The organism is Micromonospora sp. CMU55-4 (assembly GCF_011602315.1).
Lineage (GTDB): Bacteria > Actinomycetota > Actinomycetes > Mycobacteriales > Micromonosporaceae > Micromonospora > Micromonospora chalcea.
Genome location: NZ_JAAOLH010000005.1, coordinates 113,202 through 169,575 on the forward strand (window position 1 = coordinate 113,202; position 56,374 = coordinate 169,575).

General features: G+C 73.7%; 56 protein-coding genes (2 of these 56 only partly in view). 23 read left to right on the forward strand and 33 right to left on the reverse strand.

The window, feature by feature from the left end:
• Window positions 1-245, reverse strand: partial view of a crossover junction endodeoxyribonuclease RuvC gene (gene ruvC, locus HA073_RS11390; RefSeq protein WP_030502538.1) — the 5' end (the start) only. It extends 283 nt beyond the left edge of the window; the window shows 245 of its 528 coding nt (coding positions 1-245); the start codon lies at window positions 243-245; the stop codon falls past the left edge of the window.
• Window positions 246-429: 184 nt separating this feature from the next.
• On the opposite strand from ruvC, the gene HA073_RS11395 reads away from it, so the two are divergent.
• Window positions 430-1,212, forward strand: a complete 783-nt coding sequence (locus tag HA073_RS11395) for a 3-hydroxybutyrate dehydrogenase (protein ID WP_166456346.1) — start codon at window positions 430-432, stop codon at window positions 1,210-1,212.
• 14 nt (window positions 1,213-1,226) lie between these two features.
• Window positions 1,227-3,146: a helix-turn-helix domain-containing protein gene (locus HA073_RS11400; protein ID WP_064448548.1), complete on the forward strand. Its 1,920-nt coding sequence runs from the start codon at window positions 1,227-1,229 to the stop codon at window positions 3,144-3,146.
• Window positions 3,147-3,170: 24 nt separating this feature from the next.
• On the opposite strand, the gene HA073_RS11405 is transcribed toward HA073_RS11400, so the two are convergent.
• The 6 genes from HA073_RS11405 to HA073_RS11430 form a co-directional block, all read right to left on the reverse strand.
• Complete coding sequence (locus HA073_RS11405) at window positions 3,171-3,776, reverse strand: TetR/AcrR family transcriptional regulator (protein ID WP_030502541.1); 606 nt, start codon at window positions 3,774-3,776, stop codon at window positions 3,171-3,173.
• An 11-nt stretch (window positions 3,777-3,787) separates the two neighbouring features.
• Entirely contained in the window at window positions 3,788-5,356 is a 1,569-nt protein-coding gene (locus HA073_RS11410) for an MFS transporter (RefSeq protein WP_064448531.1), read from the reverse strand.
• 133 nt (window positions 5,357-5,489) lie between these two features.
• On the reverse strand, window positions 5,490-6,125 hold the full coding sequence (locus tag HA073_RS11415; protein WP_223201133.1) for a transcriptional regulator: 636 nt from the start codon (window positions 6,123-6,125) through the stop codon (window positions 5,490-5,492).
• Between the two features lie 88 nt (window positions 6,126-6,213).
• Complete coding sequence (locus HA073_RS11420; RefSeq protein WP_281604750.1) at window positions 6,214-7,290, reverse strand: alcohol dehydrogenase catalytic domain-containing protein; 1,077 nt, start codon at window positions 7,288-7,290, stop codon at window positions 6,214-6,216.
• Window positions 7,287-8,729, reverse strand: coding sequence for an aldehyde dehydrogenase family protein (locus HA073_RS11425; RefSeq protein ID WP_166456347.1), 1,443 nt, complete (start codon window positions 8,727-8,729; stop codon window positions 7,287-7,289). Before HA073_RS11425 ends, HA073_RS11420 begins: the two co-directional genes overlap by 4 nt.
• A 48-nt stretch (window positions 8,730-8,777) precedes the next feature.
• Window positions 8,778-9,431: a TetR/AcrR family transcriptional regulator gene (locus HA073_RS11430; protein WP_043324983.1), complete on the reverse strand. Its 654-nt coding sequence runs from the start codon at window positions 9,429-9,431 to the stop codon at window positions 8,778-8,780.
• Between the two features lie 87 nt (window positions 9,432-9,518).
• Between HA073_RS11430 and HA073_RS11435 the strand changes: the two genes are divergently transcribed.
• Complete coding sequence (locus HA073_RS11435; RefSeq protein WP_043324984.1) at window positions 9,519-10,691, forward strand: acyl-CoA dehydrogenase family protein; 1,173 nt, start codon at window positions 9,519-9,521, stop codon at window positions 10,689-10,691.
• 47 nt (window positions 10,692-10,738) lie between these two features.
• On the opposite strand, the gene HA073_RS11440 is transcribed toward HA073_RS11435, so the two are convergent.
• Both HA073_RS11440 and HA073_RS11445 read right to left on the reverse strand, forming a co-directional pair.
• A complete protein-coding gene (locus tag HA073_RS11440; protein WP_069087659.1) occupies window positions 10,739-11,776 on the reverse strand; it encodes an aminotransferase class V-fold PLP-dependent enzyme in 1,038 nt (345 codons plus the stop codon).
• A 392-nt stretch (window positions 11,777-12,168) separates the two neighbouring features.
• Window positions 12,169-13,083 carry a DUF2268 domain-containing protein gene (locus HA073_RS11445; RefSeq protein ID WP_240925688.1) on the reverse strand — a complete coding sequence of 305 codons (915 nt, stop codon included), beginning with the start codon at window positions 13,081-13,083 and terminating at the stop codon, window positions 12,169-12,171.
• A 754-nt stretch (window positions 13,084-13,837) separates the two neighbouring features.
• Here HA073_RS11445 and HA073_RS31245 point away from each other — a divergent pair.
• On the forward strand, window positions 13,838-14,788 hold the full coding sequence (locus HA073_RS31245) for an N-acetylmuramoyl-L-alanine amidase (RefSeq protein ID WP_375336232.1): 951 nt from the start codon (window positions 13,838-13,840) through the stop codon (window positions 14,786-14,788).
• Window positions 14,789-14,813: 25 nt separating this feature from the next.
• On the opposite strand, the gene dnaE is transcribed toward HA073_RS31245, so the two are convergent.
• Complete coding sequence (dnaE, locus tag HA073_RS11455; protein WP_064448535.1) at window positions 14,814-18,347, reverse strand: DNA polymerase III subunit alpha; 3,534 nt, start codon at window positions 18,345-18,347, stop codon at window positions 14,814-14,816.
• Window positions 18,348-18,531: 184 nt separating this feature from the next.
• Between dnaE and HA073_RS11460 the strand changes: the two genes are divergently transcribed.
• On the forward strand, window positions 18,532-18,873 hold the full coding sequence (locus HA073_RS11460) for a PadR family transcriptional regulator (protein ID WP_113973159.1): 342 nt from the start codon (window positions 18,532-18,534) through the stop codon (window positions 18,871-18,873).
• Window positions 18,870-19,811: a permease prefix domain 1-containing protein gene (locus HA073_RS11465; protein ID WP_113973160.1), complete on the forward strand. Its 942-nt coding sequence runs from the start codon at window positions 18,870-18,872 to the stop codon at window positions 19,809-19,811. Before HA073_RS11460 ends, HA073_RS11465 begins: the two co-directional genes overlap by 4 nt.
• Window positions 19,812-19,873: 62 nt before the next feature.
• Here HA073_RS11465 and HA073_RS11470 read toward each other — a convergent pair whose 3' ends face one another.
• Complete coding sequence (locus HA073_RS11470) at window positions 19,874-20,434, reverse strand: GNAT family N-acetyltransferase (protein WP_043324993.1); 561 nt, start codon at window positions 20,432-20,434, stop codon at window positions 19,874-19,876.
• Between the two features lie 87 nt (window positions 20,435-20,521).
• On the opposite strand from HA073_RS11470, the gene HA073_RS11475 reads away from it, so the two are divergent.
• The 4 genes from HA073_RS11475 (at window position 20,522) to HA073_RS11490 (ending at window position 24,518) form a co-directional block, all read left to right on the forward strand.
• On the forward strand, window positions 20,522-21,811 hold the full coding sequence (locus HA073_RS11475; RefSeq protein ID WP_043324994.1) for a sensor histidine kinase: 1,290 nt from the start codon (window positions 20,522-20,524) through the stop codon (window positions 21,809-21,811).
• The gene (locus HA073_RS11480) at window positions 21,808-22,485 is read left to right on the forward strand and encodes a response regulator transcription factor (RefSeq protein ID WP_104115898.1); all 678 of its coding nucleotides are present in this window, start codon (window positions 21,808-21,810) and stop codon (window positions 22,483-22,485) included. Before HA073_RS11475 ends, HA073_RS11480 begins: the two co-directional genes overlap by 4 nt.
• An 81-nt stretch (window positions 22,486-22,566) precedes the next feature.
• Window positions 22,567-23,460, forward strand: coding sequence for an ABC transporter ATP-binding protein (locus tag HA073_RS11485; protein WP_043324996.1), 894 nt, complete (start codon window positions 22,567-22,569; stop codon window positions 23,458-23,460).
• A complete protein-coding gene (locus HA073_RS11490) occupies window positions 23,457-24,518 on the forward strand; it encodes an ABC transporter permease (RefSeq protein ID WP_113973161.1) in 1,062 nt (353 codons plus the stop codon). Before HA073_RS11485 ends, HA073_RS11490 begins: the two co-directional genes overlap by 4 nt.
• Window positions 24,519-24,586: 68 nt before the next feature.
• On the opposite strand, the gene HA073_RS11495 is transcribed toward HA073_RS11490, so the two are convergent.
• From HA073_RS11495 to pgsA, 7 genes are all read right to left on the reverse strand, one after another.
• Window positions 24,587-25,336 (reverse strand): YebC/PmpR family DNA-binding transcriptional regulator, encoded by a 750-nt coding sequence (locus HA073_RS11495; RefSeq protein WP_043324998.1) that lies wholly within the window; start codon window positions 25,334-25,336, stop codon window positions 24,587-24,589.
• A gap of 234 nt (window positions 25,337-25,570) precedes the next feature.
• Window positions 25,571-26,176, reverse strand: coding sequence for a pyridoxal 5'-phosphate synthase glutaminase subunit PdxT (gene pdxT, locus HA073_RS11500; RefSeq protein WP_043324999.1), 606 nt, complete (start codon window positions 26,174-26,176; stop codon window positions 25,571-25,573).
• A gap of 76 nt (window positions 26,177-26,252) precedes the next feature.
• Window positions 26,253-27,164, reverse strand: coding sequence for a pyridoxal 5'-phosphate synthase lyase subunit PdxS (pdxS, locus tag HA073_RS11505; protein WP_043325000.1), 912 nt, complete (start codon window positions 27,162-27,164; stop codon window positions 26,253-26,255).
• A gap of 125 nt (window positions 27,165-27,289) precedes the next feature.
• Window positions 27,290-27,793, reverse strand: coding sequence for a hypothetical protein (locus tag HA073_RS11510; RefSeq protein ID WP_043325001.1), 504 nt, complete (start codon window positions 27,791-27,793; stop codon window positions 27,290-27,292).
• 83 nt (window positions 27,794-27,876) lie between these two features.
• Window positions 27,877-29,037, reverse strand: a complete 1,161-nt coding sequence (locus HA073_RS11515) for a glycosyltransferase family 4 protein (RefSeq protein ID WP_124779022.1) — start codon at window positions 29,035-29,037, stop codon at window positions 27,877-27,879.
• A gap of 12 nt (window positions 29,038-29,049) precedes the next feature.
• Complete coding sequence (locus HA073_RS11520; protein ID WP_064448893.1) at window positions 29,050-29,982, reverse strand: phosphatidylinositol mannoside acyltransferase; 933 nt, start codon at window positions 29,980-29,982, stop codon at window positions 29,050-29,052.
• Window positions 29,979-30,599 carry a phosphatidylinositol phosphate synthase gene (gene pgsA, locus HA073_RS11525; protein ID WP_043325003.1) on the reverse strand — a complete coding sequence of 207 codons (621 nt, stop codon included), beginning with the start codon at window positions 30,597-30,599 and terminating at the stop codon, window positions 29,979-29,981. Before pgsA ends, HA073_RS11520 begins: the two co-directional genes overlap by 4 nt.
• Window positions 30,600-30,851: 252 nt before the next feature.
• On the opposite strand from pgsA, the gene HA073_RS11530 reads away from it, so the two are divergent.
• Entirely contained in the window at window positions 30,852-33,008 is a 2,157-nt protein-coding gene (locus tag HA073_RS11530; protein WP_166456349.1) for an elongation factor G-like protein EF-G2, read from the forward strand.
• 30 nt (window positions 33,009-33,038) lie between these two features.
• Here the strand turns inward: HA073_RS11530 and HA073_RS11535 are convergent, their stop codons facing one another.
• The 4 genes from HA073_RS11535 to thrS form a co-directional block, all read right to left on the reverse strand.
• Window positions 33,039-34,040: an aldo/keto reductase gene (locus HA073_RS11535; RefSeq protein ID WP_205797050.1), complete on the reverse strand. Its 1,002-nt coding sequence runs from the start codon at window positions 34,038-34,040 to the stop codon at window positions 33,039-33,041.
• Between the two features lie 263 nt (window positions 34,041-34,303).
• The gene (locus HA073_RS11540; protein ID WP_166456351.1) at window positions 34,304-34,972 is read right to left on the reverse strand and encodes a hypothetical protein; all 669 of its coding nucleotides are present in this window, start codon (window positions 34,970-34,972) and stop codon (window positions 34,304-34,306) included.
• Window positions 34,973-35,004: 32 nt separating this feature from the next.
• Entirely contained in the window at window positions 35,005-35,565 is a 561-nt protein-coding gene (locus tag HA073_RS11545; protein WP_043325006.1) for an HIT domain-containing protein, read from the reverse strand.
• Between the two features lie 10 nt (window positions 35,566-35,575).
• Window positions 35,576-37,597 carry a threonine--tRNA ligase gene (gene thrS / locus HA073_RS11550; protein ID WP_166456352.1) on the reverse strand — a complete coding sequence of 674 codons (2,022 nt, stop codon included), beginning with the start codon at window positions 37,595-37,597 and terminating at the stop codon, window positions 35,576-35,578.
• A gap of 202 nt (window positions 37,598-37,799) precedes the next feature.
• Between thrS and HA073_RS11555 the strand changes: the two genes are divergently transcribed.
• Window positions 37,800-38,756 (forward strand): YcnI family protein, encoded by a 957-nt coding sequence (locus HA073_RS11555; RefSeq protein WP_166456353.1) that lies wholly within the window; start codon window positions 37,800-37,802, stop codon window positions 38,754-38,756.
• A gap of 140 nt (window positions 38,757-38,896) precedes the next feature.
• Here HA073_RS11555 and HA073_RS11560 read toward each other — a convergent pair whose 3' ends face one another.
• A complete protein-coding gene (locus HA073_RS11560; RefSeq protein ID WP_064448738.1) occupies window positions 38,897-39,826 on the reverse strand; it encodes an ADP-ribosylglycohydrolase family protein in 930 nt (309 codons plus the stop codon).
• Window positions 39,827-39,899: 73 nt separating this feature from the next.
• On the opposite strand from HA073_RS11560, the gene HA073_RS11565 reads away from it, so the two are divergent.
• The 3 genes from HA073_RS11565 to HA073_RS11575 all read left to right on the forward strand — a co-directional run bounded on the left by HA073_RS11565 (window position 39,900) and on the right by HA073_RS11575 (window position 42,508).
• Window positions 39,900-40,589 carry a response regulator transcription factor gene (locus HA073_RS11565; RefSeq protein WP_064448739.1) on the forward strand — a complete coding sequence of 230 codons (690 nt, stop codon included), beginning with the start codon at window positions 39,900-39,902 and terminating at the stop codon, window positions 40,587-40,589.
• A 29-nt stretch (window positions 40,590-40,618) separates the two neighbouring features.
• Entirely contained in the window at window positions 40,619-42,007 is a 1,389-nt protein-coding gene (locus HA073_RS11570) for a HAMP domain-containing sensor histidine kinase (protein ID WP_176722905.1), read from the forward strand.
• 225 nt (window positions 42,008-42,232) lie between these two features.
• Window positions 42,233-42,508 carry a hypothetical protein gene (locus HA073_RS11575; protein ID WP_113973165.1) on the forward strand — a complete coding sequence of 92 codons (276 nt, stop codon included), beginning with the start codon at window positions 42,233-42,235 and terminating at the stop codon, window positions 42,506-42,508.
• Here the strand turns inward: HA073_RS11575 and HA073_RS11580 are convergent.
• Together HA073_RS11580 and HA073_RS11585 are read right to left on the reverse strand one after the other, a co-directional pair.
• Window positions 42,465-43,490 carry an adenosine deaminase gene (locus HA073_RS11580; protein ID WP_166456354.1) on the reverse strand — a complete coding sequence of 342 codons (1,026 nt, stop codon included), beginning with the start codon at window positions 43,488-43,490 and terminating at the stop codon, window positions 42,465-42,467. The genes HA073_RS11575 and HA073_RS11580 overlap by 44 nt on opposite strands.
• Window positions 43,487-44,278, reverse strand: a complete 792-nt coding sequence (locus HA073_RS11585; protein WP_166456355.1) for a trans-aconitate 2-methyltransferase — start codon at window positions 44,276-44,278, stop codon at window positions 43,487-43,489. The genes HA073_RS11580 and HA073_RS11585 overlap by 4 nt, the downstream gene beginning before the upstream one ends.
• Window positions 44,279-44,362: 84 nt before the next feature.
• Here HA073_RS11585 and HA073_RS11590 point away from each other — a divergent pair, with 84 nt between their 5' ends.
• The gene (locus HA073_RS11590) at window positions 44,363-45,346 is read left to right on the forward strand and encodes an aldo/keto reductase (RefSeq protein WP_064448742.1); all 984 of its coding nucleotides are present in this window, start codon (window positions 44,363-44,365) and stop codon (window positions 45,344-45,346) included.
• 82 nt (window positions 45,347-45,428) lie between these two features.
• Window positions 45,429-45,617 (forward strand): hypothetical protein, encoded by a 189-nt coding sequence (locus HA073_RS11595; protein ID WP_043325011.1) that lies wholly within the window; start codon window positions 45,429-45,431, stop codon window positions 45,615-45,617.
• Between the two features lie 81 nt (window positions 45,618-45,698).
• On the opposite strand, the gene HA073_RS11600 is transcribed toward HA073_RS11595, so the two are convergent.
• From HA073_RS11600 to HA073_RS11630, 7 genes are all read right to left on the reverse strand, one after another.
• Entirely contained in the window at window positions 45,699-45,902 is a 204-nt protein-coding gene (locus HA073_RS11600) for a cold-shock protein (RefSeq protein ID WP_007075740.1), read from the reverse strand.
• 287 nt (window positions 45,903-46,189) lie between these two features.
• Entirely contained in the window at window positions 46,190-46,462 is a 273-nt protein-coding gene (locus tag HA073_RS11605; protein ID WP_043325012.1) for a DUF4235 domain-containing protein, read from the reverse strand.
• Window positions 46,459-46,800, reverse strand: coding sequence for a DUF3618 domain-containing protein (locus tag HA073_RS11610; protein WP_043325013.1), 342 nt, complete (start codon window positions 46,798-46,800; stop codon window positions 46,459-46,461). Before HA073_RS11610 ends, HA073_RS11605 begins: the two co-directional genes overlap by 4 nt.
• Entirely contained in the window at window positions 46,797-47,231 is a 435-nt protein-coding gene (locus HA073_RS11615) for a phage holin family protein (protein WP_043325014.1), read from the reverse strand. Before HA073_RS11615 ends, HA073_RS11610 begins: the two co-directional genes overlap by 4 nt.
• 242 nt (window positions 47,232-47,473) lie before the next feature.
• The gene (locus HA073_RS11620) at window positions 47,474-48,670 is read right to left on the reverse strand and encodes a mechanosensitive ion channel family protein (RefSeq protein WP_043325015.1); all 1,197 of its coding nucleotides are present in this window, start codon (window positions 48,668-48,670) and stop codon (window positions 47,474-47,476) included.
• Window positions 48,671-48,748: 78 nt separating this feature from the next.
• Window positions 48,749-49,570: a DUF1206 domain-containing protein gene (locus HA073_RS11625; protein WP_043325016.1), complete on the reverse strand. Its 822-nt coding sequence runs from the start codon at window positions 49,568-49,570 to the stop codon at window positions 48,749-48,751.
• A 66-nt stretch (window positions 49,571-49,636) separates the two neighbouring features.
• Entirely contained in the window at window positions 49,637-49,996 is a 360-nt protein-coding gene (locus HA073_RS11630) for a hypothetical protein (protein WP_030499883.1), read from the reverse strand.
• A 99-nt stretch (window positions 49,997-50,095) separates the two neighbouring features.
• Between HA073_RS11630 and HA073_RS11635 the strand changes: the two genes are divergently transcribed.
• Both HA073_RS11635 and HA073_RS11640 read left to right on the forward strand, forming a co-directional pair.
• Window positions 50,096-51,322, forward strand: coding sequence for a cysteine desulfurase-like protein (locus HA073_RS11635; RefSeq protein WP_166456356.1), 1,227 nt, complete (start codon window positions 50,096-50,098; stop codon window positions 51,320-51,322).
• On the forward strand, window positions 51,319-51,606 hold the full coding sequence (locus tag HA073_RS11640; protein WP_064448745.1) for a GNAT family N-acetyltransferase: 288 nt from the start codon (window positions 51,319-51,321) through the stop codon (window positions 51,604-51,606). The genes HA073_RS11635 and HA073_RS11640 overlap by 4 nt, the downstream gene beginning before the upstream one ends.
• A gap of 45 nt (window positions 51,607-51,651) precedes the next feature.
• Here the strand turns inward: HA073_RS11640 and HA073_RS11645 are convergent, their stop codons facing one another.
• On the reverse strand, window positions 51,652-53,151 hold the full coding sequence (locus HA073_RS11645; RefSeq protein WP_166456357.1) for a glycoside hydrolase family 3 protein: 1,500 nt from the start codon (window positions 53,149-53,151) through the stop codon (window positions 51,652-51,654).
• A 139-nt stretch (window positions 53,152-53,290) separates the two neighbouring features.
• On the opposite strand from HA073_RS11645, the gene HA073_RS30875 reads away from it, so the two are divergent.
• The 4 genes from HA073_RS30875 to HA073_RS11660 all read left to right on the forward strand — a co-directional run.
• Window positions 53,291-53,413 (forward strand): hypothetical protein, encoded by a 123-nt coding sequence (locus tag HA073_RS30875; RefSeq protein WP_255358596.1) that lies wholly within the window; start codon window positions 53,291-53,293, stop codon window positions 53,411-53,413.
• A gap of 68 nt (window positions 53,414-53,481) precedes the next feature.
• Complete coding sequence (locus tag HA073_RS11650) at window positions 53,482-55,113, forward strand: ATP-dependent DNA helicase RecQ (RefSeq protein WP_064448747.1); 1,632 nt, start codon at window positions 53,482-53,484, stop codon at window positions 55,111-55,113.
• A gap of 64 nt (window positions 55,114-55,177) precedes the next feature.
• Entirely contained in the window at window positions 55,178-55,681 is a 504-nt protein-coding gene (locus HA073_RS11655; RefSeq protein ID WP_064448748.1) for a hypothetical protein, read from the forward strand.
• A gap of 125 nt (window positions 55,682-55,806) precedes the next feature.
• Window positions 55,807-56,374, forward strand: the 5' portion of a protein-coding gene (locus tag HA073_RS11660; protein WP_043325022.1) for a helix-turn-helix domain-containing protein. It continues 476 nt past the right edge of the window; 568 of the gene's 1,044 nt are visible here — the first part of the coding sequence; the start codon lies at window positions 55,807-55,809; its stop codon lies off the right edge, out of view.

Genomic DNA, 56,374 nt, shown 5'->3' on the forward strand with positions numbered 1-56,374 from the left:
GTGCCCATCACGGTGCGGACGTTGTGCTGGCTGAACACGCGCTCCACGGCGACCGCGTCCGGGCGGTGCTCGGCGACCAGGTCGGTGAGCGAGCGGTCCAGGTGCAGCAGGCGCAGCGGCAGGTCGTCGGCCGGGTCGGTGTAGACCACGTAGTAGGCCACGAGCGTGCAGGGGCGGCCCGGCACGCCCTCGACCACGCCGACCCCGCACCGGGTCAGCCCCGGGTCGACGCCCAGCACGCGCACGCCGCCTCCTCCCCGAGCCGCCAGCAGTACGTGTGTTCGACACACTCTACTGGTGCCCGCCGACGGCGGGTCGGCCGGACACGCCGGGCGCGGCCGGTGACGCGGCGCACCACACACCCGAGCGGTGGAGTATGTGTCGCCGCCCCATGTGCCAGGGGGCACCCGGCTCGTACGTTCATGCGCCATGACGGCAGAACCCGTGGTGGTCCCCCACGTCGTACACGTCGACCTGACCGGCCGTACCGCGCTGGTCACCGGCGGCGGCAGCGGCATCGGACGCGCCTGCGCCCTGCGCCTGGCGGCGGCCGGCGCGACAGTGGTGGTGCTAGACCGCGACGAGGCGGCGGCCGGGGCGGTGGCCGCCGAGGCCGGTGGCCGGGCGGTCGGGATCGACCTCGCCGACCCGGTGGCGGTGGACCGCCTCGACGTCGACGCCGACATCGTGGTCAACAACGCCGGCCTGCAGCACGTCTCGCCGGTGCAGGACTTCCCGGTCGAGCGCTTCGAGTACATCCAGCGGGTGATGGTCGAGGCGCCGTTCCTGCTCGTGCGCCGGGCGCTGCCCCGGATGTACGCGAACGGCTGGGGCCGGATCGTCAACATCTCCTCGGTGCACGGGCTGCGCGCCTCGCCGTTCAAGGCCGCGTACGTCTCGGCCAAGCACGCGCTGGAGGGCCTGTCCAAGGTGGTCGCGCTGGAGGGCGCCGCGCACGGCGTCACCGCCAACTGCATCAACCCGGCGTACGTGCGGACCGCGCTGGTGGAGAGCCAGATCGCCGACCAGGCGGCCACGCACGGCATCGGCGAGGACGAGGTGGTCGAGAAGATCATGCTGGCCCGGGCGGCGATCAAGCGGCTGATCGAGCCGGAGGAGGTGGCCGAGCTGCTGGCGTACCTGTGCTCCCCGCCGGCCGCGTTCCTCACCGGCGCCTCGATCGCCCTCGACGGGGGCTGGACGGCGAACTAGTGGCGCCACGCACAATGTCGGTCATGTCGTCGCCGGTCGAGTTCCTGGAGTTGCTGGCGCGCGAGGCCGCCGCGGTCGAGTTCGAGGGTCCGCTGGTGGCCGCGCGCGCCGCCGGGCTGCCCGCCGACCGGCTGGCCGAGCTGGAGCAGGCGAAGGTGGTGGCGCTGCGGGTACGGGCGCTGCTGGCCCGGCGGCGGCGCCGGGAGACCGAGCTGTCCGGCCTGTACGACACCGCGAGCGACCTGGCCGGGCTGCGCGACCTTGACGACGTGCTGCACGCGATCGTGCACCGGGCGCGGATCCTGCTCGGCACCGACGTGGCGTACATGACGCTCAACGACGAGGAGCGCGGCGACACGTACATGCGGGTGACCGACGGCTCGATCTCGGCCCGGTTCCAGCGGCTGCGGCTGGAGCTGGGCGACGGCCTGGGCGGCCTGGTGGCGCAGACCGGCACGCCGTACGTCACCTCGAACTACCAGGAGGACGAGCGGTTCCGGCACACCGGCGAGATCGACGGCGGGGTGGGCGAGGAGGGCCTGGTGGCCATCCTGGGCGTGCCGCTGCGGCTGGGCTCCAGCGTGATCGGCGTGCTGTACGCGGCGAACCGCTCGGCCCGGCCGTTCGCCCGGGAGGAGGTTTCGCTGCTGGTGTCGCTGGCGGCGCACGCGGCGGTGGCGATCGACACCGCGCGGCTGCTGGCCGAGACGCGGGCGGCGCTGGCCGAGCTGTCGGCGGCGAACAGCACGATCCGGGCGCACAGCAGCTCGGTGGAGCGTGCCGCCGCCGCGCACGACCGGATGACCGCGCTGGTGGTGCGCGGCGGCGGGATGGAGGACGTGGCCGCGGCGGTCACCGAGGTTCTCGGCGGCGCGCTGTTGGCGCTGGACTCCGAGGGCCGGCGGCTGGCCCGGGTCGGCGAGATCGAGGAGCCGGACCGGGCGGACATCGTGGAGGCGGTCGCCGCGTCGCGTACCGAGGGGCGCAGCGTGCGCCGGGGTCCGCTCTGGTACGCCGCGGTGGTGGCCGGCGCGGAGAACCTGGGCGCGCTGGTGCTGCGCCCGGACGACGAGCTGGTCGACGCCGACCAGCGCATCCTGGAGCGGGCCGCGCTGGTGACCGCGTTGCTGCTGCTGTTCCGCCGCACGGTGGCCGAGGCGGAGGGGCGCGTGCGCGGCGAGCTGCTGGACGACCTGATCGCCCGGCCGCTGCGCGACGCGGACGCGCTGCGGGCGCGGGCCCGCCGCATCGGGGTGGACCTGGACGCGCCGCACGTGCTGGTGGCGGTCGGCGACGACGCGTTCGCCGAGACCGGCTCGGCCCGGCAGCGGGTGCTGTCCTGGGCCACCACGTACGCCTCGACCCGGGGCGGCCTGGCGGCGGCGCGCGACGGGCGGGTGGTGCTGATGCTGCCGGGCCGGGACGCGGGCGGCGCGGCCCGGGCGGTGGCCCGGGACCTGTCGCGGGTGACCGGGCGGCCGGTGACGGCGGGGGCGAGCGGCCCCTCGACCGGGCCGGCGTCGCTCGCAGTCACGTTCGCCGAGGCGGAGCGCTGCCTGTCCGCGCTGGGCGCGCTGGGGCGGGCCGGGCAGGGGGCGAGCACCGCCGAGCTGGGCTTCGTCGGGCTGCTGCTGGGCGCGGTGGGCGACGCCGGGGACCGGGACGTGGCCGGATTCCTCACCGCGACAGTGGGTCCGGTGGTGGACTACGACGCCCGGCGGGGCACGGCGCTGGTGAAGACGCTGGAGGCGTACTTCGGGGTGGGCGGCAGCCTGGCCCGGGCCGCCGAGCAGCTGCACGTGCACGTGAACACGGTCACCCAGCGGCTGGAACGGGTCGGGCAGCTGCTCGGCGCGGACTGGCAGCGCCCGGATCGGGCGCTGGAGGTGCAGCTCGCGCTGCGCCTGCACCGGCTGCGCACGCCCACTCGCTGAGCGGCCGGGCACGGCGACCCGGTCTCAGCGGACGCGCAGGCCGTCCAGGACGGTGTCCACGATCCGCTCGGGCACCACCCGCTCGTCCCCGGCGTGCCAGTGCAGCATCCGCTGGGTGAGCATCGGCGCGGTGAGCAGCGCCATGGTCACCTCGATGTCGATGTCGGCGCGGAGTTCGCCGCGCTCGATCGCGCGGCGCAGCACCTCGCGCAACGCCTCGCGGCGCGGCTCGACGATCGCCTCGTACGCCTGCCGGTGGGCCGAGCTGCGGTTCACCTCGGGCACCAGGCACGGCATGATCTTGCGGGCCCGGGGGTCGGCGTGCTGGCCGACGGCGCCGACGAGCAGCACCAGGTCGTCGCGGACGGAACGGCCGGCGCAGTGCGGCGCGGGCCCCTTGAGCGTGCGCAGCGCGTCCAGCAGCAGCGCGTCCTTACCCGGCCAGCGGCGGTAGATGGTGGCCTTGCCGACTCCGGCGCGGGCCGCGATCGCCTCGATGCTCAGCGACTCGACGCTGTTGCCCTCGGCCAGCAGGTCGAGTGTGGCGTCCACGATCGCCTCGTCCGCGCGGGTGCTCCGCGGTCGTCCGGGCGACCGCGGAGCATCCGCCGTGGAAGTCATGTCAGACATTGTCCACGAACCTACGCGGCCCCGGCCAGCTCCCGGTCCGTGGCGGGGGTCGCACCACCGGCGGCGGCGACCGGCCGGCCGGGCATCCAGCGCAGCACGATGACGAGGCCGAGCGCGGCCACCACCGCCGAGACGCCGGCGGCCCAGTGCATGGCCGAGACGAAGGAGTCGTTCGCCGCGTCGATGAGTCGCGGCGCGGCCGGGCCGAGCCGGTCGGCGACCGCGTACGCCCCGGAGACCGACTCGCGGGCCGCGTCGCGTACCGGCGCGGGCAGGGCGGCCACCGCCGGGGCGACCTGGTCGCGGTAGACGGCGGAGAGCACCGAGCCGAGCACCGCCACGCCGAGCGCGCCGGCGACCTGCCGCACGGTGTTGCTGACCGCCGACCCGACACCGGCCTTCTCCCGGGGCAGCGACGACATGATCGACTCGGTGGCCGGGGGCATGATGTTGGCCATGCCGGCTCCCTGGAGGAAGCCGAGCGCCGAGAAGATCCAGATCGGGGTGTCCGCGTCGATGAAGACGAACGCGCCCAGCGCGGTGGCGGTGAGCAGCAGTCCGACCGCCGCCACCGACCGGCCGCCGTAGCGGCGGACCATCGCCGCGCTGCGCGGGGCGAAGATCAGCTGGGCCACCGCGAACGGCAGGAACAGCAGGCCGCTCTCCAGCGGGCTGTAGCCGCGGACGAGCTGCAGGTAGAACGCGCCGAAGAACATCACGCCCATGGCGGCGAAGAAGACCAGCCCGACCAGCGCCACCGGGGCGGCGAAGCGGGGCACCCGGAACAGCCGTACGTCCAGCGACGGGTGGTCGCTGCGCAGCTCGTGGGCGATGAACCAGCCGAGCACCGCGAGACCGCCCAGCACCGCTACCCACACCTGCGGCCGGTCGAAGCCGTGCTCGCCGCCGTCGATGATGCCGTACGTGAGCGCGACCAGGCCGACCACCGACAGCAGCACTCCGGGCACGTCGACCCGGCCGGGCTTCGGGTCGCGGGACTCCGGCACCAGGGCCGCGACCAGCACCACGCCGAGCGCCACCACCGGCACGTTGATCAGGAAGACCGAGCCCCACCAGAAGCGCTCCAGCAGCGCGCCGCCGAGCACCGGGCCGATCGCCACGCCGAGGCCGACCGCGCCGGCCCAGACGCCGATCGCCTTGGCCCGCTCGCGCGGGTCGAAGACGTTGGAGATGATCGAGAGCGTCACCGGCATGATGGCCGCGCCGCCGACGCCCATGAGCGCGCGGGCCGCGATGAGCTGGGCCGGGTCCTGCGCGTACGCGGACAGCAGCGAGGCCAGCCCGAACAGCGCCAGGCCCAGGACCAGGAAGCGGCGGCGGCCGAGCCGGTCACCGAGCACGCCGAAGGTGAACAGCAGCCCGGCGAAGACGAGCGTGTAGGAGTTGATCGCCCATTCCAGCTCGCCCTGGGTGGCGCCGAGGCCGTGCACCGGGTCGGCGAGGGTGCGCAGCGCGACGTTGAGGATGGTGTTGTCGAGGACGACCACGAGGAGGCTGATCACCAGCACCCCGAGGATCGCCCACCTCCTCGGGTGTCCGGTGTTCCCGTGTGGCTCCACTGCAGGTTCTCCCCCCGGCTCCCCCGCGTCGAAATACGATACGGGTCAGACTCGTAACGGTGACGAGCGTAGGCGCGAGGATTTCGATACGGAACCGGTTCGTATCGAATGTGTGCCAGGTCACTTCTCGGCGTCAGGCGGCGCTACGCAGGCAGGCCAGCGTGGCCTCGCCGAGCGTGGTGAGGCGCTGCGGCACGGCCGAGGTGGGCGGGAACGGCTCGATCCAACCCGGGCCGGCGGCGAGCACCCGTACCCCCGGCAGGTCCCGCCGCAGCCGGACCAGGCGGTACGCGCGGCCGGTCACCGGGGTCTGCGACCAGACCACCACCACCCGCGGACGGACCCGCGCCGCCGCGCTGGCCAGCGCCGACCAGGGCAGGGCCGGGCCGAGGTGCAGCGCGCCGCGCCCGCGCTCGCGCAGCGCCGCGGCGAGCGCGTGCAGCCCGAGGCAGTGCGTCTCGTGCTCGGCGCCGGCCAGCAGCACACCCTGGGCGGGCAGCGGCCGGGTCGGCTCGCGGCCGAACACGTCCAGCCCGACCCGCAGCCCCTCGGAGAGGGCGTGCTCCATCGCGATCTCGGCGGCGCTGTCGCCGCGCAGCGAGCCGAGCAGCGGCAGGCAGACCTGTTCCCAGGCGGGCACCACGCCGGCCTCGGCGGCCAGGTCGAGCAGCAGCCCGGCGACCTGGTTGTCGTCCAGGTCCTCGGCGGCGGCGGTCAGCCGTTTGCGGGCCGTCTCGGCGGCCCCGGCCGGCATGTTCTCGGTCAGCAACGGACGTACCCCCGGGTAGCTCTCCTACCCAGGGGTTCGCTCGCACCGGCCGATCCGGATGCGCCGACGGCGGATCCGGATCGGCCGGTCAGTCCGGGAAGGTCACCACCCAGCGGGCGCCCTCGCCACGGGCCAGCCGCTCCAGCGCATCGGGCGCCTCCGCCAGCGGCACCGTGCCGCTCACCAGCGGGCCGAGGTCGAGATCACCGGCGGCGAGCGCGGCGGCCAGCTCCGGCACCTCCCGGTCCGGGTCGGTCGAGCCGTACACCGAGGAGCGCAGCGTGCGGGCGGAGTGGAAGATGTCCAGCGCGGAGAGGCTGAGCATGTCGTCCTTGCCGCCCATGCCGACCACTGTGACCGCTCCCCCGCGCCGCGTCGCCCGCCAGGCGGCGCGGATGGTGGCGGACCGGCCGACGCACTCGAAGGCGTGGTCCACGCCGCGCCCGTCGGTGCGCGCCCGGATCTGCTTGCCCAGCGTGTCGTCGGAGCGCAGGAAGTCGGTGGCCCCGGCCGCGAGCGCCAGGTCCCGCTTCGCCTCCACCACGTCCACGGCGAGGATCGGCGACGCGCCGGCCCGCCGCGCGGCGGTCAGCACGGCCAGGCCCACCCCGCCGAGCCCGATCACCGCTACCGACTCGCCGGGCGCGACCCGCGCGGTGTTGCGGACCGCGCCGACGCCGGTGAGCACCGCGCAGCCCAGCACGGCGGCCTGCTCCGGCGGCAGCCCGGCCGGCACCGGTACGGCGGCGCGCTGCGGCACCACCACCTCCTCGGCGAGCGCGCCGAGCCCGAGCGTGACCGCGAGGGGCTCACCGGCGGCCGTCTCACCCCGGGGTGTCGACGGGTTGAGGTTGGCCGCGCAGAGCCACGGCTCACCGTGCCGGCAGTGCCAGCAGTCCCGGCAGGCCGGCGCCCAGTTGAGCACCACTGGCGTGCCGACCGCGATCGTCGTGTCCGGCCCGGCCTCGGCCACCACGCCGGTCGCCTCATGGCCCAGCACCAGCGGGTACGCGGGCGCCAGCGTGCCGTCCACCATGGCCAGGTCGGAGTGGCAGATGCCGGCGGCGCGGATGCGTACCCGCAGCTCGCCCGGGCCGGGGGCGGGCAGGCGTACCTCCTCGACCGCCGGGGTCTCGCCCCGGCCGCGTACCACCAGCGCCCTCACCGCTGGATCGCCTTCAGCTCGGTGAACTCCTCCACGCCGTACGCGCCCAGTTCCCGGCCCAGGCCGGACTGCTTGTAGCCGCCGAACGGGGCGAGCGGGTTGAACGCGCCGCCGTTGACGTCCACCTGACCGGTACGCATCCGCCGGGCCACCGCCAGCGCCGCGTCGGGGTCGGCGGACCAGACCGCGCCGGCCAGCCCGTACCGGGAGTTGTTGGCGATGGCGACCGCCTCGTCGGTGTCGGCGAACGGGATCACCGCGAGCACCGGGCCGAACACCTCCTCCTGGGCGAGCGCGCTGTCCGGGTGCACGTCGGCGAAGACGGTGGGCGCGACGAAGTGCCCCTGCGGCGGCAGCGGCGCGTCCGGTCCGCCGGCGACGAGCCGGGCGCCGTCGGCGAGCGCCCGGTCCACGTGGTCGCGTACCCGCCGGGCCTGCGCGGCGGAGGCGAGCGGGCCCAGCCGGGTGGCCGGGTCGAAGGGGTCGCCGAGCCGGTAGCCGGCCACCGCCGCCGCGACCAGGTCCAGGGCCTCGTCGTAGCGGTCGCGGTGTACGAGCATCCGGGTCCAGGCGGTGCAGGTCTGCCCGGAGTTGAGCAGCGCGTTGCCGACGCCGGCCTTGACCGCGGTGGGCAGGTCGGCGTCGGCCAGGACGATGTTCGCGGACTTGCCGCCGAGTTCCAGCGACACCCGGGCGATCCGCTCGGCGGCCAGGTGGGCGATGCGCCGGCCGGTGGCGGTGGAGCCGGTGAACGAGACCAGGTCGACGTCGGGGTGCGCGGCCAGCGCCTCGCCGACCACCGGGCCGGTGCCGGGCACCAGGTTCACCACGCCGGGCGGCAGGCCGGCGTCGGTGATCGCGTCGAACAGCAGGTACGCGGTGAGCGGCGTCAACTCGCTGGGCTTGAGCACCACTGTGCACCCGGCGGCGAGCGCGGGCGCGACCTTCGCGACCACCTGGTGCAGCGGGTAGTTCCACGGGGTGATCGCGCCGACCACGCCGACCGGCTCGCGGACGACGAGCGAGTTGCCGACCGTGTGCTCGGCGGCCGGGCGGGCGGCCAGGTCGACCATGCTCCGCAGCACTTTGAGCGGCAGCCCGGCCTGGACGCGGGTGGCGAGCTTGAGCGGGGTGCCCAGCTCGGTGGCCACGGTGCGGGCGATCTCGTCGGCGCGCGCGGCGAGCGCGGTGTGCAGCCGGTCCAGGTGCGCGGCCCGCTGCCCGGGGGCGGTGGCGGCCCAGCCGGGGAACGCGGCGCGGGCGGCGGCGACCGCGCGGTCCACGTCGGCCGGCGTACCGGCCGGCACCTCGCCGATGATGCTCGCGGTGGCCGGGTTCTCCACCGGGACGGTGTCGTCCGACGACGGGTCGGCCCAGTCACCGGCGATGTGCAGGTGGCGGCGCGTCAGCAGGGCGGGCGGGGCGGCGACGAGATCCATGGCGTCCTTCGGGGGCGGCGGTGGAAACTAGCGGTGGGAGTTTGGACGCTACTCCGGACCGCCGACCCGTTCCAGCGGGGCGACGGTGGCCGCGTACTCGGCGGCGAGGCCGTGCAGCAGCGCGTCCAGGCCGAGCGCGAACGCCCCCTCGTCCACGCTGCGCTGGTGGCCGGCGAGGCGGTGCGCCTGGTTGAGGTGCGGGTGCGCGGCGTAGAGCGAGGGGTCCTCGACGAAGCCGCGGGCGAACGAGCCGAGCGCGGACCCGGCCACGAAGTAGCGCATCGCGGCGCCGATGTGGGTGGCCCGCGCGGGCGGCCAGCCGGCCCGGACCAGCGCGCCGTAGACCGCGTCGGCCATGGCGAGCGCGGCCGGACGGCGGCCCGGCCCCTGCGCCAGGTACGGCACGATGTTCGGGTGCGCGGCCAGCGCGGCCCGGTACGAGCGCGCCCAGCGGCCGAGCGCGTCGAGCCACTCGTACTCGTCGAAGACGCCGATGTCCACGGTCGCCGCGACGCCGTCGGCCACCGCGTCGAGGATCTCCTCCTTGGTGGCGAAGTGGTTGTAGAGCGAGGGGCCGCGTACGCCCAGCGCGGCGGCGAGCCGCCGGGTGGAGAGCGCGTCCAGCCCGTCGGCGTCGATCAGCGCCAGCGCGGTCTCGACGATCCGGTCGCGGGTGAGCAGGGCCTGTCGGGGTCGGGGCACCTGATCATCATCCTCCTTTCGACATCGGGTCTGGACGCGGGAAAACTTCCAGCGCTAGTTTATAGCCAGTCGACCTGAGGGGGAACCGTGGACTTCGCACTGTCCGACGAGGAACGCGCGATCCGGGACACCGTTCGCACGTTCGTCACCCGCGAGGTGATGCCGCTGGAGGCGGAGGTGCTGCGCCGCGAGCGCGCCCACCAGCCCGGCCTCGACCGCTCCGAGCTGCGCGAACTGCAGCTCAAGGCGAAGAAGTTCGGCTTCTGGGGGCTGGCCACCCCGGAGGAGTACGGCGGCATGGCGCTGCCGGCGGTCATGCAGTCGCTGATCTGGACCGAGCTGGGCCGCACCTTCGTGCCGTTCCGGTTCGGCGGCGAAGCCGACAACATCCTGTTCCACGCCACCGAGGAGCAGAAGCGCGAGTTCCTCATCCCCACCATCGAGGGGGAACGGATCTCCTGCTTCGCCATCACCGAGCCCGGCGCGGGCTCCGACGCGGCGAACATCAAGCTGCGCGCCCGCCGCGACGGCGACGACTGGATCCTCGACGGCGAGAAGACGTTCATCACCAACGGCAACGACGCCGACTTCGCCATCGTGGTCGCCGTGACCGACCCGGAGAAGGGCGCCCGCCGCGGCGGCGCCACCGCCTTCCTGGTGGACCGCGCGATGGGCTGGCGCTCGGAGTTCATCCAGACCATGGGCGAGGGCGGCCCGGCCTCGCTGATCTTCGACGGCGTACGGGTGCCGCACCGCAACATCCTCGGCGAGATCGGGCAGGGCTTCACGCTCGGCATGGAGTGGATCGGCAAGGGCCGCTACACCATCCCGTCGCACGCCGTCGGCATCGCCGAACGAGTCCTCCAGATGGCGATCGACCACGCCAACACGCGGGAGACGTTCGGCGCGCCGATCGCCACCAACCAGGCCATCCAGTGGATGATCGCCGACTCGGAGACCGAGCTGGAGGCGGCCCGCTGGCTGATCCTGCGCTCGGCCTGGACGGTCGACCAGGGCCTCGACCCCCGGCACGCCTCCTCGATGGGCAAGCTCTACGGCGCCGGCATGGTCAACCGGGTGGTGGACCGCGCGCTGCAGATCCACGGCGGCATGGGCTACACCCGCGAGCTGCCGATCGAACGCTGGTACCGGCAGGTCCGGCTCTACCGGATCTTCGAGGGCACCGACGAGATGCAGCGGCTGATCATCTCCCGGGACCTGCTGCGCGGCTACACGAAGATCGGCGGCCACCTGGCCTGAGCGGCCTGAGCGGCCTGAGCGGCCTGGGCGGTCGCCGGGCGGAGCCGTCAGCCGGTCAGCGCCTCGACCGCCCGGTCCACGTCCTCCTCGGTCGTGTACAGGTGGAACGAGGCGCGGACCCGGCCCGCCCGGACCGCCGCGCGCACCCCGGCGCGGGCCAGCCGTTCCTGCGCGTCCGGCACGTCCACGGAGACGATCGCGCTGTCGCCGGGCGGGCGGCCCAGCCCGGTCAGGAACCGGTTGGCCAGCCCCACGTCGTACGCGCGCACCTCCTCCGGATCGAGGTCGGCGAGCAGCTCCAGCGCGGGCGCGGCTCCGACGTAGCACAGCCAGGACGGGGAGATGTCGAAGCGCCGGGCGTCGTCGGCCAGGCGCAGCGGCAGTCCGTAGTAGGAGGCGTGCGGGTCCTTGCCCGCGAACCACCCGGCCGCGTCCGGGCGAATCCGCTCGCGCAGCTCCGGCGCCAGGTAGGCGAAGGCCGCGCCGCGCGGCGCCATCAACCACTTGTACGCCCCGACCACCACCGCGTCCGCCCGGTCCGCGGCGAACGGCAGCCACCCGCACGCCTGCGTGGCGTCGACCACCACGACGGCGCCGTGCGCGCGGGCCGCCGCGACGATCTCGTCGTACGGGGCCACGACGCCGTCGGCGGACTGCACCACGCTGAACGCCACCAGGTCGGTGCCGGCGTCGATCGCGTCGACCAGGCCGGCCAGCGGCACGGTGCGGACCCGCACCCCGCGCTCCTGCTGGACGAGCCAGGGGAACAGGATCGAGGTGAACTCGCTCTCGGGCACCACCACAGTCGCACCCTCCGGCAGGCTCGCCGCGATCGGCGCGACCAGCTGCGACACGGCGGAACCGATGCTCACGTCGGCGGCGTCCACGCCGGTCAGCCGGGCGAACGCGGCCCGGGACCGGTCCACCGACTCGTCCCACACCTCGAACGACACCCGTCCGCCCCGCCAGTCGGCGAGCACCCGCTGCACGGCGTCCCACACCGGCTCGGGCGGCAGCCCGTAGGTGGCGGTGTTCAACCAGCCCGGTTCCGGCTGCCACAACTTCCGTGCCTGCTCCAGCTCCATGCCCCCGACGCTAACCACCCCCACCCCACCCCCGACACCACCAATCCCACCCCCGTGGCCCCCGCCCCGCCCACCCCCACGCCCGCCCCCGCGCGGCCCGCCCGGCCCGCCCGACCCCGGCGATCTTGCACTTTCGGCCCCGGCGAATCGGGGCAAACAGGCCATCGGTGGGGCCGAAGCTGCAAGATCGCGGCAGAACGAGGGCGTTGGGGGCGGCGAGATGTACAAAATCGCGCGGCGGAACGAGGGCGAGGGGCGGAACGTGCAAGATCACGGGGCCAGGCGGGAGCACCAACGCGCCAACTCCCCGTCTCGTCGATCATGAAGTTGGCGGCGACAAATCGGACGTCAGGTGCCGTCAACTTCATGATCGACGCGGTGGGGTGGGGAGGTCAGGGGGGTGGGGGGAGGTTGGGGAGTGCGGCAGTGAGCTCCTCGCGGACCCGGGGCAGGGGCCAGGTGACCAGGTCTCGCAGGGAGTGGTGGCGGCGCAGGTGTCGTACCACGGTCAGGCCGACCAGATAGCCGCACCGCTTGGGCAGGCCGCCGGCCAGCGGCGAGTCCCGCATCAGGAAGTACGGGGCGTGGTGCTCGACGTCGGTGGCGTCGAAGTCGGCGCGGACCCGGCGCAGGATCTCCGGCCACCGGCGGCAGCACTCGTCGAGCCACTGCCGGTGGCCGGGCCGGCCGAACCAGAGGTACTCCTCGTCCGGCCGCCCGGGGTCCAGCTCCGCCGTCACCTGGGTGGCGAGCCCTTCGGTGAACAGGGCGTTCGCCACCCCGTACTCGGGCCAGTCGCGGATCGCGGCGCCGCGGTCGTGCACCACGTGCGCGGCCTCGTGCCGTACCAGCAGGTCGAGATCCTCGGGCGGGCCGAGCTGTTCCACGGCGAGGAAGAGCGCGTACCTGCCGTTCAGCTCACCGGCCCAGCCGTTGGCCTGGTTGCGCCCGACCAGCACCACGCACTCGACCGGCCCGCCGTCGCCGGACCAGCCCAGCGCGCCGGCCACCGCCGCGACGCCGCCGGGCAGCAGCGCGCGTACCGTCTCGGCTCGTGCCGCCAGCTCGGTGGCGCGGCCGCGGAGCCCGTCCAGGGCGGCGGCCACGCCGGCTGCGTCGGACCAGCCGCCGTCGCGGCGCAGCGCCCGGACCACGTCCGGGTGCCCGGCCAGGTAGCGGGAGGTCCACGGCTCCGGCGGGCCGGACCGTTCGGCGCGGGCCAGGAAGTCGGGCACCAGGTCACGGACGAGCAGCAGGTCGGTGGGCGGCATCCGCACGATGCTGCCCGGCCGCGGCGCGGCGGGCAAGACCGCGACGGTACGGGGACAGCTCCGCGTCTGAAGGAAGTCTTCAGCAAACTGCCCTTCGACGCAAGGTATCGACATAGACGAACGTCACGCTATAAGGTGCGGCGAACCGGCGACTGGAGCCAGTCGCCCCATGCAGTCGACGAGGAGTGACGTGACAGTTCGGAGACCCTCGCGCCGGGTGAGCCACCTGCTCGGCGGCGCCGTGATCCTCATGATCGGCCTGACCGGCCAGCCGGCCCACGCCGCGCCTCAGCATGACGCGCAGCCGCTCGCCGCGGCCTTCGACCGGGCCGCCGCCGGCTCCGACGTGCCGCGCGACCTGCTCGCCGCGCTCGGGTACGCCGAGACTCGCCTGGACGGTCACGGCGGGCAGCCCAGCGCCTCCGGCGGATACGGCGTGATGCACCTGACCAGCAACCCGAAGGTACGGACGCTGGACGAGGCCGCACGCCGGACCCGGCTGGACCGGGCCGAGCTGCGTACCCGGGACGCGGCGAACGTGGCCGGCGCGGCGGCCGTGCTGCGCTCCTACGCCGACGAGGCCGGGCTGACCGCGGCGCAGCGCGACGACGTCAACCAGTGGTACGTCCCGATCGCCCGCTACGGCGGCTCGACGGACGCGGCCACCGCCCGGCTGTACGCGGACGCCGTGTACGACCTGCTCGCCCGGGGCTTCATCGCTACCACCGCCGGCGGCGAGGTCAGCGTGGACGGCCGTCCGGTCGCGCCGCAGCGGGGCCGGTACGCCGACGTGGCGCCGCTGGGCACCGGCGACTTCGGCACCCTGAGCACCGACTACGGCCCGGCCGCATGGGTGCCGGCCAACTCGTCCAACTACACGGTCTCCAGCCGCGAGTCGGCGTACCCGATCAACTACATCGTCATCCACACCATGCAGGGCAGCTACGCCGGCTCGATCAGCTGGTTCCAGAACGCCGCCGCCGGCACCAGCGCGCACTACCTGCTCCGCTCCTCCGACGGCGCGGTGACCCAGATGGTGCGGGACAAGGACATCGCCTGGCACGCCGGCAACTGGACCTACAACACCCAGTCGATCGGCATCGAGCACGAGGGGTACGTCGACAACGCCTCCTGGTACACCGACGCGATGTACCGGTCGTCGGCGGCGCTGACCCGCTTCCTGTGCGACAAGTACGGCATCCCGAAGACCCGCACCAACATCATCGGGCACAACCAGGTGCCGGGCGCCACGCACACCGACCCGGGGTCGAACTGGAACTGGACCTACTACATGCAGCTCGTCACCGGCGGCACCACTCCCCCGCCGACCGCCTGGTCGACGATCGTGGACAACACCACCGCCGGCCGGTTCACCGCGAGCGCCAACTGGGGCACCTCGACGTACTCGGCGCAGCGCTACGGTGCCGACTACCGGTACGCCAACCCCGTCGCGGCCAGCGACACCGCCTGGTACAAGGTGAACATCCCGGCGACGGCCACCTACCGGGTGGAGGTCTGGTATCCGGCCGTCGCCGGCTACAACACCTCCACGCCGTACATCGTCGCGACGACGAGCGGCAACCAGACGGTAGCGGTGAACCAGGGCGCCAACGGCGGTGCGTGGCGGTCACTGGGCACCTTCACCCTGGCCGCCGGTGACGCCAACAAGGTCGGTGTCAGCAGGTGGTCCGGCAGCACCGGGTACGTGATCGCCGACGCCATCCGCGTCACCCGCGTCTAGCCGGCACGTCCCCCGCTCGGCCCGGTCAGCTCACGTTGGCCGGGCCGAGCACGCTCTTCAGGTCACCCATCAACGCAGTGGTCGGCGCGACCCGGAACGGGCCGAGGCGCAGCGTGGTGACCTTGCCGCCGTTGAGCAGCTTGACGTGCACCTCGGTGTCGCCGGGATGCAGCACGAGCGTCTCCTTGAGCCGTTCCACCAGCGGCGGCGTGCAGCGGTGCACCGGGATGGTGAGCGTGACCGGCTTGTTCGCCGGGTTGCTGGTGACGTCCGGCATGGACATGTCCATCGCCATGATGCGCGGCGTGTCGTCGCGCCGGTCGACCCGGCCCTTGACCACCACGATCGCGTCCTCGGCGATGTACTGGCCGATCACCTCGTACGTGTTCGGGAAGAACAGCGTCTCCACGCCGCCGGCGAGGTCTTCGAGGGTGGCCGACGCCCAGGCCCGGCCCTGCTTGGTGACCCGGCGCTGCACGCCGGAGAGGATGCCGGCCAGGGTGACCACCGCGCCGTCGGGCACCGTGCCCTCCTCGGACAGCGCGGCGATGGTGGTGTCCGCGGCGGCGCCGAGCACGTGTTCCAGGCCGAACAGCGGGTGGTCGGAGACGTACAGGCCGAGCATCTCGCGCTCGAACGCGAGCTTGTCGCGCTTGTCCCACTCCCCCTCGCCGATGACCGGCATGACAGTGGTGGTGCCGCCGGTCTCGGACTCGCCGAAGCCGGCGCCGAACAGGTCGTACTGGCCGACCGCCTCCTTGCGCTTGACGTCGGCGTACGCGTCGATGGCGTCGGCGTGCACTGCGAGCAGGCCCTTGCGCGGGTGGCCGAGCGCGTCGAACGCCCCGGCCTTGATCAGCGATTCGATTGTCTTCTTGTTGCAGACCACGGCGTCGACCTTGGACAGGAAGTCGTAGAAGTCGGCGTAGTCGCCCTTCTCCTCGCGGCACCGCATGATCGAGGCGACCACGTTCGCGCCGACGTTGCGTACCGCGCCGAGACCGAAGCGGATCTCCTCGCCGACCGGGGTGAACGGCCCGGCCGAGGTGTTGACGTCCGGCGGCAGCACCTGGATGCGCATCCGGCGGCACTCGGACAGGTACATCGCCATCTTGTCCTTGTCGTCACCGACGGAGGTGAGCAGGGCGGCCATGTACTCGGCCGGGTAGTGCGCCTTGAGGTACGCGGTCCAGTAGGAGACCAGGCCGTACGCGGCGGAGTGGGCCTTGTTGAAGGCGTAGCCGGCGAACGGCACCAGCACGTCCCACACGGCCTGGATGGCCTCGTCGGAGTAGCCGCGCTCGCGGCAGCCGTCCCGGAACGGGATGAACTCCTTGTCCAGGATCTCCTTCTTCTTCTTGCCCATCGCCCGGCGCAGCAGGTCGGCCTGGCCGAGCGTGTAGCCGGCGAGGATCTGCGCGGCGCGCTGCACCTGCTCCTGGTAGACGATCAGGCCGTAGGTGGGCGCGAGGATCTCGCGCAGCGGCTCCTCCAGCTCCGGGTGGATCGGGGTGATCTCCTGGAGGCCGTTCTTGCGCAGCGCGTAGTTGGTGTGCGAGTCCACGCCCATCGGGCCGGGCCGGTAGAGCGCCAGGACGGCGGAGATGTCCTCGAAGTTGTCCGGCTTCATCAGCCGCAGCAGCGAGCGCATCGGCCCGCCGTCGAGCTGGAACACGCCGAGCGTGTCGCCGCGGGCCAGCAGCTCGTACGCCGGTTTGTCGTCCAGCGGCAGGCCGAGCAGGTCCAGCTCCCGGCCGTGGTTGAGCTGGATGTTCTTCACCGCGTCGTCGATGATCGTCAGGTTGCGCAGGCCGAGGAAGTCCATCTTCAGCAGCCCGAGCGACTCGCAGGTCGGGTAGTCGAACTGCGTGATGATGACGCCGTCGGAGTCGCGCCGCATGAGCGGGATGTGCTCGATGATCGGCTCGGCGGACATGATGACACCGGCGGCGTGCACACCTGTCTGCCGGATCAGGCCCTCGATGCCCTTGGCGGTCTCGATGACCTTCTTGACGTCCGGGTCGGACTCGTAGAGGCCACGGATCTCGCCCGCCTCGGCGTAGCGGGGGTGCTTCGGGTCGAAGATGCCGGACAGCGGGATGTCCTTGCCCATCACCGCCGGTGGCATGGCCTTGGTGATCCGGTCGCCGACCGCGTACGGGTAGCCGAGCACCCGGGCCGAGTCCTTGATCGCGGCCTTCGCCTTGATCGTGCCGAACGTGGCGATCTGCGCGACCTTGTCCTCGCCCCACTTGTCGGTCACGTACTTGATGACCTCACCGCGCCGGCGCTCGTCGAAGTCGATGTCGACATCGGGCATGGAGACGCGCTCGGGGTTGAGGAACCGCTCGAAGATCAGGCCGTGCGGGATCGGGTCGAGGTCGGTGATGCCGAGCGCGTACGCCACGAGCGAGCCGGCCGCCGAGCCACGCCCGGGGCCGACCGCGATGCCCTGGCTCTTGGCCCACTGGATGAAGTCGGCGACCACGAGGAAGTACGACGGGAAGCCCATCTGGATGATGACGCCCAGCTCGTACTCGGCCTGGACGACGTGGCCCTCGGGGATGCCGTTGGGGAAGCGGCGCTTCAGCCCGGCGAAGGTCTCCTTGCGGAACCAGGACTCCTCGGTCTCGCCCTCGGGGATCGGGAAGCGCGGCATCAGGTTGTGGAACGTGAACATGCCGGCCGGGTCGACCTTCTCGGCCACGAGCAGCGTGTTGCGGCAGCCCTGCTGCCACAGCTCGGAGGAGTCGACGGCGCGCATCTGGTCGGCGGACTTGACGAAGTAGCCGCCGCCCTCGAACCGGAACCGGTTGGGATCGGCCACGTTGCTGCCGGTCTGTACGCAGAGCAGCACGTCATGCGCCTCGGCCTGCGCCTCGTGCGTGTAGTGCGAGTCGTTCGTGACCACCGGCGGGATGTCGAGCTTGCGGGCGATCTCGGTGAGCCCGTCGCGGACGCGGCGCTCGATGTCGAGGCCGTGGTCCATGATCTCCAGGAAGTAGTTGTCCTTGCCGAAGATGTCCTGGTACGCGGCGGCGACCTTGAGCGCCTCGTCGAACTGGCCGAGCCGCAGCCGGGTCTGCACCGCGCCGGACGGGCAGCCGGTGGTGGCCATGATGCCCTGGGCGTGCTCGGCGATCAGCTCCATGTCCATCCGGGGCCACTTCACGTAGTGGCCCTCCATGGAGGCGCGGGAGTTGAGCTTGAACAGGTTGTGCAGGCCGTCGCGGTTGGCCGCCCACATGGTCATGTGGGTGATCGCGCCGTTGCCGGAGACGTCGTCGCTCTTCTGCTCGGGGCGCCCCCACTTGACCCGCGCCTTGTGGAAGCGCGACTCCGGCGCGACGTACGCCTCGACGCCGAGGATGGGCTTGACCCCGGCGTCCATGGCCTGCTTGTAGAAGTCGTTCGCGCCGTGCATGTTGCCGTGGTCGGTGATCGCCACCGCCGGCATGCCGAGCCGCGCCGCCTCGGCGAAGAGGTCCTTGAGCCGGGCCGCCCCGTCGAGCATCGAGTACTCGGTGTGTACGTGCAGATGCGCGAACGAATCGCCCATGCGTGGCGCCCCCCGGGTTGTGGATCAAGCTGCGTCGGAGTCGACCGACCCACCCTACCGAGGTGATCTCGCGGGCTCCACCGTCCGCGCCGGGCGTGGCCCGGGTCTCTCCGGCCGGCCGGTGTGCGGCACGCGATGTTCTTCTCTATTGCAATGGTGTGTGGCACACACTATCGTGTTGAGCATGGTCAGCGAAGAGGTCCTCCGGACCCACCTCCAGGAGCTACGGCGCGGCACTGTCGTGGTGGCCAGCCTGGTCGCCCTGCGCCGTCCCGACTACGGATACGCCCTGCTGCAACGGCTGGCCGCGCACGGCTTCGCGGTCGACGCCAACACGCTCTACCCGCTGCTGCGCCGGCTGGAGGACCAGGGCCTGCTGACCAGCGAGTGGAACACCGAGGAGAGCCGGCCGCGCAAGTTCTACCGGACCAGCGGCGACGGCGAGTCCGTCCTGAACCGCCTGCTCGACGACATGACCGCGGTGCGGACGTCCGTCACCGACCTGATCGAAGGAGCGGAACGATGAGTTCCCTGACCGACCGTTACGTCGCCGCCACCATGCGGGCCGTGCCCGCGCAGCGCCGCCTGGAACTCGCCGAGGAACTGCGCGGCTCCATCGCCGACATGATCGACGACCGGACCGCGGGCGGGCAGGACCACGCCTCCGCCGAACGCGAGGTGCTCACCGAGCTGGGCCACCCGGAGAAGCTCGCGGCCCGCTACAGCGACCGCACGCTGCAACTCATCGGCCCGCGCTACTACCTGACCTGGTGGCGGCTGCTGCGACTGCTGCTCACCTGGATCCCGGCGATCGTCGGCGTGCTCTCCGGCGTCACGAAGGCGCTCGTCGACGGCGAGCCGGGCGCGGCGATCGGCGCGGCGATCGTGGCCGCCATGCAGACCGCGGTGCAGATCGCGTTCTGGGTCACGCTGGTGTTCGCCGTGCTGGAACGCACCCGCACCCCGCTCGGCCTGCCCGAGTGGACCGTCGACCAGCTCCCCGAGGAGACCCGGGAACGGCAGATCAACCACTCCGACAGCATCGCCTCGGTGGTGTTCCTGCTCGCCACCATCGGCCTCCTGATCGGCCAGCACTTCCAGCGCTGGACCACCGACGACGGCACCCGGCTGCCGGCGCTCGACCCGGCGCTCTGGAGCTTCTGGCTGCCGGCCCTGATCGTGGTGCTGCTGGCCACCGTCGGCCTGGAGATCGCCAAGTACCGGTCCGGCCGGTGGACCTGGCCCCTGGTGGCGGTCAACGCGGTGCTCAACGTCGCCTTCGCCGCCCCGGTGCTCTGGCTGCTCGCCACCGACCGGCTGCTCAACCCGGAGCTGGTCGAGCGGTTCGCCTGGCTGCGCGACGGCGGCACCGTCGAGTTCGCCCGGGTGGCGGGCGCGGTGGTCGTGCTGGTCGCGATCTGGGACGTGATCGACAGCGCGGTCAAGGCCGCCCGCGCCACCTGAGCCACGCCCGGCCCGGCACGCCCCGTCGAGGGCGTGCCGGGCCCTTCCGGGTACGCGGGCAGTCAGGCCGCCGCCCGCCACTCCCGGGCCAGCAGCGCGTAGACCACCTCGTCGGTCCACTCCCCCTTGACGAACTCGTTCTCCCGCAGGTGCGCCTCCCGGCGCATGCCGAGCCGCTCCAGCAACCGGGCCGAGGCGGTGTTGCGGGCGTCCAGCCGGCCGACGATCCGGTGCAGGCCCAGCCCGTCGAAGCCGATCCGCAGCAGTTCCCGGGCCGCCTCGGTGACGTACCCGCGGCCGGTGTGCGCGGGATGCGCCACGTACCCGATCTCGCCCTGCCGGTGCTCCCCGCTGGTCCAGCTCAGCAGCACGTCGCCGACGAACTCGCCGGTGTCCGCGACCGTCACGGCGAGGTTGAGCACGTCGCCGGGGGCGCGCAGCGCGGTCCGCCGGACCAGCCGCTCGATCGCGGCCCGGGCGGCGCCGTCGTCGTACGGCTCGTGGTAGAGGTAGCGGGTGACCTCCGGGCGGCCCCGGTAGTCCCGGAGCACGGTCACGTCCGCGGCGGTGAAGGCGCGCAGCAGCAGACGCTCGGTACGCAACGGCAGATCAGGCACGAACACCCCGGCAGGCTACGTCGGCACTGTCGTCCGGCCCACCCGATTACGCCCCGGCCACCGCGACGGCCCGGTCGGTGGCATGGTCGTACGGTGAGCACCGCACCCACCACCGCCTGGCGCCGGCCGGCTCCCACGGCGGCGCAGTTCCGCGCCGACCTCTGGGTCGGGCTCGCGGTCACCGTGCTGGCCCTGTTCGAGCTGACCCTGGCGTACAGCACCGGGGCGTTCCTGCTCGGGCCGCCGCCGAGCGTCGCCGAGCAGGTCTGGTGGACCGTCGCGGTGACCGCCCCGCTGGCCGTACGGCGGCGCTGGCCCGCCACCGTCGCGGTGATCGTGGCCGTCGCCTTCGTCGCCGGGCAGGCCCGGGCGGTCCCGCTGGCCCAGATCCCGTCGGGCGCGCTGTTCGCCGCCCTGTTCACGCTCGGCGCGTGGGGCACCGACCGGCGGCTGGCCGGGCGGCTGCGGGCCGGCATCATCGTCGCGATGTTCGCGTGGCTCTGGCTGTCCCTCGCGTTGCGGGCCGACCAGATCTCCGCTGCCTCCTTCGCCGACGCCGCCGGCCCGGTGCCGCCGGTGCTCGCCGCAGTGGTGAACGGTGTGCTCTACAACGTGCTGTTCTTCGGCTTCGCCTACTACTCCGGGCAGACCGCATGGGTGGCCGCGCGCCGCCGGCACGAGCTACGCGAACAGGCCGAGCAGCTGCGCCGCTCCCAGGCGGAGGCGCGCGAGCGCGCGGTGATGGGCGAGCGGGTCCGCATCGCCCGCGAACTGCACGACGTGGTCGCCCACCACGTGTCGGTGATGGGCGTGCAGGCCGCCGCGTGCCGGCGCGTGTTCGACCGGGACCGGGACAAGGCGCGTACCGCGCTGGCCGCCATCGAGCAGACGGCCCGCACCTCCGTCGACGAGCTGCGCCGGATGCTCGGCGTGCTGCGCGACCCGGACGCCGCGGCCGGCGCGGTCACCGCGCCGGAGGACACCGCCGGCATCGACCAGGTCCGCGCGCTCGTCGACCGGGCCCGGGAGACCGGGCTACGGGCCGACCTCGGGGTGTACGGGGAGCCGGTGCCGCTGCCGCGCTCGGTGTCGCAGGCCGCGTACCGGATCGTCCAGGAGGCGGTGACGAACGTGGTCAAGCACGCCCACGCCACCACGCTGGACGTGCGCATCCGCTATCTGGCGAGGGAGTTGGAGATCGACGTGAGCGACGACGGGCAGGGCGGCGCGCCGGCGGCCGGGACCGGGCTCGGCCTGATCGGCATGCGGGAGCGGGTCGCCGCCCACGGCGGTGAGGTGGAGGCCGGGCCGCGCCCCGGCGGCGGGTTCCGGGTCCGGGCCCGCATGCCGCTGCCGGTCGAGGCCGCCGGGCGGGCGGCGTGAACGCGCCGGTACGGGTGCTGCTCGTCGACGACCAGCACCTGGTCCGGACCGGTTTCCGGGTCATCCTGGAGGTCGAGGACGACATCGAGGTGGTCGGCGAGGCCGCCGACGGGCAGCGCGCCGTGTCGATGGCGTCCGCGCTGCGGCCGGACGTGGTGCTGATGGACGTGGAGATGCCGGTGCTCGACGGGCTGGAGGCCACGCGCCGGATCACCGCCGACTCGACGCCGGGCGGCCCGGCGGTGCTGATCCTCACCACGTTCGACCGGGACGACTACCTGTTCGCGGCGCTGCGCGCCGGGGCGAGCGGCTTCCTGCTGAAGAACGGCACCCCGGAGGACCTGGTCGAGGCGGTGCGGGTGGTGGCGCGCGGCGAAGGGCTGATCGCGCCGGCGCTGACCCGGCGGGTGATCTCCACGTTCGCCCGGCCCGGCGGGGCGCCGCCGGACCCCCGGCACGACGCGGCGACGGCGGACCTGACCCCGCGCGAGCGGGAGGTGCTGGAGCTGGTCGCGAGCGGCGCCAGCAACGCCGAGATCGCGGACGTGCTGCGCGTCGGCGAGGCGACGGTGAAGACCCACGTCAGCCGCGTCCTGGCCAAGCTGGGGCTGCGTGACCGGGTGCAGGCGGTGGTGTTCGCGTACGAGCACGGGGTGGTCCGGCCCGGCGGATGACGCCGGTCCGCCGCAGGGCGGACCACGTGATCGTTCCGCGGTGGGACGACGGGTGCGGGCGCCGGCCGTAGCGTCGGGATCATGACCAGCGTGCTCCGCCTCGACGGCGTCGACCGCAGCTTCGGCGGCCGTCAGGTGCTCAAAGACGTCTCCTTCGACGTGACCGCCGGGCGCATGACCGGGTTCGTCGGCGGCAACGGCGCCGGCAAGACCACCACCATGCGCATCATCCTCGGCGTGCTCGCCCCGGACGCCGGGCAGGTCACCTGGCGGGGACACCGGCTCACCCGGGAGGACCGGGCCCGGTTCGGCTACATGCCCGAGGAACGCGGCCTCTACCCGAAGATGACGCCCCGCGAGCAGGTGGTCCACCTCGGCCGCCTGTACGGGCTGGACGCCGCCGGGGCGCGCCGCCGCACCGACGCGCTGCTGGAGCGGGTCGGTCTCGGCGAGCGGGCCGACGACCTGCTGGAGACGCTGTCGCTGGGCAACCAGCAGCGCGCGCAGATCGCCGCCGCGCTGGTGCACGACCCGGAGGTGCTGATCCTGGACGAGCCGTTCTCCGGGCTCGACCCGCTCGCCGTCGACATGGTGGTCGCGGTGCTGCGGGAACGTGCCGCCGCCGGAGCGCCGGTGCTGTTCTCCAGCCACCAGCTCGACGTGGTGGAGCGGCTCTGCGACGACCTGGTGCTCATCGCCGGCGGGACGATCCGGGCCGCCGGCGCCCGCGAGGAGCTGCGCGCCGCGTACACGTTGCCCCGGTTCTCGCTCGTGGTGGACGGCGACGCCGGCTGGCTGCGGGACCAGCCCGGCGTGCGGCTGGTCGACCTCGACGGCGCGCGCGCCGTGTTCGAGGTGGACCCGCCCGCCGACGACCAGGCGGTGCTGCGCGCGGCGCTGGAACGCGGCCCGGTACGCGCGTTCGGCCCGGTCACCCCGTCCCTCGCCGAGATCTTCCGAGAGGTCAACCAGTGAACACGTTCCAGGCCACCCGGCTGGTCGCGGCCCGCGAGATCAAGGTCAAGGTCCGCGACAAGACGTTCCTCTACAGCACGCTGATCTTCCTGCTGCTCGCCGTCGTGGCCACCGTGGTGCCGGCGATGCTGAGCAGCGGCCCGTCCACGGTGGCGGTGACCGCGGCCGGCGCCGAACCGCTGCGCGCGGCCGGGCTGGACGTCCTGCTGGTCGCCGACGACGGCGCCGCCGAGCAGGCGGTACGCGACGGCGACGCGGACGCCGCGGTGGTGGCCGGTCCGGTGGTGGTCGCCGACGAGCGGGCCCCGGACGACGTGGTCGCCGCGCTCAGCGCGGCCCCGCAGGTGAAGCTGCTGGACCCGGACGCGGTGGATCCACTCGTCGCGTACCTGGTGCCGTTCGCCTTCGCGTTCGTCTTCTTCTTCATGTCCCAGACGTTCGGGTTGCAGATCGCGCAGAGCGTCACCGAGGAGAAGCAGACCCGGATCGTGGAGATCCTGGTGGCCGCCGTGCCGGCCCGGGCGCTGCTGGCCGGCAAGATCCTCGCCGCGGGCGCGCTGGCGCTGGGGCAGATCACGCTGATCGCGGCCGTCGCGCTGATCGGGATGCGCCTGACCGACGGCGGTGACCTGCTGGGCCTGATCGCGCCCGCGATCGGCTGGTTCGTGCCGTTCTTCCTGTGCGGCTTCCTGCTGCTGGCGGCGATGTGGGCGGCGGCCGGCGCGCTGGTGAACCGGCAGGAGGACATCGCCGGGGCGTCCACCCCGGTGCAGCTCGCCGTGATGGCGCCGTTCTTCGCGGTGGTGTTCCTCAACGACAACGCCACCGCGATGCGGGTCCTGTCGTACCTGCCGATCTCCGCGCCCACAGCGATGCCGGTACGGCTGTTCACCGGTGACGCGGCGACGTGGGAGCCGTTCGTGTCGCTGGCGCTGCTGCTGCTCGCGGCGGCCGGGTTCCTGCTCGCCGGGGCCCGGGTCTACGAGGGCTCGCTGCTGCGCACCAACGGGCGGACCTCGGTGCGGGCGGCGTGGCGGCAGCGCGAGCCGATCGGCTGACGACGGGCATACGCCGAGCGCCGGCCACCCCGCAGCGGGGAGCCGGCGCTCGGCACGTCGGACCGGGGTCAGCCGACCGCGGCCATCACCTCGTCGGACACGTCGAAGTTGGCGTAGACGTTCTGCACGTCGTCGCAGTCCTCCAGCACGTCGATCAGCTTGAAGATCTTGCGCGCGCCCTCCTCGTCCAGCGGCACGTTCACGCTGGGGATGAGGGAGGACTCGGCCGACTCGTACTCGATGCCGGCGTCCTGCAGCGCGGTGCGGACCGCGATCAGGTCGCCCGGCTCGGACACCACCTCGTACGCCTCGCCGAGGTCGTTGACCTCCTCCGCGCCCGCGTCGAGCACTGCCATCATCACGTCGTCCTCGGTCGTGCCGCCCTTGGGGACGATCACCACGCCCTTGCGGGAGAACATGTACGACACCGAGCCGGCGTCGGCCAGCGAGCCGCCGTTGCGGGTCAGCGCGGTGCGCACCTCGGTGGCGGCACGGTTGCGGTTGTCGGTGAGGCACTCGATCAGCATCGCCACGCCGTTCGGGCCGTAACCCTCGTACATGATCGTCTGCCAGTCGGCGCCGCCGGCCTCCAGGCCGGAGCCGCGCTTGACCGCGCGGTCGATGTTGTCGTTCGGGACCGAGTTCTTCTTCGCCTTCTGGATGGCGTCGTAGAGAGTCGGGTTGCCGGCCGGGTCACCACCGCCGGTACGGGCGGCCACCTCGACGTTCTTGATCAGCTTGGCGAACATCTTGCCGCGCTTGGCGTCGATGACCGCCTTCTTGTGCTTGGTCGTCGCCCACTTTGAGTGGCCGGACATCTGTTACCTCCGTTGCTACCCGCCGTCTGCATCGACCGCACCACACGCCCCGCTCCCCCGCCGGCGCACGCCGACGCCGAGGTGCCGTGATCTCTGCTGGGAGCCGCGGCGGGCTGATGGCCCTGCCGAATCTCGGCAATCCTACCGGCGGGGGCCGGGTCACTGTCACGCGCCGCACGGCAGCGGCCCGCCCCGAGCCGCCCGAACCGGCACAATCAGGGACGGACCGGCCGCTCAGCGGCTCGCCCGGACCAGTTCCACGAAGTGGCGGTGCAGGCGCAGGTCGCCGGTCAGCTCCGGGTGGAACGAGGTGGCCAGCAGGTTGCCCTGCCGTACCGCGACGATCCGGTCCGCGGCCGGGCCGTCTGTCACCCGGCCGAGCACCTCGACGTCGGGGCCGACGCGCTCGACCCAGGGCGCCCTGATGAACACGGCGTGGAACGGGCCGCCGTCGACGCCGGTGAGCGCCACCGGCGCCTCGAACGAGTCGACCTGACGGCCGAACGCGTTGCGCCGCACCGTCATGTCGACGCCCGCGAAGCCGCGCTGGTCGGGGCGGCCGTCCAGCACCTCGACGGCCAGCATGATCATGCCGGCGCAGGAGCCGTAGACCGGCATGCCGGCGGCGATCCGCTTGTCGATCGGCTCGCGCATCTCGAAGATGTCCACCAGCTTGCTGATCGTGGTCGACTCGCCGCCGGGCACCACCAGGCCGTCGACCGCGTCCAGCTCGCCGGGGCGCCGCACCGGCCGGGCGTCGGCGCCCGCGCCGGTCAGCGCCGCGACGTGCTCGCGTACGTCGCCCTGCAGCGCGAGCACGCCGATCACCGGTACGGTCACGCCGCTCCTCCCGCCACCGTGTTAACAAGGGGCCCCGCCTCTACCGGAGGCGTTAACAGGGGGCCCTTCCTTTCACTCACCAGCCGCGCTCGGCGAGGCGGTGCGGCTGCGGGATCTCGTCGACGTTGATGCCGACCATCGCCTCGCCCAGCCCGCGCGACACCTTGGCCAGCACGTCCGGGTCGTCGTGGAACGTGGTCGCCTTGACGATCGCGGCGGCCCGCTGCGCCGGGTTGCCGGACTTGAAGATGCCCGAGCCGACGAAGACGCCCTCGGCGCCGAGCTGCATCATCATGGCCGCGTCGGCGGGGGTCGCGATGCCGCCCGCGGTGAACAGCACGACCGGCAGCTTGCCCTGCTCGGCGACCTCCTTGACCAGCTCGTACGGGGCCTGCAGCTCCTTGGCCGCCACGTACAGCTCGTCGTCGGGCAGCGACTGGAGCCGGCGGATCTCCTGCCGGATCTTGCGCATGTGGGTGGTGGCGTTGGAGACGTCACCGGTGCCCGCCTCACCCTTCGAGCGGATCATCGCGGCACCCTCGGTGATCCGGCGCAGCGCCTCGCCCAGGTTCGTCGCGCCGCACACGAACGGGACGGTGAACGCCCACTTGTCGATGTGGTTGGCGTAGTCGGCCGGGGTCAGCACCTCGGACTCGTCGACGTAGTCGACGCCGAGCGCCTGGAGGATCTGCGCCTCGACGAAGTGGCCGATCCGGGCCTTGGCCATCACCGGGATCGAGACGGCGGAGATGATGCCGTCGATCATGTCCGGGTCGCTCATCCGGGACACCCCGCCCTGCGCGCGGATGTCGGCCGGCACCCGCTCCAGCGCCATCACGGCCACCGCGCCGGCGTCCTCGGCGATCTTCGCCTGCTCGGGGGTGACCACGTCCATGATCACACCGCCCTTGAGCATCTCGGCCATGCCGCGCTTGACGCGGGCGGTGCCGACTGCGGTGGCGGGGGTCGGGGCTGCGGACTCAGACACGGGACATCGCTCCTCGGCGTGCTCGGGAGGTGACTGCGCAGGAATGCTACGACCGTCGCGACGCCGCTCCGAGCGCCAATCGAACCCCCGGTGGCCTGCCGTGTGGCCCCGGTCACGACCGGCGGTCAGCCGGTGGTCACGTCCGCCGGGGAGGCCAGCGTGGGATCGTCGATGTCGAAGTAGCGGGGCCACTCCCGCCCCCGCCCCATCCGGAACAGCCGCACCACCGGGCGGCTGCGCGCCGAGCGGGCGTCCCGGACCAGGTCGGTGTGCACCTGCCGGGCCAGCGCCAGCCGGCGGCTCGCCGCGATCACCGCCGCGCAGCCCGGGTCGTCCGGGTCCAGCCGCACCGCCCGCAACTGCCGGGTCAGGTCGTTCTCGGCCGCCTCGCGCTCCTCCGGGGCGGCGTCGAGCGCGATCCGGGCGGCGGCGTACAGCTCCACGCCGTACCGCTGCTCGGCCAGGACCGCGGCGGCGGCCGCGCGGCGCAGCAGGTGCGCCTCCAGCGCGCGGGCCGCCGAGTCCGCGCGGACCTGCAGCCGCTGCACCCGGCCGGAGGTCCAGATCAGGTACGCCGAGACCAGCCCGAGCACACCGACCGCGCCCACCACCCACCACATGCCCGGCATCGTAGTGCTGCTCCTCATCCCGCCCGCCCGGCGCGGGGCACCGGTCGACGCGCTCGTCACAGCGGCCGCAGCGGCCACCCCGGTCAGCCCAGTCCCGCCCACTCCTGGTCCATGACCCGGCCGTCGGTGGCCTCGATCGCGGCTGCGTATACCTCCAGAACACGGCGGGCAACCACGGGCCAGTCGAAATTCGCCACCACCTGGTCGCCGCAGGCGGTCAGCCCGGCGCGGCGGCCGGCGTCGTCGAGCAGCTCGGACAGCGCGCCGCCCAGCGCCGCCGCGTCGCCGGTCGGGAACAGCCGCCCGGCCCGGCCGCCGTCGAGCACCCGGCGGAACGCGTCCAGGTCGCTGGCGACCACAGTCGTCCCGGCGGCCAGCGCCTCGGTGAGGATCATCCCGAAGGATTCCCCGCCGGTGTTCGGTGCGACGTACAGGTGCACGCTGCGCAACATGCGTGCCTTGTCCGCCTCGGAGACCAGGCCGAGGAACGTGACCCGGTCGCGCAGGGCGGCCGGGAACCGCCCGTACAGCTCGTCGGCGTCGCCCGGCCCGGCGACCAGCAGGCGCAGCCCGGGGCGGTGCGGCGCGAGCGCGACGAACGCGTCCCGCAGGATCGGGAAGCCCTTGCGCGGCTCGGTGAACCGGCCCAGGAAGCCCAGCGTGCCGCCGGTGCCCGGCGCGCACTCCCCCGGCCAGCCGGGCAGCGGCGGCACCCCGGCGAACTTCGCCACCGCCACCCCGTTGGGGATCTCCACCGCGCCGCCGTCCATGTGCTCGACCTGCACCTTGCGGGCCAGCGCGCTCACCGCGATCCGGGCGGTGATCCGCTCCAGCACGATCTGCAACGCGCCCTGCGCGGCCGACAGCACCCGGGAACGGGTCATCGCGGTGTGGAACGTGGCCACCACCGGGCCGCGGGCGCAGAGCACGGCCAGCATCGACAGGCTCGGCGTGAGCGGCTCGTGCACGTGCAGCACGTCGAAGTCGCCCCGGGTGATCCAGCGCCGCACCCGGGCGGTGGAGACCGGGCCGAACGCGATCCGGGCCACCGACCCGTTGTACGGCAGCGGCACCGCCCGCCCGGCCGACACCACGTACGGCGGCAGCGCCGAGTCCTCGTCGGCCGGCGCCAGCACGCTCACCTCGTGGCCGAGCCCGAGCAGCGCCTCGGCCAGGTCCATGACGTGGTTCTGCACCCCGCCCGGCACGTCGAACGAGTACGGGCACACGATGCCGATACGCACTGCGCCCTCCCCCTAGACCGTCCCGGTGGTGGCCGGCGGCGCCGCCGACGTGGGCGTACCGTCCCGGCCCTGGTCCAGCCACATCCGCTGCAACATGTGCCAGTCTTGCGGATGCCGGGCGATGCCCGCCGCCAGACCGTCGGCAATCCGCTGCGTCACCGCGCGGACCCGCTCGTCCAGCGGGGCGCTGTCCGGGTCCGGCAGCGGCAGCGGGCCGTCGATCGACGCGCACGCCGCGTCCGGCTCGTACCACATCGAGGCCACGTAGAGCGGCGCGCCGGTGCGGATCGCCAGCAGCGCCGGCCCGGCCGGCATCCGGGTCCGGCCGCCGAAGAAGTCGACCTCCACGCCCCGGGCCGACAGGTCCCGGTCGGCCAGCAGCGGCACCACATAGCCGGCGCGCAGCCGGTCCACCAGCACGTCGAACGCGGGACGCGGGCCGCCGGTGTTGGGCAGGATCTCCATGCCCAGCCCTTCCCGGAACCCGACGAACCGCTCGTAGACGCCGTCCGGGAGCCGCTCGGCCACCGTGGTCATCGGCCAGCCGGTGGCCGCCACCCAGGCGCCGGCCGCGTCCCAGTTGCCGGCGTGCGGCAGCGCCACCACCGCGCCCCGCCCGGCCGCCACGTCGGCGGCGAGCAGTTCCTGCCCGTCCAGGCGGAACCCGGCGAGGATCTGCGCCCGGCTCAGGCCGGGCAGCCGGAACGCCTCCATCCAGTACCGGGCGTACGAGCGCAGGCCCTCGCGCACCAGCGCGTCCAGCTCCGCGTCGGGCAGTTCCGGGCCGACCACCCGGCGCAGGTTGGCGCGCAGCCGGCGCGTACCCCCGCCGTCCTTGCGGTGGGCGCGGTCGGCGCCCGCCCGGAAGGCCGCGGCCGCGACGGGCCGGGGCAGCGCCCGGATCAGGCGCCAGCCCGCGACGAAGCCCGCCTCGGTGAGGTTCACTCGACGCCGACCTGCTGGGCCTGGCGGTACACGTGGGCCATCCGCTGCCCGACGGTGAAGATCGAGACGGCGGCGAGCAGCCAGAGCGCGATCTCCAGCGCCAGCGGTACGCCGAGGCCGGTGAGCAGGCCGCCGACGCCGACGATGAGCAGCCGCTCGGTGCGTTCGGCGATGCCCACGTTGCAGGTCATCCCGAGGCCCTCGGCGCGGGCCTTGACGTAGGAGACCAGCCCGCCCGCGGCCAGGCAGATCAGCGCCGCCGCCACGCCCGAGTAGTCGTGCTCGGTGGCCAGCCAGTACGCGACCGCGCCGAACACCGCGCTGTCGGCGACCCGGTCCATGCTCGAGTCGAGGAACGCCCCGAACCGGGTGGACCCGCCGCTCATCCGCGCCATCGTGCCGTCGAGCAGGTCGGTGAGGGCGAAGACCGTGACGATCAGCGCGCCGGCGACCAGATGGCCGCGCGCGCCGAAGCCGAGCGCGCCGACGAGCACGCCGACGGTGCCGGTCACGGTGACCGCGTTGGGGGACACGCCCGCACGCAGCAGCGCACGGGCGATCGGCTCCACGACGCGGGTCATGCCCGCGCGGGCCGTCACTTGGAAGATCTTCGCCATGGCGGTCCCACGATAACGGCCCGCAACCGCCGGGGACACAGCCGGGCACACGACCCGCCCGACGGCCCTTGTGCCCGCACTCGCGCGGGTGTGAGATCGAGCCAGGAGGTGAGCCAGTTCACCGGATCACCGGTCCGCGTTCCCGGCCAGCAGGAGATCACCGGAAGATATCGCCGCGGCGCCCGTCCCGGGTCCGCTCCCCCGTCGCCCGCGGCGGTCGCCACCACCACCGGTTGAGGGAGGTGCGCCGCGATGGCGCAGAAGAACGAGAAGGGTGTCACCGGCGGCGCGCCGGTGGTGACCGAGCCCGGCAGGGTTCGCAACGTGGTGCTCGTCGGGCACTCCGGCGCCGGCAAGACGACTCTCGTCGAGGCGCTGCTGGCCGCCAGCGGCACGATCGGCCGGGCCGGCGCCGTCACCGAGGGCACCACCGTCTGCGACCACGACCCCGCCGCCGTACGGCAGCAGCGCTCGGTCAGCCTGGCCTGCGCGCCGCTGGTGCACCGCGACGTCAAGGTCAACCTGCTGGACACGCCGGGCTACGGCGACTTCGTCGGCGAGCTGCGCGCCGGGCTGCGCGCCGCCGACGCGGCGCTGTTCGTGGTCTCCGCCGTCGACGGCATGGACGCCGCCACGGCCGCCCTGTGGGAGGAGTGCGCCGCCGTCGACATGCCCCGCGCGGTGGCGGTCTCCCGGCTGGACCACCCGCGGGCCGACTTCGACGAGGCGGTGGCGCTGTGCCAGCGCGTCTTCGGCGACAACGTGCTCCCGCTCTACCTGCCGATGCTCGGCGACGACGGCGAGTCGGTGGCCGGCCTGATGGGCCTGATCACCCGCCGGGTGTACGACTACTCGGCCGGGCTGCCGCCGGAGGTACGCGAGCCGGACCCGGAGCACCTGCCGGCCATCCAGGAGTCCCGCAACGAGCTGATCGAGGGGATCATCGCCGAGAGCGAGGACGAGACCCTCATGGACCGCTACCTCGGCGGCGAGGAGATCGACCCCGAGGTGCTCATCACCGACCTGGAGACCGCTGTGGCCCGCGGCCACTTCTACCCGGTGGTGCCGGTCTGCGCGGAGACCGGCGTGGGCCTGGACGCGCTGCTCGACGGCCTGGTCGCGGCGTTCCCGTCGCCGCTGGAGCACGACCTGCCGGCGGTCACCGGCGTGGACGGCTCGCCCCGCCCGCCGCTGACCTGCGACCCGGACGGCCCGCTCGTCGCCGAGGTGGTCAAAACGACAGTCGACAGGCACGTCGGGCGGGTCTCGCTGGTGCGCGTCTTCTCCGGCACGCTCCGCCCCGACCAGGTCATCCACGTGTCCGGTCACGGCATGGCCGAGCGCGGCCACCCCGACCACGACGCCGACGAGCGGGTCGGCCACGTCTACACCCCGCTGGGCGCGACGCTGCGCGAGGTGGCCGCCTGCGTCGCCGGTGACCTGTGCGCGATCACCAAGTCGGGCAGCGCGGAGACCGGCGACACCATCTCCGCCAAGGACGACCCGCTGCTGGTCGCGCCCTGGGAGATGCCCGAGCCGCTGCTGCCGGTGGCGATCGTGGCGCGCAGCCGGGCCGACGAGGACGCGCTGGCCCGCAACCTGTCCCGGCTGGTTGCCGGTGACCCGACGCTGCGGCTGGAACGCAACGCGGAGACCCACCAGCTGGTGCTGTGGTGCATGGGCGAGGCGCACGCCGACGTGGTGCTCGACCGGCTGCGCGGCGGCGGCGTCGAGCTGGACACCGAACCGGTCCGGGTGCCGCTGCGCGAGACGTTCGGCGCCGCCGCGCGCGGGCACGGCCGGCACGTCAAGCAGTCCGGCGGCCACGGTCAGTACGCGGTCTGCGACATCGAGGTGGAGCCGCTGCCCCGGGGCGCCGGCTTCGAGTTCGTCGACCGGGTGGTCGGCGGCGCGGTCCCGCACAACTACATCCCGTCGGTGGAGAAGGGTGTACGGGCGCAGATGGAACGCGGCCTGGTCGCCGGCTACCCGGTGGTGGACCTGCGGGTGACGCTCGTGGACGGGAAGGCGCACAGCGTCGACTCCTCCGACGCCGCGTTCCAGACCGCCGGCGCGCTGGCGCTGCGTGACGCCGCCGAGAAGGGCCAGCCGACGCTGCTGGAGCCGGTCGACGAGATCACCGTGCGGGTGCCGGACTCGTCGGTCGGCGCGGTGATGGGCGACCTGTCCGGGCGGCGCGGCCGGGTGCTCGGCACCGAGCCGGACCCGGACGCCGAGGGCCGCACGCTGGTCCGCGCCGAGGTGCCCGCCACGGAGCTGCTGCGGTACGCGGTGGAGCTGCGCTCGATGACGGCCGGCACGGGCACGTTCCGCCGCGAGTTCGCCCGCCACGAGCCCATGCCCGCCCACCTGGCCGACCAGGCCCGCAAGGAGTCCACCTCCCACTGACCCCGCCCGCCCCGCCCACCCGCCGCGGGGTCAGGGGCGGACGGCGGGGACCGGGGGCATCGGCCAGTGGGGGCGGTCGGCGTCCCGGAGGGCTGCCGAGCGTACCGCCGCCAGCTGCCGCTCCACCTCGGCGAAGTGGTCCGGGGCGAGCGGACCCCAGCTCAGCGCTGCCGCGTTCTCCTCGACCTGGGCGACGGTACGGGCGCCGGGGATCGGCACCGCGCGGTCGCTGCGCGCCCAGATCCACCCGATCGCCCCCTGGGCGAGGGTACGGCCGTCGGCGGTCAACGCGTCGCGGACGGCGGCGACCCGGCGCAGCCACTCCGGGGCGGGCCGGCCACTGCGGAACCACTCCAGCCAGGTCGGCCCGAGTCCGCGTACGTCGTCGCGGGGCAGCGTCGACTCCGGCGTGTACTTGCCGGTGAGCAGCCCCATCCCGAGCGGTCCCCGGGCCAGGCTGGCCAGGTCGTGCTTGTCGCAGGCGTCGAGCATGGCCGGGGCGTCGCGGAGCACCGACAGCGCGTGCTGCACGGCGGCGGCGCCCCGGGCGACCTGGGCGAACGCGGCGGCCCGGTCGGCCCGGTCGGTACTCCAGCCGTACGCCCGGATCAGGCCGTCGTCCATCAGGTCGTCGAGCGTGCCGATGAGCGCCTCAGCCCGGGGCAGCGGCAGGTCACCGAGGTGCAGCTGGTAGAGGTCGATGTGGTCGGTGGCCAGCCGGCGCAGCGAGTCGGTCACCGCCCGGCGCAGGTAGTGCGGCGAGGCGTTCTCCCCGGTGGCCTGCCGGGCGCTCTCGTCGAACGTGTAGCCGAACTTCGTGGCGATCACGGCCTCGCCGCGCCGCCCGGCGAGCGCCCGGCCGAGCACCCGCTCGCCGTGCCCGGCGCCGTACGTGTCGGCGGTGTCGAACAGCGTGACGCCGAGGTCGAGCGCGCGGCGGATCGCGCGTACCGACTCGTCGTCGTCGACCTGGCCCCAGCCCAGCGGGCGGGCGCCCTCGGCCCAGGGGCCGCCGATGGCCCAGCACCCCATACCGAGGGCGCTCACCTCGATGCCGCTGCGCCCCAACTGTCGCTTGTCGACTGCCACCGCCGCATCCTGTCATCTTCCCGGCGATCGCGGGCCGGTTCGTAGCCGAAGAGTCCGGGCGCGATCACGCCGCGTGACGCCAGGCGGTGGACGTTCGCGGTGAAGCGATATACCTCAGAGTCATAAATATGCCTCTGAGGTATATCGGTCCGAGGTCATCCCTCCCGATCCGGATCTGAGGAGGAACGCCGCCGCCCGGCGAGCCGTCAGCGCGCGTAGGCCAGCAGCACCGGCTCGTCCTGGCCCGGCCAGGAGCCGGTGAGCCCACCGGAGCCCGGCACCTCGGCCGGTACGGGCCGCCGGACCACCGCAAGCTCGACGTCCCCCACCCGGGCCACCGTCACGCCGCCGTCACCCGAGCCGGTCGAAACCGAACCCGTCGAAACCGAACCAGCCGAAACCGAACCAGCCGAAGCCGGACCGGTCGGCACCGGGCGGCCGGTCCGGCTCCCGGTCAGCGTCATGCTCGCCGGACGCATCTCACGCTTGCCGTCGACCTCGAAATACTCCTCGGCCTGGCCGGCGTCGGCGAGCACTGCGGCAGCAAGCAGCGGCGGGTACACCGGGTCGCCGCAGGCGTCGTACACCCAGCGGCGGCCGAGCACCGAGTGCTCGACGAGACCCACGAAGAAGTCGTCCGCCCCGGCCAGCGGCGCGCCCCGGTAGGTCAGCGGCACCTGGAGCACCGGGCCGTCACCGGCGCGCACGAGCAGCGTCTCGACGCCCACCTCACCGGCCGGATCGTCGAACCGGTACGCCGCGACGCGGCTGACCTCCGCGCCCGCCTCCCCGGCGAACCAGGACCGGCCGGGCAGCCAGGGTACGAGCAGCTCCAGTTTCGAGGGGCGCAGTTCCGCGCGGTGCAGGAGAGCCATGCGCAAGATCGTACTGTCGGAACGGGCCGGCGTCAGGCCGCCGCCCACGCCTTGGCGAGCAGCTCCCGGGTGTCGGCGAGCAGTTGCGGCAGCACCTTCGTCCGGCCGATCACCGGCATGAAGTTGGCGTCGCCGCCCCAGCGCGGCACCACGTGCTGGTGCAGGTGCGCGGCGATGCCCGCGCCCGCCACGCCACCCTGGTTCATGCCCAGGTTGAAGCCGTGCGCGCTGGAGACGTGCCGGACCACCCGCATGGCAGCCTTGGTGAACGCGGCCAGCTCGACCGTCTCCGGCTCGTCCAGCTCGGTGTAGTCGGCCACGTGCCGGTAGGGGCAGACCAGCAGGTGCCCGGGGTTGTACGGGTAGAGGTTGAGCACCGCGAAGACGTGCTCGCCCCGGGCCACCACCAGGGACTCCTCGGCCGGCAGCCCGGGCGCGAGGCAGAACGGGCAGCCGGCCGGCTTCTCGTACCCGCCCTCGGGCCGGTCCTCGCCGGAGATGTAGGTCATCCGGTGCGGCGTCCAGAGCCGGTCCAGCCCGTCCGCCAGACCGTTGTCGCCGCCGTACCCGGTGTCCCGCTCCGCCCCTGTCACACCGGCGATCCTACGATCCGGCCCGCTCGGCGGCAGGACCGGCGTTGGTGCGCGACTCCACCACCTCGCGCACGTGCGCGACCGCCTCGTCGATCGGCACGCCGTTGCGCTGCGAGCCGTCCCGGTAGCGGAACGAGACGGTGCCGGCGGCCACGTCGTCGTCCCCGGCGATCACCATGAACGGGATCTTCTGCTGCTGCGCGTTGCGGATCTTCTTCTGCATCCGGTCGTCGCCCAGGTCCACCTCGGCCCGGACGCCGTGCCGGCGCAGCGTCGCGGCGAAGTCGACCAGGTAGTCGCCGTGCTCCTCGCGGATCGGGATGCCGACCACCTGCACCGGCGCCAGCCAGGCCGGGAACGCGCCCGCGTAGTGCTCGGTGAGCACGCCGATGAACCGCTCGATCGACCCGAACTTGGCGCAGTGGATCATCACCGGCTGCTGCCGGGTGCCGTCGGCCGCCTGGTACTCCAGCCCGAAGCCCTTCGGCTGGTTGAAGTCGTACTGAATCGTCGACATCTGCCAGGTCCGGCCGATGGCGTCCTTGGCCTGCACGGAGATCTTCGGGCCGTAGAACGCCGCGCCGCCCGGGTCCGGCACCAGCTCCAGCCCGGTCTCCAGCGCGCACTGCTCCAGCACGGCGGTGGCGGTCGCCCAGTCGGAGTCGGACCCGACGAACTTGTCCGGCTTCGAGTCGTCGCGGGTCGACAGCTCCAGGTAGAAGTCGTCGATGCCGAAGTCGCGCAGCAGGCTGAGCACGAAGCCGAGCAGGTGCTTGATCTCGGCCGGCGCCTGCTCCTTCGTGCAGTAGGAGTGCGAGTCGTCCTGGGTGAATCCGCGCACCCGGGTCAGGCCGTGGATGACGCCCGACTTCTCGTACCGGTAGACCGTGCCGAACTCGAACAGCCGCAGCGGCAACTGCCGGTAGGACCGCCCGCGCGACCGGTAGATCAGGTTGTGCATCGGGCAGTTCATGGCCTTGAGGTAGTAGTCGCTGCCCTCCATCTCCATCGGCGGGAACATCGTGTCCTTGTAGTAGGGCAGGTGTCCCGACGTGTGGAAGAGCCCTTCCTTGGAGATGTGCGGCGTCCCGACGTAGTCGAAGCCCTCCTCGACGTGCCGCGCCCGGACGTAGTCCTCCATCACCCGCTTGAGCACGCCGCCCTTGGGGTGGAAGACCGGCAGGCCGGAGCCGATCTCGTCGGGGAAGCTGAACAGGTCGAGGTCCGCCCCGAGCTTGCGGTGGTCGCGGCGGGCGGCCTCCTCCAGGAGCTTCAGGTACGCCTTGAGCTCGTCGCGGGTCGGCCACGCGGTGCCGTACACGCGCTGCAGCTGCGGGTTTTTCTCCGACCCGCGCCAGTACGCGGCGGCCGAGCGCATCAGCTTGAACGCGCCGATCAGCCGGGTGTTCGGCAGGTGCGGGCCGCGGCACAGGTCCGACCAGCAGACCTTGTCCTCGTTCGCAGCGAGGTTGTCGTAGATGGTCAGCTCGCCGCCGCCCACCTCCATCACCTCGGAGGAGTCCAGCCCCTCCCCCTTGACCTCGATCAGCTCCAGCTTGAACGGCTCGGCGGCCAGCTCGGACCGCGCCTCGTCCAGGTCGGCGAACCGGCGGCGGCGGAACCGCTGGCCGGACTTGACGATCTCCTGCATGCGCTTCTCGAGCTTGGCCAGGTCGTCCGGCTGGAACGGCTTGTCGACGCCGAAGTCGTAGTAGAAGCCGTTCTCGATCGGCGGGCCGATGCCGAGCTTCGCCTCCGGGAAGACGTCCTGCACCGCCTGGGCCAGCACGTGCGCGGTGGAGTGGCGCAGCACGTTCAGCCCGTCCGGGCTGTCCAGCGCGACCGGCTCGACCGCGACCTCCTCGGCCGGACGCCAGTCCAGGTCGCGCAGCTGGCCCTGCGGATCGCGGACCACCACGATCGCCTTCGGCCCGCTCATCGGCAGGCCGGCCGCGGCCACCGCGTCGGCCGCCGTGGTCCCGGCGGCGACGACGACGGGGTCGGCCACGACGGGGGTACGGGGTGCGGACACGGTGACTCCTAGTCGTCGACGGTACGGATCGGCCGGTGACCGGCCCCTGCGATGCTATCGGTCGCCCCGAGGCGTGCCGTCGCCGACGCCGCTGCCCGCCGGCAACGAGTTCGGCCCGCGTTGAACCTTTTCGCCCCGCCGCCCGAACTACCAGGTGGGGCCGGAGCCGGACCGGCCCCGGTCGAGATGGATGGGGGCCACGATGAGGATGATTCGTCAGGGCCGGTGGGCGGCGGCGCTGCTGGCCGCCGCGCTCGCCGGAGCGGTGAGCTGGCCGGGCGCGGCGAGCGCGGCCGAGGTCACGGTCACGACCTCTCCCGCCGAGGTACGCCAGGGCGACGCGATCCAGCTGTCTGTGGTGGTGCCGGCGGACCGCCCCGGCACCCGCACCACGAAGATCGAACTGACCATGCCCCCGGACGCCCCGATCGGCGAGGTGTACCCGCTGTCGGTGCCGGACTGGGCGCCGACCATCACCACCCGCACCCTGGACCAGCCGGTCCCCGGCATGCACGCGGCCGAACTGAACCAGGTGACCCATTCGGTGACCTGGCTGCGGGTGCCCGGCACCGGCGCCGGAGCGGCCCGGCTGCCGCTCGGCATGGGTCCGATGCCCGCCACCGACCGGCTCACGTTCACAGTGACCCAGACGTACGCCGACGGCACCGTCGTGCAGTGGGCCGACCCGGCGGGCGGCAAGCACCCGGCGCCGACCGTCGACCTGCTGCCGCCGCTGCCGGGCACCATGACGCACAACGGCGACCCCGGCACGAACGGCGCCGGCACGAACGGCGGCGCGCACGGCGGTCACGGCGCGGCGGGCGGAGCCCAGGGCGGGGTGCAGGGCGGTGCTCAGAACGGTGCCCCGAACGGCGCGCCGACGGCCGGCACGGCCGGCGACGGGCCGAGCGCGGACCTGCTGCTCGGCGGCGGCCTGCTCGCCGGACTGGCCGGCGGCGCGGCGATCGGCTGGCTGCTCAGCCGCCGCCGGCGCGACGCCATGACCCTGCCGCTCGACGACACCACCGCGGCCCCCGACAGCCGCACACCTCCCGACGCCACCGCGACCCAAGACAGCGTGCCCCGCGTCGGCAACGCGGCCCTCGAGAGCGCGACCTCCGAAGCCGTCACCGCCGGCACCGCCTCCTCGCGCCCCTGACCGCCGCCCGCCCAGCAAGCGGGAGCACCGCGAGACCACAGTAGATCTTGGTGCGGAACGGCCCCCAGGAGGGCCGTCCCGTACCAAGATCTCGGACTCCTACGGCGGCGGACCGCGAGCGCGGGTGCGGGTGGGACGGGTCAGGCGGGGGTGGTGACCCAGCCGGGAAGGGGCTCGCGCGCGGTCAGCCAGTCCTGCGGCACGCCGCCGGGCCCGCCGACCCCGGTGTACGCGGCAACGATCCCGCCCACGATCGCGGCTGTGGTGTCCACGTCGCCGCCCGCCTCCACGCAGACGCGGATCGCGGCGGGATAGTCGTGCAGCAGCGTGGCCGCCACCCAGAGCGTGAACGGCACGGTGTCCTGCGCGGTGACCCGGGATCCGTTGCCGAGCGCGTCGGCCGCCTCGGCGGCGGGACGACCGAGCAGCGTGGCGGCCCGGCGTACCCCCTGGTGCACCTCCCCGGCCGGGTCGAGCGCCCCGGCGACGGCGCTGAGCAGCCGGGCCGGCTCGGGCCGGCCGCCGTCGAGGCGGGCGCGGGCGGCGAGCGAGGCGGCGACAGCGACCGCCACCGCGCCGGCGACGCCCTCCGGGTGGGCGTGGGTCACCTCGGCCGACGCCCGGGCCTGCTCGGCGGCGCGCCGGGTGGAGTCGGCGTGCCAGGCGCCGAGGGGCGCGACCCGCATGGCCGCGCCGTTGCCGCAGGAGCCCTGCCCGTCGAACGCGGACGCGGCGGCCACCGGCCACGGCGTGCCGGTACGGATCAGCCGCAGCACCCTCACCGCGCCCGGCCCGTACCCCCGGTAGGGCTCGCAGCGCTGCGCGAACGCCAACGCCAGCCGGTCCCTGTCGATCCGTGCCCCGGCAGCCAGTTCGGCCACCACCGAGCAGGCCATCTCGGTGTCGTCGGTCCACTCCCACGGCGGCGCGGGCAGCCGGCCGGCGGCGAGGTCGTCCGGGCGCCGGCCGGGAACGAAGAACTGGGAGCCGAGGGCGTCGCCCACCGACAGGCCGGCCAGCGCGTCGCGGGCGAGCGTGAGGCGGGTGTCGGGGAAGAGCGTGAACGTCATCGCCGTCTCAGCTTGCCCGCTTCGCCGGACCGCCGCAACGCGACCGGCTTGCCACGACGAGTACGGTGCTGACGTGGCAACCGTCCTGCTGGTCGAAGACGACCACGTCGTGCGCGGCGCCATGCTGCGGTCGCTCACCGACCGGGGGCACGCGGTGCACGCCGTCGGCACCGCGCTCGACGCGCTGCGCCGGGTCGCCGCCGAGACACCGGATTTGGTGGTGCTCGATCTCGGTCTGCCCGACCTGGACGGCTCGGACGCGCTGCGCATGCTGCGTGGCATCACCGACGTGCCGATCATCATCGCCACCGCCCGCGACGACGAGCAGTCGGTGGTGCGTCTGCTGCGCGCCGGGGCGGACGACTACATGGTCAAGCCGTTCACCGGCGCACACCTGGACGCCCGGATCACCACTGTGCTGCGGCGGGCCGGGCGGGCCAGCCGTACCGTCGCGCCGGCCGTGCACACGGTCGGCGGCCTGCGGGTCGACGTGGGTGAGCGCAGCGCGGTGCTGGACGGGGAACCGCTGGCGCTGACCCGTAAGGAATTCGACCTGCTGGCGTATCTCGCCGCGCGTCCCGGCCGGGTAGTGTCCCGGCGGGAACTCTTGGAGGAGGTATGGCGGCAGCCATCGGTCGGCGAGGACCAGACCATCGACGTGCACCTGTACTGGCTCCGCCGCAAAATGGGCGAGTCCGCGGCGAAGCCGCGCTACCTGCGCACCGTGCGGGGGGTCGGCTTCCGGCTGGTGGCGCCGGACTGAGGCTGACGCTGGCCGGGCTCACCGCCGGCATGTGCGGCCTGATCGCGCTCGCCTTCCTCGTCCCGCTCGGGCTCACCCTCGCCGACCGGGCCCGGGAGGCGGAACTGGCCGACGCCGCGCGTCGCGCCGCGCTGGTGACCGGCGCCCTGGCGGTGAGCACCGACACCGCTGCTGTCGAGCGGGCGGTGGCCGCCGCGGCCGGCGACGACCCGGCGCTGCGCCCGGTGGTGCACGGCATCGGGGCGGACGAGTCCGCCGGCCGGGCCGACGCGGCAGCTCTCGCCGACGCCGCCGCGCAGCGGCGTTCGGTGGTGACCGAGGTGGACGGCGGGGTGCTGCGGCTGGACCCGGTGGTGCTCGGCGAGCGGGTCGCCGTGGTGGAGGTCTTCGTACCCGACGAGGCGCTCGACGAGGGCGGGGGCCGCTGGCTGTTGCTGCTCGGGATTGCGCTGGCGCTGGTCGGCGCGGCGGTGGTGGTGGTCGACCGGGTGGCGGCCCGGGCCGTGGACGCCACCGGCGACCTGGTCAAGGCGGCGCTCGCGGTGGGTGACGGCGAGCTGGGGGTACGGGTCGAGCCGACCGGACCGCGCGAGCTGGCCGAGGCCGGGCACGCGTTCAACCGGATGACGGAACGGCTGGTGGCGTTGCGTGCCGACGAGCACGAGCTGGTCGCCGACCTGTCGCACCGGCTGCGGACGCCGTTGACCGCGCTGCGGCTGGACGCCGAGGCGCTGGAGTCCGACGACACGAGCATCGGCACGTTCAGTGAGGCGGAGCTGGACCGGCGGCGTGGCATCCGGCGTATCCGGCAGGCGATCGTCACGCTGGAGGGCGAGGTCGACCAGCTGATCAAGACGACCCGCAAGGCGGTGAGCCAGGAGTCGGCGCCGGCGTCGTGCGACGTCAGCGAGGTGGTGCGGGACCGGATGGTGTTCTGGTCGGCGCTGGCCGGGGACCAGAACCGCCCGCACCGGGTGGTCGGTGCGCAGTTGCGCATCCCGGCGCCGGTGCCGCGCGCCGAGCTGGCCGCCGCGCTGGACGCGGTGATCGGCAACGTGTTCCGGTACACGCCGCAGGGCACCGCGTTCGAGGTGGCGGTGAGCCGCCGGGACGGCTGGGTGGCGATCCGGATCGACGACGCCGGGCCGGGCATCCCGAACCCGGACCGGGCGCTGCGCCGGGGCGAGAGCGACCAGGGCTCCACCGGGCTCGGGCTGGACATCGCCAAGCGGGTCGCGTTGCAGGCCAACGGTTCGGTGAGCATCGACCGGGCCCGGCTGGGCGGGGCCAGCGTGGTCATGTTGCTGGCCGACCCGGACGCGGCGCCCCGGCCGGTGAACCGGTTCGGGCTGGTCGGACGGATGGCCCGGGACGCCCGCGAGCCGCGTGCCGGGCGGCGCTGGCCGCGTCCGCGCTGACGCCTTGACTGTGGGCCGGCGCAAGTTCTCCTTAAAGGTGGTTTAACGACGGCCGGGAAACCGCCGTGAACTGCCAGGATTACCGACAGAACCCATCAGTTCCGTCGGCCGGGACGCCCCGTAACACCTTTCGGCCGACGGATCGGTGCGCGCGGCGGGAGTTCGGTCCCCCCACACCTCGCTCCCGTCGCGCGCTCTCCCGTCGTTCCGGGCGAGGTGACCGTCATGACGCCGACCGTCGGCCGTCTGCTCCGCTGGGCCGCCGTGATCGGCCTGGGCATCGCCCTCACGCTCGCCTTCTGGCAGGACCCGGTGCTCGCCCACGGCCCGGTCCGGCCAGCGGCTGTCGCATCAGGTCCGGCCGCCGCGCTGTCCGCGCTGGCCCTGGCCGGGGTGATGCTGACCGCGCGGCGCCGGCCGCCCCGGGGCTCCCGGCGGCCGACGCCGGTACGGCCGCTCAGCGTGCCGCGCTCACCCGGTACGCGTCGATCTCGGCGCTGATCCGGGCCTGCTCGGCCGGGGGCAGAAACGCAGCGGCGACCGCGTCGCGGGCCAGCGCGGCGACGCCGTCCGGGCCGAGTCGCAGCAGCCGGGCGGCCACCGTGTACTCGTCGTTGAGCGTGGTGCCGAACATCGGCGGGTCGTCGGAGTTGATGCTGACCGGCACGCCGGCCTCGACGATCCGGGGCAGCGGGTGCGCGTCGATGCTCGGCACGGCCCGGGTCCGCACGTTGGAGGTCGGGGAGATCTCCAGCGGGATCCGCCGCTCGGCCAGGTAGGTCAGCAGCGCCGGGTCCTGCACGGCGGAGATGCCGTGGCCGATCCGCTCGGCGCCCAGTTCGCGCAGCGCGTCCCAGATCGTCTCCGGGCCGGTGGTCTCGCCGGCGTGCGGCACCGAGCGCAGCCCGGCCGCCCGTGCCTGGTCGAAGTACGGCTTGAACTGCGGCCGGGGCACGCCGATCTCGGGGCCGCCGAGGCCGAAGCTGATCAGCCCGTCGGGTCGTTCGTCGAGCGCGATCCGCAGCGTCTGCTCGGCGGCGGGCAGGCCGGCCTCGCCGGGGATGTCGAAGCACCAGCGCAGCGCAATGCCGAAGTCGGCCTCGGCGCGTTTGCGGGCGTCCTCGATGGCCTCGCAGAACGCCGGCGCCGGGATGCCCCGGTTCACGTGCGAGTACGGCGTGACGGTCAGCTCGGCGTACCGGACCTGCTGGCGGGCCAGTTCCCGGGCGACCTCGTGGGTGAGCAGCCAGACGTCGTCGGCGTCGCGGATGAGGTCCACCACGCTGAGGTAGACCTCGATGAAGTGGGCGAAGTCGCGGAACGCGAAGTAGTCGGCGAGCGCCTCCGGGTCGGCCGGCACCGGGCTGCGCCCCTCGTGCCGGGCGGCCAGCTCGGCGACGATCCGGGGCGAGGCGGAGCCGACGTGGTGCACGTGCAGCTCCACCTTTGGTAGTCCGGCGATGAAGGTGGGCAGGTCGGTCACGAGTTCTCCTCTGCGCGGGCGCCGGTGCGGGCCACCATGAAGATCCGGCGGAACGGGAAGTACACCTGACCCTGCCGCACCGGGTACGCCTGCGCGAGCCGTACCCCCAGCTCGGCGCGGAAGGCGGCCCAGCCGGCGGCGTCCAGCGCGGCGCGGACCGGGCGCAGCGCCGTGCCCTCCATCCAGGCCAGCACCGGGTGGTCGGCGCCGGTGGCGGGCAGCAGATGCACGTACGTAGTCTCCCAGGCGTCGACCGCGCAGCCCGCGTCGGTCAGCAGCGTGGCGTAGCCGACGGGTTCGTCGACCGGCGCCTCGCGCAGCTTGCCGGCGAGCGCGTCGCGCCACGGTTCCCGCGCGGCGACGGAGCGCAGCAGCCGGTGCGACGGCGCGTCGAAGTTGCCCGGCACCTGGAACGCCATCCAGGCGCCCGCCGGCAGTGCGTGCGCCCAGCGGCGGAGCAGGTCGCGGTGTTCCGGCACCCACTGGAGCACGGCGTTGCCGACCAGCACGTCGACGTCGGGCTCGGGCCGCCAGTCGCGGACGTCGCCGACGGCGTAGCCGACCGGTCCGCTCTCGGCGTTCGCCCGGGCGATCATCTCCGGGGAGGAGTCGAGGCCGGTGACGCGGCTGCCGGGCCAGCGGCCGGCGAGCGTGGCGGTGAGCGTGCCGGGGCCGCAGCCGAGGTCGACCACGGCACGCGGGTACTCGGCGCCGACCCGGGCCAGCAGGTCGTGGAACGGCCGGGAGCGCTCGTCGCCGTAGCGCAGGTAGGTGCGCGGATCCCACATGACAGCCTCCAAACCGTACGTACGTCTTGTTAGACCGTACGGCCCGCCGCGCGCCACGGCAAGCGGCTCACTAGGCTCGGCCGGGTGGAACAGCGCAGCTTCGACCGGCTCGGCCGGCACGTCGGCATCATCGGACTCGGCGCGTGGCAGCTCGGCGCGGACTGGGGCGAGGTCAGCGAGGACGCGGCGCTCGCCGTGCTCGCCGCCGCCGTCGACGCGGGCGTCACCTTCCTGGACACCGCCGACGTGTACGGCGACGGCCGCAGCGAGGCGCTGATCGGCCGGTTCCTGCGCTCCCGCCCCGGACACGGGCTCACCGTGGCCACCAAGATGGGCCGACGGGTGGAGCAGACGCCGGAGGCGTACACACTCGACAACTTCCGGGCCTGGACCGACAGGTCCCGCGCCAACCTCGGCGTCGACACGCTCGACCTGGTGCAGTTGCACTGCCCGCCCACCGCCGTCTTCGCCGACGACCGGGTCTTCGACGCCCTCGACACGCTCGTCGCCGAGGGGCGCGTGGCCGGGTACGGCGTCAGCGTGGAGACCTGCGACCAGGCGCTCACCGCCATCGCCCGGCCCGGGGTGGCGAGCGTGCAGATCATCCTCAACGCGGTCCGGCACAAGCCGCTGGAGCAGGTGCTGCCCGCCGCCGCTGCCGCCGGGGTCGGGATCATCGCCCGGGTGCCGCTGGCCAGCGGCCTGCTCTCCGGCCGCTACGACGAGAACACCACGTTCCCGGCGGACGACCACCGCACGTTCAACCGGCACGGTGAGTCGTTCGACGTCGGCGAGACGTTCTCCGGCGTCGACTACGACCTGGGCCTGGCCGCGGTGCGCCGGCTCGCCCCGCTGGTCGGCGACGACCGCACGATGGCGCAGTTCGCGCTGCGCTGGATCCTCGACCAGCCGGGCGTGACGGTGGTGATCCCCGGCGCCCGCTCCCCCGAGCAGGCGCGGCGCAACGCGGAGGCAGCCGGCCAGCCGGCACTGACCGACGTGGAGCTGGCCGCGGTGCGGGCCGCCTACGACGAGCTGATCCGCCCGCAGGTGCACGACCGGTGGTGAGCCGGCCGGTCGGCGCGGCGTCGCCGGCCGCCCGCGCCGCCGGGCATGCTGGAGCGGAACTGTCGTCGTCGGAGGGGGAACGATGAGGGGCTGGTTCCGGCTCACAGTGGGGCTGCTCGCCGTGGTGCTGGGTGCGCTGTGGACGGTGCTCGGGCTCGGGTATGTCGAGGGCAGCGCGCTGAGCGACGAGCGGCTCTGGGCGTACGTGGGCGCGGTGCTGATCCTGATCGGACTCGTCGGGCTGTGGTGGGGCATGCGTGCCCGCCGCTGAGGAGCCGGGCAAGGCGAAGCCCCGCCTCCCGTACGGGATGCGGGGCTTCCGGCACCGGCCGGCGCGGCCGGTGCGGTCAGCTCAGATGGGGCGGACCTGCTCGGCCTGCGGACCCTTCTGACCCTGGGCGATCTCGAACTCCACCCGCTGGTTCTCCTCCAGCGTGCGGTAGCCGCTGGTCTGGATGGCCGAGAAGTGGACGAACACGTCAGCACCCCCGCCGTCGACGGTGATGAAGCCGAAGCCCTTGTCAGCGTTGAACCACTTCACGGTTCCCTGCGCCATGTGTATCTCCTTCTAAAACTGGCGGCCGAGCACGCCGTGCGGCCGATTGGCCGTTTTCGAGCAGCGGCGCCTGAGGCGGCCCCCAGTACCGGAGACTTCTCTCAACCCACGCGTCTCTCAACAGCGTGAGACAGCAAACCACGTACGCAAAAACTTCGCACAGCCTAGCGGACGAAATTCTCCGACATGTGACCTGAAGGTCGCGCCGACGCCGCTGCGCGGCCCCGCCGGAGCCATGCGAAAGGCCCCTTTCCCGCGCTCGGGAAAGGGGCCTTTCCGGCCTTTCGTCAGTCCGGCCAGCGACCGGTCAACCGGCGCACGCCCACCGCTCCACCTCGGTCGACGGCGGCCCGCACCACCGAGAAGATGGCGCCCTGCAGGGCCGCGGCGGCGAGCACCTCGCCCCAGCGGCGGTCCTCGTCGGTGGCGCTCGGCGCCTCGCCGTCGCCCGCTGTCAACTTCCAGACCTGGCGGAAGATCACGCCGGCGACGGTACCGGCGGCCAGGCCGAGCAGCACCCCCACCGGTTTGTACGCCGCCTTGCCGATCTTCCCGCTCACCTGCGCCTCCCTCGGACGATCGCCAGCACCACCACCGTCACCAGGGCCCCGGCCGCGACGGCCGCCCACGGCAACGGGTTACGCCCGACCGCCTCACCCTTCTCGTACGCCTGCGCCCGGACCAGCCGGGCCCGCTCCGCCGCCCGCCCGCGCACCCGGGCCGCGGTCAGCGACGCCTGCTCGCGCATCCGCGCCTTCGCCGCCTCGGCGGAGTGCCGCACCAGCGCCTTCGGGTCGGCCCTGGCCGCGAGCAGCTCCATCGTCTCACCGAGTTCCACCCGGGTCCGGCGGATCTCCTCCCGGAGCGCCGCCACGTCCCCGGTTCCGTTGCCGGTCATGCCCGTCTCCCGTCCTTCACCGCGGCGGTGACCGTGTCGACGTCCGCCCGCACGCTACGGACGGCCGCCTCGGGCACCGGCGGGACGGCACGGCTGACCTGCTTCTTGCCCACGAGCGCCAGGATCCCGGCGAGCAGGAACAACGCCACCGCCACGATCAGGGCCGCCAGCCACGCCGGCATGACCAGCGCCAGCAGCAGGATCACGGTGGCGACCAGGGCGCCGGCGCCGTAGAGCGCCATCACCCCGCCGCCGCCGAACAGACCGATCCCGATCCCGGCGTGCTTGCCCTTCTGGGTCAGTTCCGCCCGGGCCAGCGCCAGCTCGTCCCGTACCAGACGGGTGACCTGCTCGGTGGCGCGCTGGACCAGTTCCGCGGTGGACGGCTCGTTCCCGGTCCGGGACGTGCTGCGACTCGCGACGTCAGCCATGCTGTCCTCCTTTCGTCATCACCGCGCTGTATGCCCGGAGTCGCCGCCCGTCAATCCTGCGCGGCGCGGCCGGTCCGCCCGGCCGCGCGCCGCCGGAACCCGGCGCCGTGAGCGCCGGATCCGGGGCGTGCGCACCACGTCCCCCGCAACCGTCCGGCCAAACCCGTCCGGCCGGAAAGCCGCCCGAACGCGGGAACCCCCGGCGCCGTGGGCAGCCGGGGTCCCCGATCGGGGGTATGGGGTCAGCGACGCGCCTCGGCGTGGTCCTCGCGGCCCACGAACACCTCGCTGCGCGCCTCGCCGTCGTCGCTGCCGCCGAAGACCCGCGCGTCGTCGGGCGCCTCGGTGCCGGCCGGGCGGCGGACCGGGCGGCGCGGCTGCGCCGCCTGCCAGGGCAGGGGGCCGGTGGCGTCGCCCACCTCGGCGCGCAGCCGGGGCAGGGCGGTCGGGCGCTGGTCGCGTACCCAGGTCACCAGGTGCTCGCGGACCAGGCAGCGCAGGTCCCACAGGCTGCCCGCGTCGGCGGCGCTGACCAGCGCGCGGACCTTGACCATGCCGCCGGTCGCGTCGGTCACCTGGAGCACGCAGACCCGCCCGTCCCACAGCTCGGTGCCCTCGCACAGGCGGCGCAGCTCCTCCCGCATCGCCTGCACCGGGATGGCCCAGTCCAGGTCGAACTCGGCGGTGCCGAGCACCGCCGCCTCGGTCCGGGTCCAGTTCTGGAACGGCCGGCTGGTGAAGTACGAGGTGGGCAGGATCAGGCGGCGGTCGTCCCAGACCTGCACCACCACGTAGCTGAGCGTCAGCTCCTCGATCCGGCCCCACTCCCCCTCGACCACCACCACGTCGTCCAGGCGCACCGCGTCGCTGAACGCGAGCTGGAGACCGGCGAAGACGTTGCCGAGCAGGCTCTGCGCGGCCAGCGCGGCGACCGCGGCGATCACACCGGCGGAGGTCAGCACACCCGCGCCGACGCCGCGTACGGCCGGGAACGTCATCAGCATGACGCCGACGGTGAGGATCACGATCACCGCGATGGTCAGCCGGCGCAGCAGCACCACCTGGGTACGCACCCGGCGGGCGTGCCGGTTGTTCGGCACGTCCACCCGGAACCGGGCCAGCGCGGTGTCCTCCGCCACCACCAGCAGCGAGGCCACCAGCCAGGCGGTGGCGGCGATCATCGCCAGCACGAGCGTGTGCAGGACGAACTGCCGCCACGGGCTGCCGACCGCGTACAAGGTGGTGAACCGCACCGCGATCTGCACCGCGACGACTGTGGCGGCCACCTGGAACGCGCGGTGCGCGTGCTCGGTCAGCTCGGTCATCAGCAGCGAGCGGCGGCCCAGCCGGCGGGTGACCCGGTGCACCACCTGGGCCAGCACCAACGCGATCGCCGCCGCGGCGAGCGCGGCGGCGATGGTCACAACGTAACTCTGCACGAACTCTCTCTCCCTCCGACCGGGCGGAATCGGGCGCAAAGGCCCAATGGTGCCCGGCGGCCCGGGTATCGACCAGGATCAGACCTTGCGGTACCGGGACTGGAAGAAGCAGTAGACGCCGAACGCGGCGATGCCCAGCGCCATGAGCGCCAGCAGCCACGGCCCGTACGACTGGTCGCGCAGCGTCCGCAGCGCGGCGTCCAGGCCACGCGCCTTCTCCGGGTCGTAGTTGACCGCGGCGACCACGACGAGCACGCCGGCGATGGCGAACACGGTGCCCCGGGAGGCGTACCCGGCCATGCCGAGACGGCGGGTGAGCTGGCGGGTCTTCGGGCTCATCTCGCCGGTCTTGAGGTTGCGCTCGAACTTCTTCTTCAGGCCGTAGATCACCATGCCGACGCCGAGCGCGGCGAGCGCAAGTCCGGCCAGCCCGACCAGCCACCGGCCGCCGTCGGAGGCCATCAGCTTCTCGGAGAACTGCTGCTGCTGGTCCGAGGCGTTGGCGCTGGCGTCCTGGAAGACCTTGATCGCGGTCCAGCCCAGCCAGACGAACACGACGACCCGGACCGCCGAGGCGATCCGTTCGAACGTGCGTTCCTTGCCGGTCCGGGAGACGTGGCCGGAGATCGCCTCGAAGGCCTGCCAGATCGCCATGGCGAACAGGCCGACCGCCATCGCGATCAGGAGGAACTTCCCGAGCGGCTGTTCACCGAGGGTGCGCAGCGCGCCGTTCTGGTTCCCCTCCTCGCCGGACTTGCCGAAGGCGATCTGCAGCGCCAGCCAGGCGAGGAGAAGGTGCACGATTCCGTATCCGATGAAGCCGCCACGGGTCAACAGTTCGAGCCACCGGCTGTTTCGAGCCTGGGCGGCGGTGGCTCCGGCATTCCGGGTGAGAGACATGAGCCCTCAATCTCCCGGCGGGCGATTTTCCAAACGTCCGCGCCCGCCGGGAGCGGCCGAAACGGATCAGCCGGCGAGGTCGCGGGCGACCCGCAGCACCACCTGCTGGTCGGTGACGCTGTCCAGGCTGACCTGGAAGCCGGCGACCTCGGTGGCCTGCTGGCCCACGGTCAGGGAGAGCTGTTCCCCGGCCACCTCGACGGTGACCTGGTCGCCCTGGGCGCCGACGAGCTTCGCCTCGACGCCGAGGATCCGGGCGCTGGCTTCCACGCCCCGGTCGAAGGTGATCGTGCAGGCGTCGAGGCCGCAGTCGGTCTCGGCGCCTTCGGAGCTGCATCCGGCGAGCAGCGCGGCGCCGAGGGCGAGGCCGGCGAGCAGACCGGCGGCACGGCGGGCGGGGGCGGAGGTGGCGCGTCGGATCGTCACCCGCCCAAGGATAGGCGGACTGCGCCAGCGCGCCGTCGCGCCCGGGGCCCGCGACGGCACGCCGGGCGGGGCGTCCGGGGTGCGCGCTAGGGTGCCGGAATGGCTTTCGACGTCGCCCGGGTCCGGGCCGCCTACCCCGCCCTGGCCGAGGGATTCGCCCACTTCGACGGCGCCGGGGGCACCCAGACCGCGGCCGGCGTGATCGAGGCGGTGACCGGCGCCATGCGCGCCGCCACCGGCAACCGCAGCGCCGCTTTCGTACCCGGCCGCCGGGCGCTGGAGCTGGTCGCCGGGGCGCGGGCGGCGGTCGCCGACCTGCTCGGCGCGCAGCCGTCGGGCGTGGTGCTCGGTCCGAGCGCGACCGCGCTGACGTACACCCTGGCCCGCACGCTCGGTGCCGGCTGGCGGCCGGGCGACGAGGTGGTGGTGTCCCGGCTGGACCACGACGCGAACGTCCGGCCCTGGGTGCAGGCCGCGCAGGCGGCCGGCGCCACCGTGCGCTGGGCCGAGTTCGACCCGGTGAGCGGCGAGCTGCCCGCCGGCCAGTACGCCGACCTGGTCACCGAACGGACCCGGCTGGTCGCGGTGACCGCCGGCAGCAACGCGATCGGCACCGTGCCGGACGTGGCGGCGATCGCCAAGACCGCGCACGCGGCCGGCGCGCTGGTGTGCGTGGACGGCGTGCACTCGGTGCCGCACGGCCCGACCGACCTGTCCACGCTCGGCGCGGACTTCCTGGTGACCAGCGCGTACAAGTGGTCCGGGCCGCACCTCGCGGCGATGGTGGCCGACCCGGCGCGCTGGGAGGCGCTGCGCCCGGCGAAGCTGCTTCCCTCCGCCGACTCGGTGCCGGACCGGTTCGAGTACGGCACGCCGAGCTTCCCGCTGCTGGCCGGGGTGACCGCCGCGGTGGACCACCTGGCCGGCCTGGATCCGGCCGCGACCGGCGACCGGCGGGAGCGGGTACGCGCCGGGCTGGCCGCCGCGCAGGCGCACGAGGAGGCGGTCTTCGAGCGGCTGTTCGCCGGGCTGACCGGCCGGTCGTTCGTGACCGTCTACGGCGCACCGGCCCGGCGCTGCCCGACGGTGTCGTTCCGGGTGGCCGGCCTGGCCCCGGCGCAGACGGCGGCGGCGCTGGGCGAGGCGGGGCTGTGCCTGTCGCACGGCGACTACTACGCCTACGAGTACTTCCGCACGATGGGCCTGCGCGCCGACGGCGGCGCGGTCCGGGCCAGCGTCTACCACTACAACACGGTCGAGGAGGTGGACCGGCTGCTGACCGAACTGGACCGGCTGGCCGGCCCCGGAGGGAGAATGGCCCGGTGAGCTTTCAGGTCGAGGACAACCCCGCCAAGCGTCGCTTCGAGATCCTGGTGGACGACGCGCTGGCCGGGTTCGCCGCGTACACCCCCGGCGACGGGGTGCTGGTCTTCACGCACACCGAGGTCGACGACCGGTTCCAGGGTCAGGGCGTCGGCGCGGCGCTGGTCCGGGGCGCGCTGGACGAGGTCCGCGCCCGGGGCGGCCGGATCGTGCCGAGCTGCCCGTTCGTGGCCGCGTTCGTCAAGCGTCACCCCGAGTACGCCGACCTGGTGGCCGACCCGGCGTGAGGCCCGGGCCGGCCGGGGGACCTCCCCGCCCGGCCGGCCCGGAAGTCAGCGGGCGCCGCTGAGCACCTCGGCGGCGGCGCGGGCCGCGGCGGCGGTGGCGCCGTGGGTGGCCAGGTGCACCGCGCCGGTGACCAGCTCGGGCACGCCCAGTTCGACCACCACCGCGTCCGGGCGCGCGGCGAGCGCCCGGCGCACCGCGTCCCGCATCCAGTCGTGCCGGTGCAGGTCCCGCACCACCAGCACGAGCGGCCGTCCGGCCGGCAGGTCGCCCGGGTCGGCCGGTACGGCGTCGGCGGCGTAGCGGGCGGTCGTGGTGCCCGGCGCCAGGCTGGCCAGGGGCGCGGCGATCCCCCACGGCGTCTCCTCGCCGATGGCGATGTTGCGCGGCGGCGCGAACTCCACCACGTGCGCCGGCCCGGCCAGCGGCAGCAGCGCGGCGTCGCCGCTGACCCGGACCGCCCGGCGGGCGGCGGCCAGCCCGATCGGTGAGCCGTCGGCCGGTGGCGTGCCGGCGACCCGGCGGGCGCGGGCGGCGACGCTCCAGGCGGCGAGCTGACCGACGCGCTTGGCCGCCTCGGCGAGCCGCTCCTCGGGCAGCTCGCCGCTGATCACCGCGGCGACGATCGCGTCGCGCAGCTCGCGGGCGTCGGCCTCGGTGGCCCGTTCCCCGCCCACGCAGATCGCGTCCGCGCCGGCCACGAGCGCGCGCACCGCCGCGCCGGTGAAGCCGTACCGGTCGGCCACCGCCCGCATCTCCACCGCGTCGGTGACCACCACGCCGCCGAAGCCCATCTCCTCGCGCAGCAGCCCGCCCAGCACGCGCGGGCTGAGCGTGGCGGGCAGTTCCGGGTCCAGCGCCGGCACCAGCAGGTGGCCGGTCATCACCGCCTGCGCCCCGGCGGCCACGGCGGCCCGGAACGGGGCCAGCTCGACCGCGTCGAGGCGGGCCCGGCCGCCGCCGATGCGGGGCAGGTCGTGGTGCGAGTCGACCCGGGTGTCGCCGTGTCCGGGGAAGTGCTTGGCGCAGGCGGCGACGCCGCCGGACTGCAGGCCGCGTACCCAGGCGGCGGTGTGCCGGGCGACCAGGTCCGGGTCGGCGCCGAACGCGCGCACCCCGATCACCGGGTTGGCCGGGTTGGAGTTGACGTCGGCGTCCGGGGCGTAGTCCAGAGTGACGCCGACGGCTGCCAGTTCGGCGCCGAGGTCGCGGGCGACCTCCTCGGTCAGCGCCGGGTCGTCGATCGCGCCGAGCGCGTAGTTGCCGGGCCGGGAGCTGCCCCGGGCGGACTCGATCCGGGTGACGTCGCCGGCCTCCTCGTCGATCGCCACGATGACGTCCGGCCGCTCGGCCCGCAGGTTCGCGGTGAGCGTGGCGACCTGCTCGTGGTCGACGACGTTGCGGGCGAACAGGACGACCGAGCCGAGCCCTTCGCCGAGCCAGCGGCACACCCACGGCGGCGGCGTGGTGCCGACGAACCCCGGTTGCAGGACGGCGGCGGCGAGCGCCGCCAGATCTCCGGTCGATCCCTCGGTCCGCTCGCTCATGTGCTGTCGTACCCCCGTCTCCCCCACGGACCCGCCGGGGCCGGCGGGTGCTGACATGGTCACACCGCGCAGCTAAATAGTCAACAATCCTTACTGTTAGGCGGTGGCGTCCCGCGACCTCCCGTGGGAGAGTTCCCACATGTCCGCCCTGCCGCTCGCCGACGCCACCAGCGCCGCCGACATCCCCGGCGTACGGCTGCTCGGCCTGATCGTCGGCGGCCTGTTCCTGCTGATCGCCATCCGCGCCATGTTCCGCCGCTGATCCGCACCGGGCGGGTGAGCGGCGCAGGCGGTTTCGCGCGGGATCGCCGGGGGTAGCTGAGGCGCTTGATGAAACTGACCACTCACTCCTCCAGCCTGCGCCGGGCGGCACGGAACCTGTTCGGCTGGACCGCGCTGCGGCCCAACCAGCTCGCCGCCATGCGCGCCGTGATGAAGCGCCGCGACGCGCTGGTGGTGCTGCCCACCGGCGCCGGCAAGTCGGCGATCTACCAGATCCCGGCCAGCCTGATCCCCGGCCCCACGGTGGTGATCTCCCCGCTGCTGGCGTTGCAGCAGGACCAGATCGCCGCGCTCAACGAACGGCAGCGTCCGGAGCTGCGCGCGGTGCGGATCAGTTCGGACGAGAGCGCCGCCCAGCAGGCCGAGGCGATCGAGGACATCCGGGCCGGGCGGGCGGAGTTCCTGTTCATCACGCCGGAGGCGCTGAGCAACCCGGACCGGCTCGCCGAGGTCCGGGAGCTGAAGCCGGCGCTGGTGGCGATCGACGAGGCGCACTGCATCTCGGCGTGGGGCCACGACTTCCGCCCGGACTACCTGGCGCTGGGCCACCTGATCGACGGCCTGGGCCGCCCGCCGGTGGTGGCGCTCACCGCCACCGCCTCCCCGCCGGTACGCGACGACATCATCGCCCGGCTGCGGCTGCGCGAGCCCGAGGTGGTGGTCTCCGGGCTGGACCGGCCCAACCTCTTCCTCGAGGTGGCCCACTGCCCCACCGACGACTACCGGTGGCGGCGGCTGATCGCGCTGCTGCGCGACGACGAGCGGCCCGGCATCATCTACGTGCCGACCCGGCGCGCGGCCGAGGAACTGGCCGAGCGGCTCACCGGCGCCGGTTTCCCGGCCGAGTTCTACCACGGCGGCATGCCCACCGCGGCCCGGCACGAGCTGCACGAGGCGTTCCTCGCCGACCGGGTGCCGATCATGGTGGCCACGTCGGCGTTCGGCATGGGCATCGACAAGCCGAACATCGCCTGGGTGGTGCACATGGCGCTGCCCGACTCGCCGGACAGCTACTTCCAGGAGATCGGCCGCGCCGGGCGCGACGGCTCACCGGCCCGGGTGCTGCTGCTGTGGCGCGCCGAGGACGTCGGCCTGCAGCGCTACTTCAGCGGCGGGCTGCCGGACGAAAAGGAGCTGACCGAGCTGGCCGCGGTGCTGCGCGGCAAGGCCCGCAACCGCAAGGAGCTGCGCGAGCTGACCGGGCTCGGCCCGCGCAAACTGGGCCAGTACCTGTCCCTGCTGGAGCAGGTCGGCGCCGCCGAGCCGCGCGCCCGGCAGCGCATCGGCGCGCCCCGGTACGCCCCGGCGGCCGCCGAGTCCGGCCGGGCCGCGCTGGCCGAGGCGGAACGGCAGCAGACGGTGACCCGGTCGCGTACCGACATGATGCGCGCGTTCGCCGAGACCACCGGGTGCCGGGGCCAGGCCCTGCTGGCGTACTTCGGCGAGCAGATGCACGAGGTCTGCGGGCACTGCGACAACTGCCACGCCGGCACCAGCGTGGCCGGAGACGGCGCGGTCGGGCCGTTCCCCGTGCACAGCCAGGTGCGCCACCCGGAGTGGGGCGCCGGCCTGGTGCTCAGCTACGAGGAGGACCGGATGACTGTGCTCTTCGACGAGGTCGGTTACAAGACGCTCTCCGTGCCCGTGGTGTCCGAACAGGGACTGCTGGAACTCGACTAGCCTGACCCGGGCGCCGCGGCGGCGCCCGTCGACGAACGACGACCACGGCGAAAGGGGCCTGATCGTGATCGAGCAGCCGGCGTACACCCGGTTCGGCGTCTCCGACGAGGAGTGGGGGCTGCTGGTGGGGCTGCCGCAGTCGGTGCTCACCGCGGCGGCCGCCGCCGAGTCCGACGGCACCCGCCGCACCATGGCCGAGAACGCCGCCGGGCTGCAGACCATCGCCGCCGGCCGCGAGTCGGCGAGCCCGCTCGTCGCGGCGGTGGCCGGCGAGATCGTCGACCGGGTCGGCGACCCGGAGACCGGCGCGGAGCTTCCGGTGCTCACGCCGGAGGACCCGAAGGCGATGATCGAGGACGTGCTGGCCCGGGCCGGCCAGGCCGCCGCCCTGCTCGCCGCCCGGGTGGACGAGGGTCAGGCCGGGGCGTACCGGCACTGGCTGGTGGACATCGCCGAGCAGGTGGTGGGCGCGGCCTCCACCGGCGGCATCCTGGGCCTCGGCGGCGACACGGTGACCGACTCGGAGCGGCGGTTCCGGGACCGGCTGGCCCAGGTGCTGAACGACTGAACGGACTGCTAACAGAAGGCTCCCCGGTCCGTCAATGACGGACGTCACGGCCCCACGGGTGTCGCTTTTCGGCCCCGTGGGGCGTCCTGGTTCTAGCAGGTGTGACGAACCACGGGGGTCGGTTGATGGACGGGAAGCTGCGCCGGCAGGTGCTCGACACGGAGGATCTGCCACCACGCGAGCGCTTCGGCATGTGGCTGGACATGATGGCCAGCACCCCGACGCCGCTGCGGGTGCACACCGCGCACGCCGACGACTTCGTCGCGCGGGCCGAGTTCGTCGAGCTGGGCCGGATGCGGCTCATCCGCTACCGCTACCCGTCGGTGGACTGCGTCCGCACCTCGAAGCTGATCCAGCGCTCCGACCCGGACTACTACCTGCTCGCGCTCACGCTCACCGGGACCAGCCAGGCCGACCAGGCGGGGCAAAGGGCCTGCTGCCGCCCCGGCGACCTCACCTTCTACGACTGCTCCCGCCCGCACGAGGTCAGCCACCACGCCGACCCGGCCGGGCCCGCGTACGCCCGCTCGATCGTGGCCCTGATGCCGTACGACGCGCTGCCGCTGCCGCGCCGCCGTCTCGCTCCCCTGTTCGCCGGGCGGATGTCCGGCTCCGAGGGCGTCGGCGGCCTGCTCGCCGACTTCCTCGTCCGGATCACCGCGCACCCCGAGCAGTACCACGCCGCCGACGCCG

What these genes read in the sequence shown, in the direction of transcription:
- HA073_RS11395 (WP_166456346.1), top strand. Translation starts at nt 430, where the DNA reads ATGACGGCAGAACCCGTGGTGGTCCCCCACGTCGTACACGTCGACCTG.
- HA073_RS11400 (WP_064448548.1), top strand. Translation starts at nt 1,227, where the DNA reads ATGTCGGTCATGTCGTCGCCGGTCGAGTTCCTGGAGTTGCTGGCGCGC.
- HA073_RS11405 (WP_030502541.1), bottom strand. Translation starts at nt 3,776, where the DNA reads ATGTCTGACATGACTTCCACGGCGGATGCTCCGCGGTCGCCCGGACGA.
- HA073_RS11425 (WP_166456347.1), bottom strand. Translation starts at nt 8,729, where the DNA reads ATGGATCTCGTCGCCGCCCCGCCCGCCCTGCTGACGCGCCGCCACCTG.
- HA073_RS11440 (WP_069087659.1), bottom strand. Translation starts at nt 11,776, where the DNA reads ATGGAGCTGGAGCAGGCACGGAAGTTGTGGCAGCCGGAACCGGGCTGG.
- dnaE (WP_064448535.1), bottom strand. Translation starts at nt 18,347, where the DNA reads ATGGGCGATTCGTTCGCGCATCTGCACGTACACACCGAGTACTCGATG.
- HA073_RS11460 (WP_113973159.1), top strand. Translation starts at nt 18,532, where the DNA reads ATGGTCAGCGAAGAGGTCCTCCGGACCCACCTCCAGGAGCTACGGCGC.
- HA073_RS11465 (WP_113973160.1), top strand. Translation starts at nt 18,870, where the DNA reads ATGAGTTCCCTGACCGACCGTTACGTCGCCGCCACCATGCGGGCCGTG.
- HA073_RS11485 (WP_043324996.1), top strand. Translation starts at nt 22,567, where the DNA reads ATGACCAGCGTGCTCCGCCTCGACGGCGTCGACCGCAGCTTCGGCGGC.
- HA073_RS11495 (WP_043324998.1), bottom strand. Translation starts at nt 25,336, where the DNA reads ATGTCCGGCCACTCAAAGTGGGCGACGACCAAGCACAAGAAGGCGGTC.
- HA073_RS11510 (WP_043325001.1), bottom strand. Translation starts at nt 27,793, where the DNA reads ATGCCGGGCATGTGGTGGGTGGTGGGCGCGGTCGGTGTGCTCGGGCTG.
- pgsA (WP_043325003.1), bottom strand. Translation starts at nt 30,599, where the DNA reads ATGGCGAAGATCTTCCAAGTGACGGCCCGCGCGGGCATGACCCGCGTC.
- HA073_RS11530 (WP_166456349.1), top strand. Translation starts at nt 30,852, where the DNA reads ATGGCGCAGAAGAACGAGAAGGGTGTCACCGGCGGCGCGCCGGTGGTG.
- HA073_RS11535 (WP_205797050.1), bottom strand. Translation starts at nt 34,040, where the DNA reads ATGGGGTGCTGGGCCATCGGCGGCCCCTGGGCCGAGGGCGCCCGCCCG.
- HA073_RS11540 (WP_166456351.1), bottom strand. Translation starts at nt 34,972, where the DNA reads ATGGCTCTCCTGCACCGCGCGGAACTGCGCCCCTCGAAACTGGAGCTG.
- HA073_RS11555 (WP_166456353.1), top strand. Translation starts at nt 37,800, where the DNA reads ATGAGGATGATTCGTCAGGGCCGGTGGGCGGCGGCGCTGCTGGCCGCC.
- HA073_RS11560 (WP_064448738.1), bottom strand. Translation starts at nt 39,826, where the DNA reads ATGACGTTCACGCTCTTCCCCGACACCCGCCTCACGCTCGCCCGCGAC.
- HA073_RS11570 (WP_176722905.1), top strand. Translation starts at nt 40,619, where the DNA reads ATGTGCGGCCTGATCGCGCTCGCCTTCCTCGTCCCGCTCGGGCTCACC.
- HA073_RS11575 (WP_113973165.1), top strand. Translation starts at nt 42,233, where the DNA reads ATGACGCCGACCGTCGGCCGTCTGCTCCGCTGGGCCGCCGTGATCGGC.
- HA073_RS11585 (WP_166456355.1), bottom strand. Translation starts at nt 44,278, where the DNA reads ATGTGGGATCCGCGCACCTACCTGCGCTACGGCGACGAGCGCTCCCGG.
- HA073_RS11595 (WP_043325011.1), top strand. Translation starts at nt 45,429, where the DNA reads ATGAGGGGCTGGTTCCGGCTCACAGTGGGGCTGCTCGCCGTGGTGCTG.
- HA073_RS11600 (WP_007075740.1), bottom strand. Translation starts at nt 45,902, where the DNA reads ATGGCGCAGGGAACCGTGAAGTGGTTCAACGCTGACAAGGGCTTCGGC.
- HA073_RS11610 (WP_043325013.1), bottom strand. Translation starts at nt 46,800, where the DNA reads ATGACCGGCAACGGAACCGGGGACGTGGCGGCGCTCCGGGAGGAGATC.
- HA073_RS11615 (WP_043325014.1), bottom strand. Translation starts at nt 47,231, where the DNA reads ATGGCTGACGTCGCGAGTCGCAGCACGTCCCGGACCGGGAACGAGCCG.
- HA073_RS11625 (WP_043325016.1), bottom strand. Translation starts at nt 49,570, where the DNA reads ATGTCTCTCACCCGGAATGCCGGAGCCACCGCCGCCCAGGCTCGAAAC.
- HA073_RS11635 (WP_166456356.1), top strand. Translation starts at nt 50,096, where the DNA reads ATGGCTTTCGACGTCGCCCGGGTCCGGGCCGCCTACCCCGCCCTGGCC.
- HA073_RS11645 (WP_166456357.1), bottom strand. Translation starts at nt 53,151, where the DNA reads ATGAGCGAGCGGACCGAGGGATCGACCGGAGATCTGGCGGCGCTCGCC.
- HA073_RS30875 (WP_255358596.1), top strand. Translation starts at nt 53,291, where the DNA reads ATGTCCGCCCTGCCGCTCGCCGACGCCACCAGCGCCGCCGACATCCCC.
- HA073_RS11650 (WP_064448747.1), top strand. Translation starts at nt 53,482, where the DNA reads ATGAAACTGACCACTCACTCCTCCAGCCTGCGCCGGGCGGCACGGAAC.